This is a genomic window from Alteromonas sp. KC3, assembly GCF_016756315.1.
Lineage (GTDB): Bacteria > Pseudomonadota > Gammaproteobacteria > Enterobacterales > Alteromonadaceae > Alteromonas.
This window is the reverse complement of record NZ_AP024235.1, coordinates 4,498,377-4,556,047: the sequence shown is the minus strand read 5'-3', so window position 1 is coordinate 4,556,047 and position 57,671 is coordinate 4,498,377. Positions and strand designations below refer to the sequence as shown.

The following is a 57,671-nucleotide window of genomic DNA, read 5'->3' as shown; positions in this document are numbered from 1 at the left end:
CTTACACTCAATTGATGGGTTTAAGATTGACCTCCTAGATGGTGTAGCAACTGTACTTGGCACAGATATTTGGTTTGAGAAAAAAGAGCTCAAGATTAGCAATGAACATGTTGGTGAGGTATCTATCATCAAAGAAGACAAGGCTCCTAAGGTAGGCACATATGTGACTGATAGCGGTCATGAGATAGTTACAGAGGAGCGCGGAACTCCGCTGGGAGGTGGCTACTACCTAGCAATCTAATGAACTTCAGGTAGCCTCTCTGGGTTCGTTATGGGTACAGGGGGGGAGGGAGCGAGGTGCTGCCCCTCCTACTCGATTGCATCGTTCCATGACTCTACAAAAAAACGTTTTTATCGTTTGCTCATTTTTTCAGTACATTCCATTAACAAACACTAGGGACTATTTGGGGCAGATAACGGGTGGATGCGGTTTAGTTTTTTTAATGATGATGGGTACACCTGAGAATCCCCAAAGTGTACACAAATCAGCAACCACAGCGTTTTAGATAGGATAACTGTTACTGTTGAGCTTGTTTCTTTGCTGTAGCGTACAGGCGCTTTACAGTGGCTTCTGAGACGCCTAATCGCTTAGCTGTGACTGATATTGATAGACCGCTTGTGCGTAGCTCTGCGACCTTCTCAGGGGTTGCTTTGGGTGGTCTTCCAATTGTCTTACCTTCTGCTCTGGCTCTGGCTTGAGCCTCAAGGGTACGCTCTCTGATACGGTCTTTCTCAAAGGCTGCAAAGGCTGCGAAAATCTTCAACATTAATCTGTTTTCTGGGGTAACTAGCTCTTTAAACGGTAAATCCAATATGCGAACGTTGATACCCTTCTCAAGGAGCAAATCAATAGTCTGCTGTACGTCAATGTTATCTCTTCCTAAGCGATCAAGCTTAAGGACTACAAGCGTATCTCCGTTTATCAGTTTGTTTTCAACCATGTTTCTGAAGCCTTTACGCTCCATTGCGCACACAGCACCTGATACAGTCTCTGCAATGACAAAGTCCTCGTTGACCTCATAACCCTTACTCTTAAAAGCTTGTACTTGGTTAGCTGTGGTCTGATCTGAGGTCGATACGCGACAATAAAAATAGGTACGTTGGCTCACAATGTTTCTCTATGGGTGAAAAGTGGGGGGTATTCTATGAGCCTAGCCAATAAATTTCAACACCCCACTTTTGATACATGGTTAGACTAGCTCAAAGTAACTGGCTCATATATGAAGCTTTTGAGCTACCCATTAAAGCCCTGCCGCAGGTGGAGTTGTTAGAAGCCCTCGTAAACCTGTTCGACATCTTCTAAAACAATGTCATAGTCAACATGGTTAGGATTCTCTCCCCAGAAGTGATTGACCATCTTATTGAGTTTGTCTGGCTCTTTTGACTTCTTCACCATCTTCAGGATTGCTGCAAGGGCTTTCTTGTCCCCCTCCACTAGTTGCCCTTCAGATTCCTCCTGAGGCTCGTTCCCTGTGTCGCTTCTGAGCATGTCTCTGGAAGGTTTGAGCATAGGAAAGCCAGTGACCTCATTCTTTGCTACTTGGCTTGTCTTCTCAAAGAATCCAGCCTCCATGAACGTCTTTCTATCTCTACGCCAGTTATCCACTGTAGATGAAGTAATCCCAAGTGCCTCAACCGTTTCCTTCTTACTGACACTAGGGTTATCCCTCATCAGTCCCAAGAACTTTTGCCATTGGTTTTCTGTTTTTTGGCTATGGGTTAGTGATTTAGCGGTGTGCTCAGTGTTAATAGATAAGGCCTTTTGTTCCGTCACTTCCTTAATCAGTTTTACTCTAATTTGCTTAAAGCGTTTTCCTTTGGTCTTCTTATTAATTTCCTTAAAGGCGGCATACCTGTGGAACCCATCAACGATGATATACATATCAGTATTGGTAGGGTCATAGGTGACTTCTATTTTCTCCACTTTGTTCTTAGGATCATCCTCAAGGTGTTTGACTATGTTCTTGATATGACCCTTGCTGCTTAATTTCTCGCTCTCTTTCTCTCCATAGGTGCCTGTCCTTGGGTCTCTGTTCTGGTATCGCAGGTCTGTAGCGTTAATACTGGATAGTGTGATTCGTTCGTTTGCCAATTTGGAGGAGCCTATTACGTTAAAAAGGGAGGCGACTTTACAGGTTGTAAAGAGTTAACACAAGGTGGGCACCCCTAAAGACACACAGAAGAATCCGCACAGGCCTTCCATATCAATGCTTACAGGGGTTTTTACGAGTCGTAAATGGTGTAGTCAAAAGTCCATTTCTGACTACGTTGTGACTACCCTTTAAGAGACCCTTACGGCTTCCCCTTGTAACCTCGTAATGTGTTAATACTACCAAGACCACTAAAAAAGAGATAAGTCGTAAGGAATAACTTTGAGTGCTTTAGGGTTGGTGATAGTGACTGACAACATAGTTGCACATTGGCACTAAAAGCCTGAGGATAGCTTTTTAGTAAGTAATAAGGAGAATTTAAATGGAAGTACTGATAACAATAAAGTCACAATTAGGGATAATAGGCACAGGCCTTTACTTTACTTACGAAGGTGATTTTTATGTAGTTACATGTAGCCATGTTGCTGATGAACCTGCCACTTTTGAATATGGGGTAATTGCGAACCCGTCAAAAGCATTGTGGGGGTCTCAAGAAGTTGAGTATGTAGCCTTAAAAGAACGATTAATACACCCGAGTGATACTAATATTCTCAGACATGACATAGTGGTTTATCAATTGGCTTCACCTCTTAAAACAATTACCCCAGCGTCTTTACCTCAATTTGAATCTCTATCCCACAGGGTAAAAGGGCATAAGCTTGAGCTGCGTGGATACTCAACAGAATATCTACGAAAGATGGTAAACAGTTTATCTGATGAACGAATTCTACCTGAACGAGTAGAGTGCTTTGCTACAGAGTTGAATGATATAAAACAAAGTTTAGCAACTGGTATAACAGAGGCTCGCTTCAATATAGCTAGAGTGGACACAGAGTCTAAAATTACTGGCGGGCACTCTGGAAGTCCAGTCTATGACTCTACTAGCAACTTTCCTATTGGCATTGCTTTTTATTCAAATCCCGTAGTGACAAACTTAGAAGAATACACTGCTATTTTTTATGTTCCTATTGAGAGTGTAATTGAATTGATAACTCATCGAAATGGGCATATTTCTATTGGTATTTGACGCTATCAATTTGTTATCAATTACATGCAACTTACTTAAATCACAGTAGCTCCTGCGCTTGTCTGCTGCTCACCGCAATAATATCCGCATAGGCTAATAAAAGCCTCCATGCACTAAAGGGTATTTTACGGTAATCACCAGAAGACTCAGGAGAACACCAACGCTGTACAGTTGCACTGCTTCCCTTTGAAGTTAAAGAGACACCAACAAGCTTAGCAACGTCTGCATAATTCCAGTGCATAATACTTATAAGGTCGCGTAAATCCTTACTAGAAGGAGGTTGGTAAAACTCGTCCAGATTGTGACGTACGCAAGGCCTTTTCTTAAACTCTACTATATCTATATTACGTATTTTCTTAACGGTCATGTAACACCAAACAAGCCATTTTCACCCAAATATACTGACTCAACAATGTCTAGTCAAACAGTTCAAAAAACCATACCAAACATAGATAACCATGGTCTGACCAGTAAAAAATAAATCAATTAAAAGTATTGCTCAATCCGTATGAGAAGTATACACTCATCTACAGTAGGTCAAAAAAAAGCCAGTGGACTCTAAGGGCATAGAGTTCGCACCAGCTTCTTTTGGTCTGCAAAACGGCACGCACCGCTTGCATCACTTTCACACCTTTATGTTAGTAGTTGCGTGTTTAAAATACAACCACTTTGTAAAGGAGGCACTATGCCTAATTTTACTAATCGCAACTGTAACTGTCGCGGTAAACAACTCGAGCTGTTCTGTCAATGCTACTTGGACTCACTTAACCAAGGAGAGCGTCATGTCATCTAAAGACTCATACTATGAAGACGGTTACGTCTACTGCAAGCGTGTGAAGCACTGGCGTTCCGGAGAATACATATACCCTAAGAACGGAACTTGTTTCAAATTTAAGGTTCGTTAGCCCACATTGGGAGTTGAAGGACTAACTCCCTTATCTCTATTGGTAGCGACCTCTATCGCTTGTATACTACATACACACTCACCAATAGAAGAAACTCACTATGTCATCATCAAATCTCAACAATAAGAACTTCCGCGACTAATTATGGACTCACTCACCCTTTCAACCGACACCATCACAGCCCAAGCGACAGCGCCGGGTCGAGGTGGTGTGGGCATTGTTCGCATATCAGGCCCAAAAGCTAAAGACATCGCCAGTGCATTGGTACCAAGTGTGTTAACACCGCGTCTTGCAACCTATACGCCGTTTGTAGACGCCAACAATGACGTTATAGACCAAGGTATTGCCCTGTTTTTTAAAGGGCCTAATTCCTTCACTGGTGAAGATGTACTTGAACTTCAAGGCCACGGCGGTCAAGTCGTCATGGATATGCTAATAGATGCTGTGCTGGCGACGGGTCACGCTCGTTTAGCCAATCCTGGTGAATTTAGTGAACAGGCGTTTTTAAACGACAAACTAGACCTTGCACAGGCAGAAGCAATTGCTGACTTGATAGACGCCAGTTCTAAGCAAGCCGCTCGTAGTGCCCTTCGCTCATTACAGGGTGAGTTTTCAACACAAATTCAAACATTATCTGACCAAATTGTTCACCTTCGCATGTACGTTGAAGCAGCGATCGATTTTCCAGAAGAAGAAATTGATTTCTTATCAGACGGCAAAGTAGCAGGTGACTTAAGCACCATTATGCAAAGCCTCACTACCGTGCGCGAACAAGCTAAACAAGGTACCTTGTTACGCGAAGGTATGCAGGTGGTCATTGCAGGTAGACCCAACGCTGGCAAATCAAGCCTGTTAAATGCATTAGCTGGTCGCGACAGTGCAATTGTCACTGATATAGCGGGCACTACAAGGGATGTACTGAAAGAACATATTCATATTGATGGCATGCCCGTTCACATTATTGATACTGCGGGTCTTCGCGAAAGCCCCGACAAAGTAGAACAAATTGGTATTGAGCGCGCATGGCAAGCAATAAACGAGGCAGATCACGTGTTGTTTGTGGTTGATTCAACCGCAACGACAGTCATTGATCCCTTCGCTATTTGGCCAGAATTTATGGCTCGCCTCCCACAAGGTATTCCTGTTACTGTGGTACGCAATAAAGCCGACCTGAGTACGTTAGATATCGGTCAAAGTACCGTCAATACACAACAAGGCGATATATCGGTTATCAATCTGTCGGCAAAACAAGGTGATGGTGTTGATACGCTTAAGGCGCATCTGGCTAAAACGATGGGGTTTGACACCACTACTGAAGGGCAATTTATCGCTCGTCGCCGTCATATCGATGCCTTAGATCAGGCCTATAGCTATGTCAGTACAGGCGAACAGCAGTTGCACGATGCGATGGCCGGAGAGTTACTTGCCGAAGAGTTGCGTCTAGCCCATCAAGCACTTTGTGAGATAACCGGTGAATTCACTTCAGACGACCTGCTTGGTAAGATATTTTCGTCGTTTTGTATTGGCAAATAAGAGATATAACAAGAAGTCAGTAAACCATGAGTAAGCATTTTGAAATTATTGTAGGCACCATGTTAGGTGCTTCAGAGTACGTAGCAGATGCCATAGCTGAAAAGCTTGATGCAAGCGGTCATACACACACAATTCACACCGAGCCAAATCTTGATGATATAAAAACGGATACGACATGGATTGTATGCACGTCGACTCATGGAGCAGGTGAACTCCCAGACAATATTCAAGAATTTGCCGCGCAATTAAAAGGCGCACCTTTACACACAGTAAATGCATTTGTCATTGGCCTAGGTGATACCAGTTACGATACTTTTTGCTTTGGCGCTAAAGAAATAGAAAAGCATATTACTGATAACGGTGGTACTTTACTTGCCGATGCACTTTATATCGATGTGCTTGAACACCCAATTCCTGAAGATGCGGCAGTGGAATGGTTTGAAGGTCAGCTTGATCATTTATGATAACGAATCTTACCCAAGCTGAGCTCGCCGCATTAACCTCGCCACTGTCTAACGAGTGTCGCGTATTATATTTGCTTGGGTTACGAGAAGGCGCCAATAGCGCTACCACGTCTTCATCTCCTATTGATTATAAGCACTTGCTGAATTTACTTAACGGTGATGATAAAGACACCCCCTATCAACGGGGTCGGCAAATAAACTCGTTAATAAAACAACTGGAACAAGTGGGTTTAGTGGCACTTCCTGTTGAGATGGATTTAGAGCACACCATTAATGGCAAAACGCTACTGCTTCCGCTAATTAGCGAGCCGCAGTCTGACTTTGATCAGCTACATACACGTCACAGCGCAATGTCAGCAACTTGGAAACCGAACCAAGCACTGTTTGAAGAGATGGCGTCACTACTGGGTATTATCGATAAAACATTCGATGATAACGAAGTGGGTGAATTTGTCGCTTATTGGTTGGGTCGCCCTAGCTCGGTATTCAGCGAATTTCAATGGACACAAAAATTTGCCAACAATATCAAACGCAAGCGACTTGCATCAGGCTATGCGCCAACAAAAGTAGTAGGTACACAGCAAGTGAAAGTTGCAGCCGGCATAGAAGCGGATGATAATGCTAGAAAGCTTGTGGAAAAATATGCCGCATCAAAGAAGAGTTAAATCATTATGGATCGTATAGCTGACAAAATTGCCAACCTGGCCAAGGCGCTAAACAAGAATGTCGATAACAATGAAGAGTATATCGATTACAGCACGCTGAGAAAGCAATACGAAGCCAAAGCCAATGAAGAGGTTTCGCAGCTACAACAACGCAGCAAAAAAGCGCGTGTAGAAGCTATACATGGCCGTTCTGACCTCAACCCAAAGTGGACCTTTGCCAACTTAGTCGAAGACAGTGATGATGTAATAGAAGCAGTATCAATAGCGCAGTCCTTTATAGCCGCACATGATGATCCCGCGTGGCGACAAAGTGGCTCACATATGATGTTGTTCTATGGCGATTACGGTCGTGGCAAATCTCACATAGCCGGTGCTATTGCGCATCAACTTATTGAGCAATATGAAATTTCAGTGCTCTATCGACAACTCTCTACCCTGCTTGAAATGCGCAACTTTTCATTTGATTTTGCTGCGACAGACAACGCAAGCCAACGCTTTAGAGAGATCAATCAAGAGCTTCTTGATGTGGACTTGCTGATCTTAGATGAAGTGTGTGTCAACGAATCAGCGCTTAAAAAGAATGCGCAAAGTTGGTTTGGCAATCTACTCAGACAGCGTTTGGTCAATAAGAAAAACTGTATTCTTATCACTAACCACAACTTAGCAGAACTCGAGAATGCTCTAGGTCGTTATTGTTTTGAATCTATCAAAGAATACGACACTTACAAAGTACGCTTCCAAGGGCCAAGTCGACGTGAAGGCCTTACGATAGAACAAGAAGATATGCAGTCTTCAAACGCACAACCTCGTTATCAACCCAATCAGGTGCGTTAACTTAGTCTTGACGAAAAGTCACTTTCTGACTATTTTATAGCCACCAATCTTACGGAGTCGTCTCGACATGAACAACTAACACCTGTTTTCCATTTCTTTTTATTTTGGATCTACAGGGTTAGTGGGCGCATTGTCGGACTTCTCACGCTTTATAAAAGTTTTATCTACTCAAGCCTTCTCTACTTGAGAATGTATATAATTGCCTGACACGCGCTTGCCCCTGTGTAACAGGAGGCACATTATGCCGTTACTACACGCACAACAAATTTCTTATCAGTTAGACAATGGCCGACTGTTGTTTGACAGTCTATCGTGCCAACTTTCGCACAAACGTGTGGGCCTAGTAGGCAATAATGGTGTAGGCAAATCACTTTTGGCTGCGATCCTTTGCAAACAAGTATTCCCAACAAGCGGACGTGTGGTTTGTACGCCACATCTGGGGGTTTATCACCAACAAACTTCTCATTTGTTGTCTGATGACAGCGTCACCATAGCGCGATATCTCAACGTACATGAAAAACTAGATGCGTTACAACAAGTGGCATCAGGTGACTGTGCTTCGCACTGGTTTGACGTTATTGGCGATGACTGGAACCTTCGTGAAACGGTTGAGCTTTCATTACGTGAAATAGGTGTGCCCTGTGCACTAGATTTGCCTTGTTCTCACTTAAGTGGCGGACAACTAGCAAAGCTCCAACTTCTAAAACTTCTCAATGAAGACCATGAGTTACTGATTTTAGATGAACCTTCTAATCACCTTGATAGCACATCAAAACATTGGCTTAAAACACGCTTAGGCGCTTTTAAGGGTAGTGTTTTGTTGATTACACACGACCGTGAACTGTTAGAAGATGTAGAGCAAATATGGGAGTTATCAGAAAGCGGCCTTCACTGTTTTGGCGGTAATTTTGATCACTACCAAAAGCAAAAAAACGCTGAATTGGCCGCCGTAGAGCGTCAGCTAAACGCTATAGACAAACAAAAACGACAAATGGCGGCACAAGCGCAAAAGAATCACGAAAAAGCGCAGCAACGGGCAAGCCAGGGTAACAAGTTACGCAAAGACAAAAGCCAACCTAAAGTACTGCTAGATAAAAAGCGAGACAGTGCGCAAGCTAGCGCGTCGACGAGAAATAAGAACCACGGCGCCAGACAAGTGCGTTTACAGGAGAAAGAAACCGCCCTAAAAACTCGCCAAAGCGAGCTAACACCACAGCAGTTTTATATGAAAGACACTCAAGCAAGTGGAAAAACAGTGATCTCTTTAAACCGCGTCGTACTGCCCTTTGGTACACAAAAGCCTTTATCACTGACTTTAAAAGCGAATGAAAAGTGTCATGTGTCAGGCGCTAATGGATGCGGTAAATCAACCCTTTTAAAAACACTAATAGGTAACTATCGCATTGCAGGTGGCACGATGCGCGTGAATACACCCACCTATTATCTTGACCAGCATTTTTCTGTTGTTGAAGCACACATGTCCGTGTTGGATAATCTTTTGACCCATTGTAATGAGCTAACGGTAAGCGATGCGAGGACCCTGCTTGCAGGCATTGGTTTACGCGGCGACAGCGTATTACAAAAGGCACAAACCCTTAGCGGTGGTCAAAAGATGAAAGTTGCTATGCTTATTGTAAGTCATCAAACAACCCATCCGTTCTTATTACTTGATGAACCTGACAATCATTTGGACATAGACGCAAAAACACGACTATCTGAAGCACTGTCAAACTACAAAGGAGGATTTTTATTAGTCAGCCACGATACATATTTTGTACAAGATTGTGGTATCACTGAAACGCTCATGCTTTGATAAAGGTCTACATTTTCAATAAAAAAGCGAAATATTATTGCCGTAACAGGGAAGTTACGAAATAAATAGCGCACAGTGCAAAACGTGATCTTGCGATCTAATCACAGGTAAATGAAAAGATCTCTTCCACAATAAGATCGACCTGTAAGGCATGTGGTTACGCGATCTTCTGATCGCAATACATATTTAGCAAACATTTTATCCCCAGTTGGATCACATCTTGATCACCCCTGTGGATAGGATCCCACAAACCGCTGTGTATAAGCTCTGATCGAAAAAAGAATAACTTTTCAAACAAATCGGCATGTGGATAAAAAGGCTATTTATGCACAAGTTTGAGAGGGGGTTATGGATCGGGGTTTCCCAAACTTATTGATCGCGTAACTAGATGATCTTAATGCGCTTTGATCGGTTACCCACAGATCTTGATGATCCTAATAAAAGTAAAAATAAACAGATCTAAAAGAGATCTTAAGATCTTATATTTCGATCAGCCTTTTTCAAAAAACACTTTTGAAGAAAATTTAATCATTTTATTTATCCAATAACTCAGATAAAATACGCGCCCTTTTTTCAGCAGTGTCTGTTTAAAGAGTTAGGTTGTTTATACGTCTTTTCCTTAGGTTTTTAGTGAGGTTTATCCATGTTTTATGCTGAAGCATTTGATGTCATCGTTGTTGGCGGTGGACATGCAGGTACAGAAGCTGCACTAGCATCTGCGCGCATGGGTGCAAATACATTACTGCTCACACACAATATTGAAACAGTTGGCCAGATGTCATGTAATCCAGCTATTGGTGGGATCGGAAAAGGCCATTTGGTTAAAGAGATTGATGCCTTAGGTGGCGCAATGGCGCTTGCTATCGATCAAGGCGGTATACAGTTTAGAACACTTAATTCTAGTAAAGGGCCAGCTGTGCGCGCAACACGTGCGCAAGCAGACCGTACGCTTTACAAAAATGCTATTCGCAATATTGTTGAAAACCAAGAAAACCTGACGTTATTCCAACAAAGCGTGGATGATCTCATTGTTGAAAACGATCGCGTATGCGGTGTTGTGACTCAAATGGGACTGAAGTTTAAAGCTAAAACCGTTGTACTGACGGTGGGTACTTTCCTTGGCGGCACTATTCACATTGGTCTTGAGAACTATCGAGGTGGTAGAGCTGGCGATCCGCCCTCAATTGCGCTCGCTGATAGACTTCGCGCGCTACCATTCCGTGTTGATCGATTAAAAACAGGTACACCGGCGCGCTTAGATGCCCGTTCGCTCGACTTCTCGGTTATGCAGCCTCAACCAGGCGATGATCCAACACCGGTATTTTCTTTCATGGGTAACCGTGAAATGCACCCAACGCAAATACCATGTTACATCACGCATACTAACGAAAAAACACACGACATTATTCGTGGTGGTCTTGATCGCTCACCCATGTTTACTGGTGTAATTGAAGGTATTGGTCCTCGTTACTGCCCTAGCATCGAAGATAAGATCACGCGTTTTGCTGACAAATCATCGCACCAAATTTTCGTTGAGCCTGAGGGCTTAAACAGCATTGAAGTCTATCCTAATGGCATATCAACCAGCTTGCCATTTGACGTTCAAATGAACCTTGTTCGTTCAATCAAAGGTTTTGAGAATGCCCATATCGTACGTCCTGGCTACGCTATCGAGTACGACTTCTTTGATCCAAGAGACCTTAAACAAACTCTTGAAACAAAATTTATTGAAGGGCTTTTCTTTGCCGGTCAAATCAACGGAACAACTGGCTACGAAGAAGCTGGTGCACAAGGGCTTGTCGCTGGTGCTAATGCGGCGCTTCAAGTACAGCAAAAAGATCCACTCATTTTGCGTCGTGACCAAGCGTACATGGGTGTATTGATTGATGATCTTGCTACGATGGGGACAAAAGAGCCGTATCGTATGTTTACCAGTCGAGCTGAGTATCGTTTGCTACTTCGCGAAGATAATGCAGATAGCCGTTTAACTGCGATGGGCCGTGAGATTGGTTTAGTTGACGATGCGCGCTGGGCTAAATTTAACGACAAGATGGAAGCGGTTGAAAGTGAACTTCAGCGTCTTCGCGGTCAGTGGATCCACCCTGATCATGTGGCAACGCCAGAATTAAACCCAATGCTTAAAAACCCGGTAAGTCGCGAACACTCTCTTGAAGAATTGATCCGTCGACCAGAGATGACTTATAGCCAGTTGATGGAAATTGAAAGTATCGGCCCAGGCCTTGACGATCCGATTGCCGCTGAGCAGGTTGAAATTCAAATTAAGTACGCGGGTTATATTGCGCGTCAAATGGAAGAAATTGCTAAAACACAGCGCCACGAAAATACCTTGTTACCGGTAGATATGGACTTCAGTAAGATTTCTGGATTATCAAATGAAGTGGTGGCGAAATTATCTGAAGCCCGTCCGGAAACTATTGGTAAAGCGTCGCGTATATCAGGCATTACGCCAGCAGCCATTTCACTGTTGTTGGTTTACCTCAAAAAACACGGCATGCTTCGCAAGCAAGATAAAATCAGTGCGTAAAACACGCACTTAACTCGCCTAGCGATCACAAGCACTTAGCTTTTCCGAGATCTTCGCGTATTATTGTGACGATCTCGGCAAAGTGTGTTCGCCGGCACAAAGATCTTCCAACGTTAAATTCACGTTTTCCACTTACACCACTTGTAAGTTAAGACAAGTATGAGTTTTTGGAAAAACGCTTTTTTTCAATTAGATAAAACAGAATTATCCATGAGCTTACCACAAGAATTGCATACCATACTGACATCAGGCCTCGCGGCACTCTCACTTGAACTTAGTGATACGCAGCAACAGCAATTGGTTGACTATGTTGTGATGATTGATAAGTGGAATAAAGCGTATAACTTAACGTCAGTGCGCGACCCAAAGCAAATGATGGTCAAGCACATTCTTGATTCATTAGCCATTGTGCCGCATTTATCTGCAAGTGCTGGTGAAAATATTATTGATGTAGGCACAGGACCTGGTCTGCCCGGTATGCCATTGGCTATCGCTTTTCCAAACAAATCGTTCACCTTGCTTGACTCACTAGGGAAGCGTGTTCGCTTTATGACACAATGTGTCCATACACTTAAGCTTACCAATGTAACCCCTGTGCAAAGTCGCGTAGAAGAGCATAATGGTGAAAAACCGTACGATATTGTACTTAGTCGTGCCTTCGCTTCATTAAAAGATATGTTGCACTGGTGCGAACATCTGGTAGATTCAGATGGTCAGTTTTTGGCGCTAAAAGGTCAGTTTCCGCAAGAAGAAATAGACGAAGTAAGTGATCACTTTCAGGTGAGTCGAACGGAAAACCTCACTGTGCCTAATCTAGTCGGCGAAAGACATTTGGTTTGGCTGAAAAAGAAATAACAGGATCTAACGTGGCTAAGGTAATCGCGATCGCGAATCAAAAAGGTGGTGTAGGCAAAACGACCACCGCAGTTAATGTGGCTGCTTCAATGGCAGCGACCAAGCGAAAAGTGTTGCTTATCGATCTTGATCCTCAAGGCAACGCAACGATGGGCAGTGGCGTAGACAAGTACGACGTCGATGCCACCGCGTTTGAATTGTTGATTGAAGAAAAGCCCATCGATGAAGTGATTGTAAAAGCGACAAGCGGTAAATACGATCTTATCGCGGCAAATGGCGATGTGACTGCGGCTGAAATCAAATTGATGGAAATGTTTGCGCGCGAGGTGAGACTTCGCAACGCACTGGCTCCAGTGATGGACTACTACGATTTTATTTTTATCGATTGCCCACCCTCGCTTAATCAATTGACGGTAAATGCACTTGCAGCCGCTGACTCGGTTATGGTGCCAATGCAGTGCGAGTACTATGCGCTTGAAGGTCTTACTGCGTTAATGGATACCATTCAAAAATTAGCGTCGGTCGTAAATCCAGAATTGAAGATTGAAGGCGTATTGCGTACTATGTACGACCCGCGTAATCGCCTCGCAAATGACGTTTCAGAGCAGCTCAAGCGTCATTTTGGTGAGCAAGTTTATCGTACGGTAATTCCACGCAACGTGCGTCTTGCTGAAGCACCAAGCTTTGGAACGCCCGCGATGTACTACGATAAGTCATCAACGGGTGCCAAAGCTTATTTAGCATTGGCGGGCGAAATATTACGCCGTCGGGATAAATCTTCGCCTGCACAGGCAAAAGCAAGTTAAACGAGAATAAGCTGAATATCATCAGCACATGCCATAGAGGACACTATGTCAGCACGTAAAAGAGGCCTTGGCCGCGGTCTAGATGCGCTACTAGCAACCAGCCAATCATCTGCTCAACGAGAACAAGATGCCGCCGAGGTACTTTCAACCAATGGTGAGTTGAATAAGCTGCCAATTGAATATTTAGTGCCAGGCAAATATCAGCCTCGTAAAGACATGTCGCCAGATGCGCTAGAAGAACTGGCCTCGTCAATTCGCGCACAAGGTATTATTCAACCTATTGTCGTGCGTAAAGTCGATGAGCATCGTTATGAGATTATTGCAGGCGAACGCCGCTGGCGTGCATCGCAGCTAGCACAGCTTGATGAAGTCCCCTGTCTTATCAAAAATGTGCCGGATGAAGCTGCTGTGGCGATAGCGCTTATTGAGAATATTCAGCGTGAAGATTTAAACGCGATGGAAGAAGCACAAGCGCTTGACCGTTTAATGAACGAATTTGCGCTGACTCATCAAGAAGTGGCTGAAGCGGTAGGTAAATCGCGCACTACAGTAACCAACTTACTGCGCCTCAACAATTTGAATGATGATGTAAAATTATTGGTCGAGCACGGTGATATTGAAATGGGCCACGCCCGTGCACTGCTTGCTCTTGAGGGTGAAACGCAGTCAGAAACCGCTCAGGTAGTATCAGGCAAAGGATTAACCGTACGCGACACTGAAAAGTTAGTTAAAAAGCTATTAGAGCCTGCTAAGCCAAAGCCTGAGAAGAAAGTTGATCCAGATGTTCAAAACCTTATGACCCGACTTTCAGAAAATTTAGGGGCGCCTGTGAGCATTGACCATAATGCAAAAGGCAAAGGAAAGCTGACGATTAGCTTCAGTGACTTAGAGCAATTAGATGGAATTATCAATAAAATTCAATAGTTTATTAAAATAATAAAAATAATATACCCTTTGCCTACCCGCAATAGATGCACTGTCTGCTGTCACAAGCGGACACTCTCCTTTCCGGTTATAGCAATAGAAAATTTTCAGAATAACTTTCAAAAAGCGATGTACTGTTGAAAATTGTCGGTAAAACAGTATACTTCTGACGCTTTTTGTAAGACGTGAACAAGCTGCGAGAAAAAGTGACGAACAGGCTAGCAAAACGAGGTTTAGACCTCGCCAAAAAAGGGCTACTTTTTCAGGTTATCACCGCCCTCGTCGTTACTGTAATCGCTTTTGCTGCTGCGGGTAGTCATTCCGCAATGTCAGCGGCGGCAGGTGCCATGATTAGCATCTTGCCTACTATCGTATTTACAGCCTTTGCATTTCGCTATGCAGGCGCGAGTAAAAACGACCTTGTTGCACGAAGTTTTAGCCAAGGCTCAAAAATGAAGCTGGCACTGACAATCATTTTATTTGTAATTGCGTTTAAAGGCTTAAATGCTACGCCGCTTGAAATATTCGCCGCGTTCGTGATTACCACAGCTAGCCATGCGCTAGCCATGTTTCATTACGGTACGAAACAATAAAAACGCGAGAGCGTAGATAACGAAAAATAGAACACCGAATGAACCAAAAGAACCAGTCACCAAATTTTTACACTTTACAACTTGGGTTAAACAATGGCATCTGAATACACTACCTCAGAATACATCAAGCACCACTTGACCAATGCCACTATGTGCTCAACTGACAACGGAATCGCGTTTAACAAAGCGTGTTCTGATGCTGGTTTTTGGGCATGGCATGTCGACACGTTGGCATGGTCTATTGGTCTTGGTTTACTTTTCCTTTTCATCTTTAGAAGCGTAGCGAAAAAAGCGACAACTGGCGTACCTGGAAAAATGCAGGCGTTTGTTGAGCTAATCGTAGAGTTTGTTGATGACAACGTGAAAAGCACTTTCCACGGTAAGAGCGCACTTATCGCGCCATTAGCACTGACTATCTTCGTATGGGTATTGCTAATGAACCTTATGGACCTTGTTCCGGTTGACTTGCTGCCTACCATCGCGGGCCTAATTGGTTCTTCAGCATTTGGTATGGACCCACACGACGTATACATGAAGGCGGTACCAACCACTGACCTTAACCTTACGTTTGCTCTAGCAGCGGGTGTATTCATCCTAATTATCTACTACTCAATCAAGATGAAAGGTATTGGTGGCTTTACTAAAGAGCTTACTATGCAGCCTTTCGGTCACCCTCTTTTCATTCCGGTGAACTTCATTCTTGAAACGGTTACATTGCTTGCGCGTCCGCTTTCACTAGCGCTGCGTTTGTTCGGTAACCTATACGCGAGTGAGCTAATCTTCATCCTTATCGCGACGATTGGCTATTTCCAGCTTCCACTGCACTTTATGTGGGCTGTATTCCATATTCTGGTACTTCCGCTTCAGGCGTTTATTTTCATGATGCTAACCATCGTGTACTTAAGCCTAGCGGCAGAAGACCACTAAGAATTAACGGGTACCGGGAATATGTTTGTCGGTACCGTTTTTAACCGAGTTTTATTTTAAACATTAACCTTAACTAAACTTTAAATCGGAGATTTAAACATGCTTGCAATCGCAGTTGCTATCCTAATTGGTATGGGTGCTCTTGGTACCGCTATCGGCTTCGGTCTTCTAGGTGGTAAATTCCTAGAGTCTGCTGCTCGTCAACCAGAACTTGCACCACAACTACAAGTTAAAATGTTCATCGTAGCGGGTCTAATCGATGCTATCGCGATGATCGGTGTTGGTATCGCACTATTCCTATTGTTCGCTCCACCTCAGTACCTACTTTAATTCATACTCTAGCGAACTTTTATGAGGAGAGGCGATAGTGAATATTAACGCCACTTTTATTGGTCAATTAATCGCCTTCGCTGTGTTCGTGGTGTTCTGCATGAAATATGTATGGCCGCCGCTAATCGCAGCGATTGAAGAACGTCAGAAGAAGATTGCCGATGGCCTTGAAGCTTCTGAACGTGCAGAGAAAGACCTAGAGCTAGCTCAAGCGAAAGCTACCGAGCAGCTTAAAGATGCGAAAGCGCAAGCAGCTGAAATTATCGAGCAGGCTAAAAAGCGTGCCAACCAATTGGTTGACGAAGAAACGCAAAAAGGCCATGCGGAACGCGAGAAAATCATCGCTTCTGGTTATGCCGAGATTGAAGCTGAACGCAATCGTGCCAAAGAAGATTTGCGCAAGCAAGTGTCTGCTCTTGCAGTCGCTGGTGCACAGCAAATCTTACAACGTGAAATCGATGCAAGCGCACAAAACGACATTGTTGAAAAACTTGTCGCTGAGCTTTAATAGGGAGATGAGCCATGTCTGAATTGACAACCGTTGCTCGTCCTTATGCTAAAGCTGCTTTCGATTTTGCTGTCGAGAAAGACGCCGTTGCAAAATGGCAAGAAATGCTCGCCTTCGCAGGCGCAGTAGCAGCAAACGATGACATGCACCAGTTATTATCTGGTGCTGTTGCCGCTGATACGCTAGCCGACATTTTTAATAATGTGTGTGGTGAGCAACTCGACGAACACGGTCAAAACCTTGTGAAGGTATTGGCTGAGAATAAACGTTTAGCCGCGTTGCCTGAAATTTCTACTATGTTCGATGCCTTTAAAGCAGAGTACGATAAAGAGGTAGAAGTGGACGTAACCTCAGCATCAACGCTGACCGATGCACAACAAAGTGAGTTGATTGCATCTTTGGAAAAACGTTTGGCACGTAAAGTGAAGCTTAATTGTAACGTGGACCCTGCCCTTATCGCTGGAATGGTTATTAAAGCCGGCGATACAGTCATTGATGGTTCCGTAAAGTCGAAATTGAACCGTCTAGCAGACGCGTTGCAAGCATAACGGGGATAAGAGCATGCAACTTAATTCCACTGAAATTGCTGAACTGATCAAGAAAAGAATTGAACAGTTCAATGTAACCAGTGAAGCACGCAATGAAGGTACTATCGTCGCAGTTACTGACGGTATTATCCGCATTCATGGCCTTGCAGATGTAATGCAAGGTGAAATGATCGAGCTTCCTGGAAGCCGCTACGCAATTGCACTAAACCTTGAGCGAGACTCAGTTGGTGCGGTTGTAATGGGTCCGTACGCAGACCTACAAGAAGGCACAAAAGTACAATCTACTGGTCGTATCCTAGAAGTACCAGTTGGTAACGCCCTACTTGGTCGTGTTGTAAACACGCTAGGTGAGCCTATCGACGGTAAAGGTGCGATCGACGCAGCGGGCTTTGAGCCAGTTGAAAAAATTGCACCTGGTGTAATCGAACGTCAATCAGTAGACCAACCAATCCAAACTGGTTATAAGTCAGTTGACGCTATGATCCCAGTTGGTCGTGGTCAGCGTGAGCTTATCATCGGTGACCGTCAGTGTGGTAAAACAGCTATGGCTGTTGACGCTATCATCAACCAAAAAGGTACAGGCATTAAGTGTGTGTACGTAGCGGTTGGCCAGAAAGCGTCTACTATCGCTAACGTAGTACGTAAGCTAGAAGAACACGGTGCACTTGAGCACACTATCGTAGTTGCTGCTTCTGCTTCTGAGTCTGCAGCGCTTCAATATCTAGCGCCTTACTCTGGCTGTACTATGGGTGAATACTTCCGCGACCGCGGTGAAGATGCGCTAATCGTATATGATGATTTGTCTAAGCAAGCTGTTGCTTATCGTCAAATCTCACTACTACTTAAGCGTCCACCAGGCCGTGAAGCTTACCCAGGTGACGTATTCTACCTTCACTCACGTCTACTAGAGCGTGCTGCACGTGTAAACGAGCAATACGTAGAACGTTACACTAACGGTGAAGTTAAAGGTCAAACTGGTTCACTTACTGCGCTTCCAATTATCGAAACGCAAGCAGGTGACGTATCAGCATTCGTACCTACTAACGTAATCTCGATTACTGACGGTCAGATCTTCCTAGAAACTGACTTGTTCAACGCAGGTATCCGTCCAGCGGTTAACGCTGGTATCTCGGTATCTCGTGTTGGTGGTGCTGCACAGACTAAAATCATCAAGAAGTTGGGGGGCGGTATCCGTCTAGCCCTAGCTCAGTATCGTGAACTAGCGGCATTCTCGCAGTTCGCTTCTGACCTTGATGATGCAACTCGTGAACAGCTAGAACACGGTGAGCGCGTTACTGAGCTAATGAAGCAGAAACAGTACGCTCCACTTTCTATCGCTGACATGGGTGTTTCACTGTTCGCAGTAGAGAAAGGGTTCCTTAAGGACATCGAGCTTGGCAAAATCCTAGATTTTGAAGCTGCTCTTCACTCTTACATGAACAGCGAACATGCTGAGCTGATGAAGACTATCAACGAATCAGGTAACTACAACGACGAGATTGCCTCTAAGTTGAACGACGCTTTAACTAACTTTAAAGCGACACAAACTTGGTAATCAATGGTGCTGGTGTTTAACCACCAGCACATTTCGTTGAGTAATCGGAGAGATAGTCATGGCCAGCGGTAAAGAGATTAAAGGTAAGATTGGGAGTATCAAGAATACTCAAAAAATTACCAGTGCGATGGAAATGGTTGCTGCGTCTAAAATGAAAAAGGCGCAGGAACGCATGGCCTCTGGCCGCCCATACGCACAAAACATGCTAAAAGTGATTGGTCACATTGCTAACGGTAACCTTGAGTATCGCCATCCTTATTTGGAAGAGCGTGAAGTCAAGCGTGTTGGTTATATTGTGATTTCTACTGACCGAGGCTTATGTGGTGGTTTAAACACCAACGAATTTAAGCTTGTAACTCAGGACGTGAAGAAATGGCGCGACCAGGGTGTAGAAGTAGATTTTGCTGCATTAGGTTCTAAGGCGTGCAGTTTCTTCAACCGTTTTGGTGGCACATTGTTGGCCGCTGAATCTGGTTTGGGTGACAAGCCGTCAGTAAGTGATGTAGTAGGTGTTGTGCGCGTTATGCTTAAAGCGTACGACGAAGGAAAATTAGACCGAGTATTCTTGGTATTCAATGACTTCGTTAACACCATGACACAGAAACCTGTGATCAATCAGTTATTGCCTTTGCCAAAGTCACAAGACGAAGAATATCAACATCGTTGGGACTACATCTACGAGCCAGATCCAAAAGAGATTTTGGAAGCACTAATGGTTCGTTACATTGAGTCTCAGGTGTATCAGGGTGTTGTAGAAAACGCAGCGTCAGAACAAGCTGCGCGAATGGTTGCCATGAAGGCAGCAACCGACAATGCCGGTAACCTTATTGATGAGTTACAACTGGTATATAACAAAGCGCGTCAAGCCGCAATCACTCAAGAAATTAGTGAGATTGTTGGCGGTGCCGCAGCGGTGTAGGCAAAGGTTTAAAAGAGATAACGAGGACAAATTATGAGTCAAGGTAAGGTCGTCCAAATCATTGGCGCCGTTGTGGACATTGAGTTTCCACAAGATGCGGTACCAAGAGTTTATGACGCACTACGAGTTACCGAAGGTGACTTGTCAGGTCTAACCCTGGAAGTGCAACAGCAATTAGGTGGCGGTGTTGTTCGTGGCATCGCACTAGGTACTACTGACGGACTTAAACGTGGTCTTACAGTAGAAAATACCGGTAACCCAATCATGGTTCCAGTTGGTACGAAGACACTAGGTCGTATCATGGACGTATTGGGTAACCCAATCGACGAAGCGGGCCCAATTGGTGAAGAAGAGCGTATGTCTATTCACCGTGAAGCGCCTAGCTACGAAGATCAGTCTAGCTCGGTAGAACTACTAGAAACTGGTATCAAAGTAATCGACTTGGTTTGTCCATTCGCTAAGGGTGGTAAAGTTGGTCTATTCGGTGGTGCGGGTGTAGGTAAAACCGTAAACATGATGGAACTTATCCGTAACATCGCGATCGAGCACAGCGGTTTCTCAGTATTCGCTGGTGTTGGTGAGCGTACTCGTGAGGGTAACGACTTCTATCATGAAATGAACGAATCAAACGTACTTGATAAAGTATCGCTTGTATACGGTCAGATGAACGAGCCACCAGGTAACCGTCTACGTGTTGCACTAACTGGTCTAACAATGGCTGAGAAGTTCCGTGACGAAGGCCGTGACGTACTATTCTTCGTAGATAACATCTATCGTTATACCCTAGCAGGTACTGAAGTATCAGCACTTCTAGGTCGTATGCCATCTGCGGTAGGTTACCAGCCTACTCTTGCAGAAGAGATGGGTGTACTTCAGGAACGTATCACGTCAACGAAGACTGGTTCAATCACTTCAATCCAAGCGGTATACGTACCTGCGGATGACTTGACTGACCCATCTCCAGCGACAACCTTTGCTCACTTGGATGCAACGGTAGTACTTTCTCGTGATATCGCGTCTCTAGGTATCTACCCTGCGGTAGACCCACTAGATTCAACGTCTCGTCAGCTAGACCCGCTAGTAATCGGTCAAGAGCACTATGACGTAGCACGTGGCGTACAGACTGTTCTTCAGCGTTATAAAGAGCTGAAAGACATCATCGCGATCCTAGGTATGGACGAACTATCTGAAGAAGACAAGCAAGTGGTATCACGTGCTCGTAAGATTCAGCGTTTCCTATCTCAGCCGTTCTTCGTAGCAGAAGTATTCACCGGTGCACCTGGTAAATACGTATCGCTTAAAGACACAATCAGTGGTTTTAAAGGCATTCTAGACGGTGAGTATGATCACCTTCCAGAGCAAGCCTTCTACATGGTTGGTTCTATCGACGAAGCGCTAGAGAAAGCCAAGAAAGCATAATGGTGAGGCTAGCGATAGCTAGCCCCATACAGTGCTAACGTACCTAATCAGGAGGTTCACATGGCAATGACAGTACATTTGGACGTAGTAAGCGCAGAGAAACAAATTTTCTCTGGACTTGTTGAAACGATTCAAGTGACAGGTAGCGAAGGTGAGCTGGGTATTCACCCAGGGCACGCGCCACTTATCTCTGCTATTAAACCTGGTATGGTGCGTTTGGTTAAACAGCACGGTGAAGAAGAAGTAATCTATGTTGCTGGTGGTGTACTAGAAGTACAACCTGGCAATGTCACCGTTCTAGCTGACACTGCGGTTCGAGCTGAAGATCTTGACGAGCAGGCGGCACAAGAAGCCAAACGACGTGCAGAAGAGCACATCGCCAACCCAGGCGCTGACTTTAATTACGCTGAAGCCGCTCATGAGCTGGCAGAGGCAATTGCACAACTTCGCCTTATTCAGAAGTTACGCAAATAAGCGAGCAGCTATTATTATAAAAACCCGCCTTTTGGCGGGTTTTTTGTTGGTCGTTTGAAAAGTAGGCATTCATAGTTTGTTACGCTTATTTCTATTGCTATATGACATGCTAATGACTTATGGTTAGTGGGTTTTTAGCACAGATTTGGCTGTAGGGTTCAGATACAAGCAGCAAACTACGTAAAGATTAATAATGAAGTTTAGTTCTTATTCAAATACAGATAGAGGGTCATCCGCTGGACTCTTTCCCTTGCTTACTTCGTTAGTACTCTTGATGATTCATTTTTTAACTGGCGCACTTGACTGGCCCGCCGCTGGTGATATCAGAGCGCAACGCGACTTTAACTCAGCTATCGGGATGTCTGCACTTACCGGTTACTTTTGGTTTGCATTACGACTGATGCAGCAAAATGTTGCAAGTACGCTAGTATCGCTGTTGGTGAGAGCAAATAGGCTGAGTCACTTTACGTCACATCGCGACAAACTCACCTCTCATTTTAAACACCAAATTTTCAACGCAATGATTTTATCCATTATGATCACAGTGGTGTACTGTGTGTTTGAAGGGTTAATCTCCGTAAAGCAAGAGTTGCACGTACTCATGCTAACCGCAACAGCTGTGCCTTTTTGGTTTATCGCGTTGTTGTTTTTATTCCAAATGTCGTCCAACATCAATTATCTGAAAAACAACGTTATGCCTTCTATTGAGGCGAATAGCGATAGGCTTAATTCACTGACAGCCATCCTCAGCTTAGGGACTACAAATAGCATTTTTGCCGTTGGTGCCCTCGCTATTTTCCCCATTTTCTGGCTCAAAAAAGATATTCCCATCATTGATGTGTTAGTTGTATCGTCGTTTACCGCTACAGTCCTAATATTCCTTTTTTTACCCGTTATTAAACTTAGACGTTCTCTAGAAAGTGAACAAAATAAACTGCTTAATGAACTAGAAAATGACATTGCAGAAGGTATAAGGCAGTGTGCACTTGATAACGGAAGTGGTTTTGGAAAAAATATCGAGCAAATGGAAAGTGAGAAAGAGACACTATCGAGTTATCGATTCAGAGCATTTTCTCCTCGAGACAAAGCCAGAATAGCGGCGTGCATCACCTTGATCCCCGTTTCCTGGCTGGTACTGTTGTTGACTGAGTGGTTAATTCATCTCACTTACTATTAAACTCGCACCTTTTATACTGCTTTAAAATCAACCAAATCTTCTCTACTATAAAATTCAAAATTTAATTAATGAGATTTTTTACGTGAGAATTTATGGAGATAAGCGGTCAGGCAACTGCTACAAACTCGAATTATTGCTATCCCTGTTAGGTAAAGGCTGTGAATGGGTTGACGTAGATATTCTCAAAGGTGAAACACGCACTTCCGCGTTCTTAGAAAAGTCACCCAACGGAAAGATCCCTATTCTTGAACTTGATGACGGCCGTGTGTTATCAGAGTCCAATGCAATCATGCATTATTTGGCCTCCAATACGCCGCTGTTGCCTTCTACGCCCTATACCTATGCCCAAGTACTACAATGGCAGTTCTTTGAGCAGTACAGCCATGAACCTTATATCGCGGTAGCACGGTACATCAATTTATATCTTGGTCTGCCCGATGATAAACGCGCCGAATTTGAGTCAAAGCAAGCAGGCGGCTATCGAGCGTTGGAAGTCATGGAAAAGCAACTTAAACAAACGCCTTTCCTCATTGGTGATACGTTAAGTCTTGCTGACATTTCGCTATTTGCTTATACCCATGTAGCGCATGAGGGGGGCTTCGACTTATCAGCATACCCTGCTATTCGAAATTGGATTGGCTTGGTAAAAGAGCAACAAGGCTTTATTGCAATGCAATAGCGTTACTCTATAGGCCTGTATGTGACGCCAATAGCACTATTTCTGGGGTTCCCTTAAATGTGCTTTAGGTGCTTGCCATTTACTCTGCATTGCGTGCTGGAGTGCATGGAGCGCAGACAGGTCTTTTTGTTCCAACACCGACAAGCTATAGGCCGTTGCTTCAAGTGTAGAAAGCGCATGAGCTAACGATGTGTGCCTAATGACATAGTCTGAGTACGGAGCATTGGAAAAGTGAACCGCACGTAATGCTTGTAACCAAGGATTCTGCTTTACTATGCCAAATGCCTGTTTCCAACTACCATCAATCAATACGATGGTACCTATTTCTTTTCTATCAACTTTTGATAGTGCCTCTATAGATTGACTGGTTTCACTGGGATAAACCAACAACGTAGAAGCGGCATCGCATGATGTGGCTAATGCATGCATGGCTTGACTATCGTTAGCATGAATAATGCGAGTGGATGGTATACTCAAGGCTACCAGCTTTGCGGTGTTTTTGGCATGCGTCGCTTCTTTTGGGTGCTGAATAATAATCACCTGTAAAGCGGTTTGAATAATGCGAATATGCTCACAAAGGCAAGTTTTTTTGGGATAGTGACAATGGGGGCAGAATTCGCGCATGTCCTATTCTTAATGTCGTTCACATGAAGGTAATGATACCTATGGTCAATCCAGACGTATACCAACGCGTTGAAAAAACATTACGCGTTGTTCCACGTGGTGTAGTGGTAAGTTACGGACAGCTTGCTGATTTAAGTGGCTTACCCGGCAGGGCAAGGCTTATAGGAAAGTGCTTACAAGAATTAAAAGGCGAGCACAATTGGCATCGCGTAGTACGTGCTGATGGTAAAATAGCATTTCCTTCTGGTTCAGATAAAGCCCACGAGCAGCGAGAGCGATTGTTAATCGAAGGCGTCATTGTTAAAAACAATCGTATAAGTATGCAGAAATTCGGATGGCGACCTGATTTACACACTATACTTACAGAACTAACGTATTAACGCGACGAAAAGCGCCGCTAGGCGTGCCTTTCTTATTGATATAACGATTAAGTAAACCGCAGTATGTTACAGAAAATCACAATAGATCAGCTAAAGCCAGGTATGTATGTTCATCAAATTGTAGAACAGAAAGGCAAGCTATCGATAACGAATCAGGGGCGGGTAACGTCTGACGCGATTATCAGTACATTAAAAAAGCGCGGTGTAAAAACCTTAGTTATCGATACTGATAAAGCATTTAATGCAAATAGCAATGCAGATAGCAGTATTGGTGCTGTTGCGTCACCTAGCGCGGTAAAACAGGGCGCAAGCAAACCGGTGAGTTTTGATAGCGAATTGGCACGTGCTGTTAAATTGCATGAACAGGGCAAGGCCATTCAACATGCGCTTCAAACGAATCTTCAAAAAGAAATGCCCTTTGATGGAAGCATTCCAAAGGCGTTCTCAAGCAAACTGGTTGAATCGGTTGAACGCAATCCTGATGCGCTGTTGTGTTTAACGAAAATACGCGAAAAAGACGATTATTTGCTAGAGCACTCATTAAACGTCGCTATTTTATTGGCTAACTTTGCCAAACACTTAGGGATGACAGATAACGAGGTCAATGAACTATCCTATGCGGGATTTCTTCATGATCTTGGCAAAATAATGATTCCTGACGAGATATTGCATAAACCCGGTCGACTAACCGATGAAGAAATGGACATCATGAAAGGGCACGTTCAGCATGGCGTCGACCATTTACTTGAGACAGATATCCAACCACACCTTATTCAAGCTGTTGCTGAGCATCATGAGCGGCTAGATGGTCTTGGCTACCCTCAAGGAAAGAAAGGCGATGAAATAAGCATGGCTGGAAGAATGCTGGCTATTGCTGATATGTACGACGCGTTGACCGCGGATAGAGTTTACAAATCAGGAATGTCGAGCCAAAAAGCTTTTTCTATTTTGATGAGTGAAGCCCCTACTCGTCTTGATATGTATCTCGTACAGCAATTTATTAAGTGTTTAGGTATCTATCCAGTAGGCAGTTTAGTACTGCTTTCAAACGAGCGACTCGCCATGGTCATGCATCAAAACGACTCGCCACTTACCCCTGAGGTAAAGGTATTTTACTCAGTTAAGCAAGGCCACTACTTAACGCCAAAAGATATTGACCTAAGTACCGATAAATCTTTGACTATTTCTAAGGCAATAACCGCATCAGATTACAATATCGACATCAATGCGTTCTTTGAACGTTCTGTGTCTGTGTGATGAGCTCAATAGTACTTTGATGTCGGTAAAAAGATACACGTTGTCTCGTTGACTTTGTAGCATTTACACTCACAACGCTTTTATTACTGAGTGGCAATGACGGAGTTGTACGTATTTTTGTTAACCCTGTATTCAGGTTTCTCATAGTAGAGTAAACACAAACAACAGCGATGTTGCCTAGTCCACACTTAAAGGCGAACGTGTATCTTCTTTTACAAGGAGATATCTCGACTATTCAATCAGGCAAATGTAGTCGTTGTAATCTCTGGAATGTATTTTGCTGTACTATCCAATAACCGTAATGAAAATTACAAAAAGTTTTGAATTGTGTTTGAAATTAAATACCACATATCTTTAACTTCAACGCATGTGGCTCGTTTTACGAGATAAGAGGACGTTATGAAAAAGACACTAGCTGTAGGATTAATCGCTGCTTCACTAACAGTAGCGGGTTGCGCAAATAACCCGAACAACACACAAAAAGGTGCTGCAATTGGTGCTGTGCTTGGCGCAATACTGGGTAAAGCGACTGGTGACCATGATAAAAGCCGTTATGCATGGGGAGCTGCCGTAGGTGCCATTGCCGGTGGTGCGATCGGTAACTACATGGACAAACAGGAAGAAGAGCTTCGCAATGAGTTGTCTGATACAGGTGTTCAAGTAGTACGTGAAGGCGATAACCTTCGCCTTATCATGCCAGGTGATATTACCTTCGCTACTGACAGTTCTAATATAAGCCCTAATTTTAATCCTGTACTTCAGGATGTGGCTAAAGTGGTCAATAACTATGAGAAGACTGTGCTGTTAATTAAAGGGCATACGGATGACACTGGTGCTGAGCAATATAACCAATCGCTGTCTGAGCGTCGTGCAGGGGCTGTGAAAAACCTACTGATCAACTATTCGGTAAATCCAACGCGGATCACCACGGTCGGCATGGGTGAATACTCACCTAAAGTGCCTAACAATAGTGCTGCAAACCGTTCAATGAACCGTCGTGTTGAAATGGAAATTCAACCGCTTACTCAATCAAATACGTAAAAGCATTGATAGCAAAAAATTAGTGCCACCTGCGGGTGGCATTATTATTTGTTCGCTTGTTTAATTAGGTCAGCGACATCATCTGCGATGCTGTTAGGTACAGGTATTGTGAGGTGATACTGACTTATCTTCCACGTATCGCCAACCTTGATAAGCACGCCAGTGCCACGGGTCTCTCCTAAACTTTCATTGTCGAGAAGTTCGTCAAACCACGCCACATTGTTATCTGGTGAAAAGTAAATGTGTCTATCTCTTGGGTGATAAGTCCACCCCGTACCTTTGTCAAAGTGGGGCTTTGCGTACGTTTTAAACTCATCTACGCTCCATACTTCAGAGGCGTCTGTACCAATAAACACAGCATTGTCACTGTACAAATCGAAATATCCATCAAAATTTGCGGTAGCTGCCATGTGGTGAAGGTTGTCTATTACTGAACCTACTTTGCGAGCATCATCATTGGCAAAGACACTGGCCGTCCAGAGTATGCAGGTAAGATATAAAATAATAGTGCGCATCATTTTCCTATTAAGAGCTTGTTTGTCACTGGCTAACGTCTACATAGTCGTTCAAACGGTCTACAATAATGTTTCACATGAAACAGTTTTTACTCGTACTTAGTAGTGGATTCTCTTAGCACGAGTGACGGTTCAAATAGCCGATTGATTTCATGCTTTTGGCCATACACTTTGTTTAGTATGAATTTGGCAGAGGTCTCAGCCATTTCAGCAACCGGGTTACTCACTGTGGTCAAACGAGGAAATACGTGATGTGCAAATACCACATCGTCAAACCCTACAATGGACAAGTCGTGAGGTAGACTCATGCCAAGATCTCGGGCGCAGCTAATTGCCCCTGACGCCATCCAGTCATTAGCGCACACCAGTGCCGAAAAAGTCATATCACGAGCCAACAGCTCTAACAATCCGATTTTTCCACCGTCCTCCTGGTAATCGCCGTTATAGATAAGCTGAGAATTTACTGCAATACCCGCTTCGTTAAGCGCCCGTTTATGACCTTCAAGACGCTGCATCGCATCCGCTTTATCTGTCGGGCCTGAAATGTAGGCAATATGCTTATGACCAAGTTCCAGTAAATGGCGGGTGGCCAAATAGCCCCCTTTCTCATTGTCTAAAACAGTGCACGCTTCTTCAATACCCTCAACTTGCCTGTTAACCAACGCAATGGGGAGCTTTTTACTGTTAAGCTCAAGAAGGTATTCATCGGATAGCGCTTCAGCGTGCATGATAAGTGCATCACAGTTTCGGCTTATTAGAAATTCCACAGCATCTTGCTCGGTAGCCAGACAATTTTTTCCTACCGTAATAATGACGTGCTTATCCGCTGCACGACAAGTTGATTCCACCGCTTGCATTAAGTCGCCAAAAAAGGGCGCATTTAACTCAGGTACAAGTACGCCAATACTATCTGTTCTATTGTTCGCTAGTGAGCGGGCAACTGAATTAGGACGATAATTGAGCTCTGCAACCGCCTTATCAACCTTTGCCTTTAAAGCAGGGTTTACCGTCGACTTACCGTTTAATACTCGCGAGACCGTGGATAGTGATACTCCTGCCCTTTCTGCAACTTGATAAATGGTAGCCACGCCGATAAAACCTCAATGTTTTAATTATTTTGATAATGCTTAACTGCATTATGCCGCTATTGGCGCTTGTTCGCTACGTCGAGTGCGTAACGCAACGGTAACTTCCTGCTGTTTCTTGTCATCTAACGGGTAAAACCCTATAAGAAGCGCACCTGCAAAGCCAAAACAAGCAGGTATCCAGCTCATCAGTGCTTGCATGCCTGGTAGCGTCTGTTCGATTGTTGAGGCATCTAAGCCATTGTAGCCATAGCTTCCTAAAACCAGCAAAACAAGTGCCCCGGCAAAACCGCCACCAGTCTTTTGTACAAACGACCCTGCCGAATAAACAAGACCTGTCGCCCTTCTACCTGTACGGTATTCGCTGTAATCTGCTGAATCTCCAAGCATTGAAAAGAAAAGTGTGGGTAAAATCGCAGCAAAGAACTCTGCACTACAGCCCAAAGTAAATATGCCAATAACGCTTCCTTGAGGAACAAAATAGATAGCACAGGTAAGCAAACTACTCACAACGAGTGAAAGAATAAATAAGCGTTTTCGACCGAAAAGGCTGGCAAGCTTTGGTGTAGCCAGCGCACCTAAAATAGACACGACTAGTAAGCCGATAAAGAAGTATCCCGTTAAGAGCTCGCTGTTCATGTAGTACTTAAAATAGTAGGCAATAACACCATACTTAATACCGTTAAACATCATAGTCAGAAACCCCATACCTAAAAGGATGAGCCAGGGTTTATTTGATAACAAATCAATAATGTCTTGTTGTGTTCGGCTACGTCTTGTTGACTTGTTATTGAGTAGTTGCCTAACGACTAATACGCTAACCAGCATGGCTAATATGAAAATACCACCAGTAATTAAATTTCTAAAATAGAAGAAAGCGGTAATGGCACCAAGAGGTATGAGTATCAGCGGGAGTTGTTTTGTTAAGTCTTTGAGCTCTTGCGCTAACGTGTTGGTGTGCCTATTTGAGTCGGCAGTGACAGAAGATTGCGAAGATTGCAATGTTACGCGCTCTTTGGTGGTTACGACGGTAACCGTCATTAAAAGCATAAGTAATAGAGCAAATAGCCACATTGTGTATTGATACCCTAGTGCGTTTTGTCCTTGCCCTAGCCACTCTACCAACATGGGTAAGCAACCCATTACAAGTAATCCACCTAGAAAAGCACCAGCAAACCGATAGCCGGACAAACTCGTGCGCTCGTTATCATCGCTTGTCATAACGCCCATTAATGCAGAGTAAGGCACATTGTTTACCGTATATGCCAAGGTAAGCCCGATATACGTCAGATAGGCGTAGATGAGCTTTCCTTCATAGGAAAAGTCCGGCGTTGTAAAACAGAGCACCATGAAAAGCCCTAAAAATGGGGTTGAACCTAAGATCCACGGCCTGAATTTTCCCATTTTCGTATTGGTTCTGTCAGCTATCATGCCCATGATGATATCAGTCACACCATCAGACAGTCTTACCACAAGAAATAACATCGCAGCCGCGGCTGCAGTAATACCGAAAGTATCTGTGTAAAATACAGCTAGGTAGGCGAGCGCACCTCGCCAAACTAAGTTAGCAGCAGCATCGCCTGCGCCATAGCCTAATTTCTCTTTTAGAGTCAGTTTGTATTCCATGTGATGTCTCCACTGCCCATTTATTTGTTTCGGCTTGCTATAAGCTTTTTGTAGGCCAGCGCACTTTGCTTCAAGGTACGCTTTTGCGTGTTAAAGTCGACATGTACTAGCCCGAATCGCTTTTCATAACCTTCTGCCCATTCGAAGTTATCTAAAAGGCTCCATGCAAAGTAACCACTTACTTCAACACCTTCTTTCATGGCTTTGTCGACCATGTTTAGATGATGGTGGTAATAGGAAATTCGGTCGGTGTCATTCACAACACCTTGTTCTATCACATCCTTCATTGCAGCACCATTTTCGGTGATAAAGACAGGCGGCAACACATATCTCTTGTGAAGCGATGTCAATAGATCATGAAGCGCTTGAGGATATATTTCCCAACCAATGTCCGTTAAAGGCCCCCGGTGACTATGCTCAAAAAATAATGTGTCTTTGTCTTTTGGGGCGGAATAATGCAAACGCGTGTAGAAATTAATACCAATAAAGTCGATGGGCTGACAAATAAGCGCCATGTCGCCTTCTTCAATGGGTGGTCTATCTTGTATAGGGAGTGAGTGAAGAACATCAGGATAAGCACCTTCCATAACAGGCTGCATGTACCATTGATTAATGTATTCATCGGCGACACGGGTCGCGTGCTTATCCGCATCGCTATCGGTATTTGGATAACAAGGTGTAAAATTTAGTACAATACCGGCTTGGCAATTAGGTACATTGCGGCGCAGTACTTTCATTCCTAAACCGTGTGCAAGCAAAATGTGGTGTGCTGCTGTGCGTCCATTTGCGCGGCCCACTCTTCCTGGTGCATGTACTCCTATTTCATACCCTAGATAGGCGCTACAAAATGGTTCATTGAAAGTGGCGTATGAATACACCCTTGTGCCCAGTACAGTGGTAATCTTATCGACGTAGTTTTCAAACGCATACGCTGTTTGTCTGAACAACCACCCGCCCTTATCTTCCAAATATTGAGGAAGATCCCAATGATATAGTGTGACAAAGGGTTTAATTCCCTTCGCGTTTAACGCATCAATAAGTGTCGAGTAGAACTTCACACCCTTTTCAATTAATTCGCCTTCCTCGTCAATGACTCTGGGCCACGAGATTGACAACCGGTACGCGTCCACGCCCAAGTCGACTAGTATGTCGAGGTCTTCTTCCCAGCGATTTATATGATCGCAAGCAATAGCACCATTTGAATTATCAGCTATTGCTCCGGGGCGCTCACAAAATGTGTCCCAGATACATTCCAAACGATTTTCAATATCGCCCTCTATTTGGAAACTCGAGGTTGCTGATCCGAATATAAAATCTTTACTTAATAGCGGACTGTTAGCGGGAAGCGTGATGCTGTTCATTTGTTAAACCCTAGTTTCTGTTCTTCTTTTTCCATCTAAGCCAATGAAGGAGAACTGCTCTTCAACGGTAACCTGCCGAATTTATAGCACATGAAACACTTAATGAGAAAGCGCTTTCTCAAATGTTTTTAATTTATTTGTTAATTAATCAATAAAATCTGTGGATTTTTTCTACTTTTGTTTTATGAGTCTCATTAACTTAATTTATTGATATAATTGATTTAGTTTTAGGTTTGCCCGTTTTAATGCTGACTGCTGTGAACTAAATGTAAAAAATGTGTTGATCTGGCGAGGGTGTTGGATTACCTTTGAGAAAGCGCTTTCTTTTATCCGGGCTTCGTTGTTTCTCTTTGAGAAAGCCCTTTCTCGGAGCGCTAGGGATCAGCAACAAACAAAAGCACACTGAAAGAGAGATTGACTGTGAAACTAATAACACCGCATAAAACCAAAGTCGCAGCGAGTTTGTCCCTTATCCTTGGGACAGGACTAACCGCGCCGCTTATGGCACAAGAAACGTCGGACAACGATAATATTGAAGTTATACAAGTATCGGGAATTCGAGGTAGTGTCCAAGAGTCAATGGGAATTAAGCGTGACTCTGCAGGGGTCGTAGATGCCATATCTGCTGAAGATATTGGTAAATTCCCGGACACCAATTTAGCGGAATCACTCCAGCGTATTACAGGTATTTCAATTAACCGTAATAATGGTGAAGGTAGCCAAGTAACAGCACGTGGCTTTGGACCAGACTTCAATATGGTCACATTAAATGGCAGGACAATGCCAGGTTCTGCGTTGCCTGGCGGTGGTGGCACTCCAAATTCTCGAGCGTTTGAGTTTTCAGATCTTGCGTCAGAGAGTATCAGAGCGGTAGAAGTGTATAAAACTGGCCGAGCAAGTATTGCAACCGGTGGTATTGGTGCAACGGTTAATATTAAAACGGCGCGTCCTTTTAGCGCAGCTGAATCAGGTTTAACTGCCAGTGTAGGTGCCAAAGCACTGCATGATACTACTAATCGTGTAGGCGATGATGTAACGCCTGAAATGTCAGGCTTTATTAACTACTTAAATGACGATCGAACCTTTGGTTTCACCTTCACCGGTTCTTTCCAGCAGCGTGATAGTGCTGCACAAGGTGCTTTCGTAAACCAATGGCGCGTTAATGAATTCGATGGCACTGTGCCGCAATCACCAGACCCTGCTAATCCAGCAAGCGGCGACCCTGTAGTTTTAAACAACGCTCCGGCATTAGGGCAGCTTTTTGCTATTCCCTCAGACCTTCGTTATTACATGGCTGACAGAGAGCGTGAAAGAACCAACGCACAACTTACTTTCCAGTACGCTCCATCAGAAAAAGTGACTGCTACCCTAGATTATACGTACTCACGCCAAGACTTGTATGAGGCGCGAGCTGAACAGTCTATTTGGATGGATGATCGTTACTTTGCAGAGTTAACTTTTGATGATGAGACAGTAAAAACACCTGTGTTGATCTCGCAGGAGCGCCGCGATTTACTTCCGCGCGACTTAGGCTTAGCCCTTCAAGAACTAAATCAAGTGAATGAGAATAAGTCTATCGGTTTGAACGTCGAATACTTTGTTAATGATGATTTAACACTTGTCTTTGATGTGCACAATTCAACGGCAGAGGGTCGTCCAGACGCGCCTTACGGTACTTGGACTAACTTGGGGCTAGGTGCCAACGTAGTAAGAGGTCAAGGTGTAGACTTTACGGGTGAATTCCCCATTATGTTCGTTGATTTTGACGATGTAGCACGCGACAACCTAAATGGTAACGGCGTTCTCGATCAAGATGATGTAGGCACCTCTATTCTTGATATGAATTTCTCATCTCAAGATACCGAAATAACACAGGCGCGAATTGACGGTAGCTATGCAATGGATACGGGCAGCATCAATTTTGGTATTGAATCTCGCTCTATGGAAAGTACCTCATTACAATCACTTACGCGTCATACTATGGGTAACTGGGGTATTGAAAACCCAGGCGAGTTGCCTGCAGGCTCTCTAACGCCACTTGACCTTGCCAGTGAATTTAGTGACTTCAATACTGAGGGTATGTTTTCTCAGGGCTTTACAGGTAGCGTTGCTCAGATTGGCGCGTTCGCCGCGCAAGAGTATGGCTTTGACTTTTTAGCCAACAACCCATTTGCAACAAACCGGACCATTGAAGAAGATATTACTGCGGTGTACTTCGAACTCGATTTATCCGGTGAGCTCAATGGCATGGAGTATAACCTACTCACTGGCGTTCGATATGAGAATACCGACGTGACCTCTATTGCCAACATTAGCTTACCAAGCGGCATTGCGTGGGAAGGTAATAATGACTTTAACGTGCGTTTTGGTAGCGATATGGAAGATGTGGCTGTAGAAGCCAGTTACGATCACGTGTTGCCAGCACTCGACTTTGATATTGAAGTGGTGGAAAACGTTATTGCCCGCTTCTCGTATAGCAAAACTATTGCCCGACCGACCTACAATAACTTAAGCGCTGCTGCATCAGTATCGCCACAAAGTGGACCTACGCTACTAAGCGATAGTATTACTGCAACGGCTAGTTCGGGTAACCCGTCACTGATACCACTTGAATCTGATAACGTAGACTTATCACTAGAATACTATTTCGACGAAACGAGCTATGTGTCAGTAGGCTTCTATGATAAGCGGGTTAAAAACTTTATCGGTAACGAGCAAGTAGAAGAGAGCGTATTTGGTCTTCGCGATGTCACTGCTGGTCCTAGAGCACAACAAGCTCGCGCTGAGCTAGAGGCGCGTGGGATCCCAGTGAATGATACGTCGCTATTTAACATGGTTGCGGCTATTGAGAACGGCATCGATTACAACTCGCTTACCGATGAACAATTCGAACAACAGTTTGATGTGTTACCGAATAGTGATGATCCACTGATTACCTTTATCAATTCAAAGCCTGTTAATAACAAAGCGGCGAATATCTACGGTTTCGAACTTGCGGCACAGCACTTCTTTGGTGACAGCGGATTCGGTGTACTTGCAAACTACACCACGGTAACGGGGGATATCGGCTTTGATAATGATGCAAACCCATCAATCACTCAGTTTGCTCTTGTTGGGCTAAGCGATACGGCTAACTTAATCTTCATGTACGAAAAAGACGCGCTGCAAGCACGTGTTGCGTACAACTGGCGAGATAAATTCTTGGATACTACCTCTCAGTATATTAACGAGCCGGGTTACACCGAGTCTTATTCACAAATAGACTTTAGTGTGTCTTATGACGTGAATGAAGACCTTACTGTATCGCTTGAAGGTATTAATGTCACTGAAGAGAACATTCGCAGGCATGGAAGAACAAGCGCAATGCTATGGCAAATCGACGAGCTAGGTGCTCGATATGCCCTTGGAGTACGCTACAAGTTTTAAACTGTGGGGTGTGTTACCCGCTAGCATGTATTGGGTTGCGTGTTAGCGGGGCTTTTTACCCTAGGTAAACTTTGATAGTGTAATTTTAGTTTTATTTACGATGTAATTGTTATGGCGCAAGATGATGTAACCCAAGAGGTGAAAAACGTCGTCATCGTTGGTGGTGGAACGGCTGGATGGTTAGCTGCAGGCGTTTTAGCGTCAAAGCTTCATTCTTCAATTAACGTAACGTTAATTGAATCACCTAATATACCAACAATAGGTGTAGGTGAAGGCTCATGGCCATCATTGCGAGACACCCTTATCGATATTGGTATCAGCGAAAGTGATTTTTTAACGACGTGCTCTGCATCGTTCAAACAAGGTTCGTCCTTTGTAAACTGGCGAAACGCTACTGACAAACCGCATATTTACTACCACCCTTTTACCGTTCCAAATGGTTACAATGAACTTGATATTCACGCGTGCTGGCAAACCTTTGCAAAAGATGATGAATATCAAGATGCTTTTTCTTTGCAAGCTGCGCTATGCCACGCCGGACGAGCGCCCAAGCAGTTAAGTACCCCCGAATATGCCCATGTGCTGAATTATGGCTATCATTTTGATGCTTCAGCATTGGCGTTGTTGCTTAAAAAGCACTGTATTGAAAAGCTGAATGTGCACTATCAGCAAGCGCATATCGCACAGGTAAATACTTGCGATAATGGGTTTATTCAATTTGTTACGACAGGTGATGGGAATAGCATTAAGGGCGATCTGTTTATTGACTGTTCTGGCCAGCAAGGAGTGCTTATTGAGAAGCACTACAAAGTACCGTGGCAAAGTGTAGAGCACACGCTTATCAACAACAGAGCGGTGGCAGTACAAGTACCTTATGCAGAAAACGATAACGCTATTAGCAGCACCACAATCGCAACAGCGCAATCTAATGGGTGGACATGGGATATTGGCCTTCAGCACAGGCGCGGCATAGGGCTGGTGTATGCGGATACGCTAACTAGCGAAAGGCTGCTATAGATACCTTGCTCAATCAGGTAAGTCTGCGCTACCCAGAGAATATTCAAAAAAACGATGTTAGAACGCTGCGTTTTTCACCCGGATATCGACAGCAATTTTGGGTTAAAAACTGTTTAAGTTTGGGCATGTCGTCCGGATTCGTTGAGCCACTTGAGGCATCTGCCATCGCTATGGTCGAGCTAGGTTTGCGCATGTTATGCGATGCGTTTCCACAAAACCGTAGACATATGGAACTTGTCGCAAAGCGTTACAATTCGCGTTTTACGTACCGCTGGCAGCGCGTTATTGATTTTTAAAACTGCACTATGTCCTTAGCGATCGCACAGAGCCCTATTGGTTGGCACAGCGCGAGCCGTCTAGTATTCCCTGGTTCGCTTGAAGAGTTATTAGAGATTTGGCGTTATCAAAGCCCTTCTCGCTTAGATTTAATTGAAAATGAAGAAATTTTCCCCTCTGCAAGCTATCAATATGTTTTGTATGGCATGGGATTTAACACGGCAATGCCGGCTACTGCAATGACAGCAGAAACTGCACGTAAAGCACAAGCATTACGAAATAAGCTAGTGCAAACTCAACAGGCTTACTTAGCAGGTTTACCCACTAACCGAGCGCTCCTAACCCAGCTTAGTGCGCAGTATTCAGAGGAGCACGCACATGCCGCCATTAGATAGTGAGAGCACCACACAAGGGCAAGCGCATTTTGATTCTTTGCCAGACTCCTCAGCTATCCAGTCACCTGTAAAACAAGTAGTAATTGCAGGTGGTGGCACCGCGGGATGGATGGCGGCCACTGCCCTGTCGCGGTTATTAGGGAAATCCATATCAGTAACATTGGTTGAATCAAAATATTGGCATTGTAGGTGTGGGAGAGGCAACTATTCCCCCTATTCGCACCTTTCACAAGCTTCTCGGTATTGATGAAAAGGCGTTTATGCGTGCGACGCAAGCCACCTTTAAACTGGGTATTGAATTTCAAAACTGGCGCGAAAAATCTCATAGCTATATTCACTCATTCGGCATTACCGGCAGAGAGTGCTGGGCGGGTGAATTTCATCATTTTGGTTACGGGCGAAAGACTATGGTTTTGCTGGTGAGTTCGGAGACTATTGCCCTGAATTGTTAGCAGCAAAACAAGGCAAGTTTGCTTCTTCCGATACCGTCCCGCTTAATTTTGCTTATCACTTCGATGCGGTGGCCTATGGACGATTCTTGAAACAACTTGCCATTGATGCGGGCGTGACGCATATCGAAGGTGATATCAATCGAGTACAGCAATGCCCAACGTCAGGTAATATCACGTCACTGAATCTTGCTGACAATAGTGAAATAAAAGGCGACTTCTTTATTGATTGTACAGGCTTTAAGGGGTTACTTATCGAAGAAACCTTGCACACAGGCTATGACGACTGGCGTCACTTCTTACTCTGCGATAGTGCAGTAGCTATGCAAACGACGCTTACCCAACCCCCATTGCCTTACCAAAAGCATCGCTCATGAAGCGGGTTGGCAGTGGCAGATACCGTTACAAGAGAGAATGGGAAATGGTCTTGTGTATTGCAGTCGCTTTATGAGTGATGAAAAAGCGATAGCAACACTAAAAGCGCAGGTGTCGGGTGACCCTATTAACAGCCCTCGTGTTATTCGCTTTACCCCGCAAGCGGCGCAAGGGTTGGAATAAAAACTGTGTGGCTTTGGGGTTAGCAAGTGGCTTTATCGAGCCGTTAGAATCTACAAGTATTCACCTAATTATGACGGGGCTTGTGAGATTGATGCGGTTATTCCCATTTGACGGTGTTACGCAAAGTGCAATTGATGAGTACAACGCTAAATTTACCAGCGAGATGGACGCCATCCTCGATTTTATCGTCATGCATTATAAGGTAACGAACCGACACGATAGTCCGTTTTGGCAACAATGTCAGCGCATGGATATTCCCCTGTCGCTTACGCATAAATTACGTTTGTTTGAACAAACTGGCCGCGTGTTTCTTGACGATGGTGACATATTCCGCGTTGATTCTTGGACTCAAGTATTAATGGGGCAAGGCATGCTACCCAAGCAATATCATCGTGTTGCAGATGAAATGAGTGAGGCGGCATTAAAACAATTTATGACAGGGTTAAAGCAGCAGGTCATGCAGCAGGTAGCGTCTTTACCTTCCCATGCGCGGTTTCTTGAGCACTATTTAAAATAAGGCTACGTCTTCAACGTTATTTGGCTTCTTGTTAACGAAAAAATACTAAAAAATCAGTGTATAAACTGGACGAATTTAAAAACTACGACAACACTCAAAAAGCGAGACAGGGATAGTCATTGTTTGTTCTTACAAGAATCAAAGATCACAAGGACAATACACACTATCTTTTTGAGAGAGCACATAATGCCTAAAAAATCACTTGCTTGGTTGTTGGTTGCAAGCGCCATGAGTTTATCTGCTACGGCTGAAATTGCCGTCATTGTTCATCCTTCCAACTCTTCCGCTATAGATCAAGGCGTGGTAGAGCGCCTGTATTTAGGAAAAAACAGTCAATTCCCCGACGGTAGTGAAGCGTTGCCAATCAATATTGGCGCGGGTAGTTCCGTTGATAATTTTAATAGCAGCGTGCTGGGGCGAAGCACGGCGCAAGTAAAAAGTTATTGGTCGAAACAAATTTTTACTGGTAAAGGAACGCCTCCAAAAGAAGTTGGCAATGATGCTAGCGTTCTAGATTTAGTCGCGAATAACAAAAACGCAATTGGATACGTTGATGCTGCGCAAGTTTCAGACGGCGTAAAAGTAGTGTTTACAAAATAGGAGCGACACCATGAAATCTAATTTATTGCGCTTAACAGTGCTGCTAACTGCTTCATCATTATCACTATCGTCAACTGCCGCAGACAAAGTAAGAATTAATGGGTTTGGAAACGTGGTTGTTGGTGCCACTTCATCGGATGATACTTTTTTGGGTTATGACGATGATCCTGATTTCAGCAACGAAAGTTTGTTTGCTTTGCAGGTATCGTCAGATATTTCTGACAAATTGTCTGCTACTGCTCAGGTACTAGGCCGAGGTAGCGAAGATTATGACGTTGATTTTGAATGGGCTTATCTAAGCTATAAAATTACACCATCGCTAACCTTAGTGGCGGGACGCTCTCGATTACCGCTGTTTACTTATTCTTCGTCGTTGGACGTTGGATATACCTATCACTGGATTACTGCACCCGGTGTTGTGTATGACGTGCCATTTAACAACCTTGACGGCGTGAAGCTGTCGAAGACGGGTTATACAGGTGGCTGGGACTACATGTTCGATGTCGCTTTTGGGCAATTTAAAGGCACAACCCTTGGGGCGGACAATGTTGGTGACAATACCGTTTTGGTGTCAGCACAAGTGAGTAGCGAGACGCTAACACTACGTAGTGTTTTTGGCCGAACAACTAATACAATAGACCTTACCAAGTCTGCGAATGAAACAGCGCAGGCACTGGGTAACGGTTTTGATAGTTTAGAGGCACTAGGGTTTGTTGATTTGGCAGACTCGCTGCGGATTGAAGAGGATACCGGTGAATTTATCGGCTTCAGCCTAATGTACGATAATTTCGATTATTTCATTGGTGCTGAATACACAGAAATATCTGTAGATAATACCTTCGCCAACGATGACGAAGCATATTATGTCACCGTGGGCGCGCGCTTTGGTAAATGGACGCCTGCACTCACTTATGAAAACTTCGAATCCTCTGGAGACGTTAAATATAGTGACAGTATTGCCGCTATCGCAGCTTCTGGCTTACCTGCCGATGTGGCCGGTGCGTTGACGGCACTTGCCATTGGCAGTCAGCAATCTCAATTGTCGGAATACTCCGTTGTTACCGCATCGCTTCGTTATGACATTACTGCGGGAATGGCAATTAAGGCTGAGGTATCAAGACGTTCAGATGACGTAGATAGCAGCTTAGACGCGACACTGGCAAGAGTGGCGGTTAATTTCGTATTTTAAAAAAATCAAAAGGCTCCGCTTCACAAAGCGGAGCCTAATGCTTTACTCAATATTCTGGATCTCAACGAAGAACAATATCCAGAGTGCCTCTGTAGCCCAATAAAATCAAGCCTTTCAGCAATGCCGTCTCGGAAAGATCAACACTGAACTACCACTCGCGCTACCATTTTTAATTTGTTCAAAGCGATATGGTTTTACATCTACCCATATCAAATAAGATATTTTGTGAACTGATTATGGTTTAGGTTAATTAGCTATATCTTACGGTTGATTTTACATACGATGTTTAAACTAACAGATTTTTTTTGAATTGAATCACACTTTTCGATGTTAGAATAAATTTTTCAAAATTATAGAATAGGAATTATTTAATTTAGATATTAATGGGTTAGTGTATTTTTTAGAGTTCTTTTAAATGATAAGGTATAACTATATTTACTGATATCAAATACCTCAAATTTTGGAGTCTACAAGGATGGTTAACAAAGTAAATGCCCACGTTGAACGATTACATCGCTATTTGCCCTTCAATCCTTCTCATGATCAAATATATGAAGAATATCAAACAACTGATGATTCACTAAATTTAGAGACTAAAGCACTAGCTTATTTAAAAAAATCAGTAAAAGATAAAGCTCGGTTGATTATTCTGACTGGAGATGCGGGGCATGGAAAAACACACCTTTGCAGGCGTTTAATAGAATATCATTTTTCTTGTAGTCAGAAAGAGGCGCGTGACATCATAAATACACAATGTGATGGAAAGCAATTTATAGATATTAACAATACTGGACAACCACTCAGAATATATAAAGATTTCTCTGAAATGGGAGTAGATATTGCTTCCGAGCATATTGAAAAAGCTTTGAATGATGACAGAACAACTATTGTATGTGCAAACGAAGGACGATTGAGAGCAATTCTAGAATATGGAAAAGATTTATCAAACAGCCAAGAATTGTTAAAACAATTTAAAGACTCTTTCAAAGATGGTGTCTCTTCCCATAGTGGCTTGGTTCATATTGTTAATTTGAATTATCAATCTGTAGCTTCTACTAATGATCAAAGTTTAGTTTCAATGGCTATGAAAGCATGGGTTGACGGGAAAAGGTGGTCTACCTGCCAGAGCTGTGACAGTAAAGAGCATTGCCCTATCTTATTTAATCGTAATCAACTCTCACATAGAGAATCCAAAAAAGCCTCTATCAGATTAAACCGAATAGAATTACTTTTTGCAACGGCTGAAAGGTTGGGGGCAGTTATCACTATTCGTGAGATATTGATGGCTATTGCATATTTTTTAACGGGTGGCTTAGGTTGTTTAGATGTTCATCAAAACCTTAGAAAGAAAAAAGCTGGATGGCAGAGTAATTATGCTTACTATAATTTACTTTTTAAAACACCACCTGAGATCAGTTCTGATAAATTAAAAAAAATATCGGTATTAAGTAATATAAATTTATTAGACCCTGGTAAGAAGTCTCTAAGAGAGGTTGATGAAAAGCTTATAAATGAACAAGGAATATTTGAACCAAATTCAATAGATTTACAATTTACTTATAGATCCAGAGGTAAAGTTATAAATGTAGACGCATCAAATGGCATTGATGAAGTTATAAGTGACCCAAGAAGTAAAAGAGAACAAAATAATGAAGCGATATTTATTCAAGAGCTAGTTCAGAGTATACGTAGGAAGTTATATTTTGAAGATCAGGGTGTTCAGGAAATGGGTCTATTGGGTTTTGAACACGGTAATGACTTTATTGAGGTATTAGCAGGGAATATGACTGCAACCAAGATGAAAACCGTTAAGAATAAACTTATTGCAGGTCTCCACACTATTCAAGGGTTACAAATAGGTGACGACGAAACTACTTTACATATAGTAGACCCATCCTTTACTTCAAGTGTTGGCCACACTGCAATTATAGCTAAAAAAATTCCCACGACATTAATCAAGATTCTCTCCATGAATAACGCATGGAATACAAGTGATGGACTATATGATATCAGCTCCAGTGTCGATTGGTTAGACAGGCATATTGTATTTCGAATCGAAGATAGAAACCTCAAACCTTTCGACTTTCCGCTCAACCTAATGGTATTTGACTGTATTGCACGGGCTAGTTCTGGGTATGTTGCTGAAGAGTTCTATGCACATGACCTTAGGCGTATTAAAACCTTTTTAGGTAGCATAACTCAGCAACATGTATCTGAAGAAGGGAATATTCCCTTGTTTATAAATGGGAAAATGCGCTCTATATCAATTGATGAAGGAGTTATTCAGATAGGAGGCAGTCTCTAATGTCGAACTTCGAGCAAGAAACACAAATAACAGGGCCTGATATATCTAAAAGCATTTTTGGAGGGGTTCTTGTATATGACGGTGCTGGACATTACCCAGGATTGGAATTATTAAATTTAGTATTTGGTGTTGTTAATGAAGATCTATTACCAAGCACAGAAAAGGTTTCTGTAAGAAAAAGAGCTCATGACTTTGCAAGACGGATAGTTTGGGATGAATCTTTCTCAGATTTAGATACAAAGCAAAAAGTTTTATTTAATCCTGAAACTGAAGAGGCTGTCAGACAGCTTTTAAATTGTCTTCAATTGCCAATTCCTAGTACATCAAAAAAGCCAGGCTGGGATAGAGCTCACTTTTTTCCATTTACTCAATCTCTAATTCACTGGGATGCTCGTAAACGCGGCGGAAAAATTCTAGTGGAAAGGAAGTACCTTAGGGGCGGAGGAGCACTTGTATACCATATCCTTAGGAAAGACAATAATACAGAAAGACTAGCTCGAAGCCGTGCTGGTTTTTTAGCATTGTATGCTGAAAGCGAGCAGAGTGCGTTAGAAAAGTTAGCTAATACTTTACTGAAACAAAGTTACGTTAGTGATAGTTCCAATGAAGATCTTATCGAAGCTGAGAGTGTGCTTTTTAATGATGAGGACGAGGAATTATTGAGAGACGGTGTGGTTAATATATTGGAACATCATGAACTATCTGCGGTTGCAAGAATTAAAGCATTAATCAGTTGGACTGCATTTTGGTTGTTATTAATACAACACCGAAGAGCTAGTAAATTTCTTGGACAAGAACACTCTTTTATCATTTGCGATTGTGGCTCTTCTCACGTTCAACTCCGCAGAGCTTCACAGAGATGTTTTAAAGATATTGAAAATAATATTCTAAATGCGTCGAGTAAAGCCTCAGAAGGCAAAGAGCTAAAGGATAAACAAAAGAATATGTTGAGAAGTTTCTTTTGGGCTTCTGCAGCAACAATTAAACTTCTGAATGCTTGGCGAGGACGACGTCATTTTACACTTGGACTGGAATTAACTGAAACATTAGTACTTGCTGCTGTAAATAAATCATCGGAGATCCCTTATGAAGCTTTCGTCGATGACTGGTTGTTTGAGAAGTGTAAGTTAGTAATAGGTAGGAAAGCTGCTGAAAAAAGTGGTCTTTTAGAGTCATTCGATTCTAGTGTTTTTGAGGATAACGAAAATCATTTTGCAATTCAGATGCAAGCTGCAGGCTTGCTTACAGAGTACTCTGATGCAACTCGAATGGTAGGAACTGGAGGCCTGAAATGACAGTCATAAGTAAAGCTGAAACAGTTATATCTGAGACAGTAGTTGAAATTGTTTTGAAAATATTTGCGTCACAAAAAGACGTATCGCACAAGTGTTTTAGGATTAAAAACCTTCTCAAAAATGAAATTATAGAATTTATTAATGTATGGAACAAAGTGTCTCACTCTCAAGGGGAGCAAAAAGTAAAAGTTCTTATTGCGGGCGATGCTGATAAAGATTACCCCGACGAATATAGAGCAGATAGTGGACGTTCCATTACTTGGTATAGAAATAATAATGATAGCGGTTTAGTTTATTTAGAAACAAAAACAGAAAGCGATGAGCAAGGGTTAAAAAATATTTTTACTTTTCAAGATAGAAATTTTCTTGATAATTTTTTCAAAGATGAAATTGATATTCCAAAAGTAATTATTGCGAAATGTTGGGAGTTAACATTAGAAAATGGTTCAGCAGCTCCAGACTTGTTTACTCAAAAGCTTTTAGATGTTTTGAACTTATTGCATCCTCATAAAACTCAAGTTCCAGTGAGAAGATTTGTCAATTTCGTATTGGGGTGTTGTGAATCTTTTAAATTAGAAGGCTCTAATCACACACTTGAAAAACAGGTTGAATTAATTGGCAGGAATTTAGTTTATCTAGGTTTGTTTCCCGATGAATTTTGGAGTGAGGGAAAGTCAGACTCGAGTATAGCTCGTAGGTTAGAGCTGAATCTTTCATATGCTGAATTAGCAACGTCGAATAATACAGACATAGAGCCGGAAGACGTTTATAAGATTTGTTCATCTTTGTCTTTTAAAGATATCCAAGGTAATGAATACCCTCTAGAGAGACAGCAAGTTTGGAAGGAACTTTGTCTTGAATATAGTAAAACAAGAAGATTGGATATAAGGAAGGAAATTCCCTTTAGAATTTTTGAACAGTTGTTTGCAAAGGATGTAAAAGGATTGCAGTTGGGTGATAGGGTCGAACAAGAGTTATCTACTAACACACCTAAAGAATTGGAGCAGTTCTTAAGCTTAAACATTAAGAGTGGGTTGAATGAACGAATCCAAGACTCTGCATTAGAATTGTTAAAAGCAGATTCAATAGAAAGTGGTATCCCATTAGCAGACTTTTTATCTAAGCAGACAAAAAGAATGGTGGATAAGGTAGCTTTCCCAACTCCTGAGAACTTTATTAATCCTTTAATAAAGTTAACTGAAATCGCTAGAGACTTTTACCCAAACTACGGTAACTCGCAATGTGAAATTGAACTCAGGCTTGGTAAAGCTGGAGATGTAACAAATCCTTCAATTGGATTATTTGCTTTTATTTATGGTTCAACTCTAAAGTCTGTTGCTGAAGCTTCTAGGATAAATACAGAAGGGTTCGAGTTTTCAATTGAAGAATGTTTAGTCCAGCCTAAGCAACCGCCTCGTCTTTCTCAAAATAGTGATGTTTATGAAGAGGAAGTATCTGTTGATTGGAAAGCAATACCTTTAGAGTTCGTGGTTAGGGATTTATCTGATGGAACAGAACTTGATATTTCTAGTAATTATGAATGGTTACCTAGTTATTACCCTTATTTAGCATTGAGTTGGATTTGGTGTTTTGAACAGCCCAACTTGAGTTATTTCAAAACGATTAAGTTACCTCAGGATATTGGCATAGATGACTGGCTACTTAATATTTGCAATCGAACATTGACTATCGAAGATTGTCTAGTGGATGTGTCAACAGAGTTGCAGGAAAATGAGCACATCTTGTCTACTTTAGCTGAAGATAATTTAAATTTTTGTGAATCATCAAAGAAATACGGCTTAAATAGAGAATTTATAAATGAACTGATCGATAAATGGGAAGTTTTAGTGGATGAAGCCAAACATACTTATGTTCCGTTTGGTAAAACTCATGAAGAGCTATCATTTTTATTATCTAGAGATGTTATAGATATAGGTAATGAGAAAAGACTCATGTTACCTAATCACCCTCTGCGACTGCGTTGGATTTCAAAATATTTTGAAGAGTCCGAACAAAATGCCAATCTAGCTCTTTCTGGAAATTTAAAATTAAATCCACTTAACGATAGTTTGTACATTAACTGGCTTTCGGATTTATCACCACATCAGCAACCGCCAATTTTAGCGACTAAGGAACGGAATTTACTATTTGCTACTGGTGAGCAAGGTTGGTGTGAAGAATTTGCTCCTTTAGGCACAAAGCACAGATTTAGTAAAGGTGGGGTTTTAGACTACCCTTCGATAATTGAATTAGCTAAACAAGTCAAAACATATTTAGAAGCGCATCCATACAAGCAGGATGGTTTGCAGCTTTTATTGATACTTCAGCAAAGTGGAAGATTTGCTTCTGAGTTAATAAAAGAAATTCGAAAAGGTGAATTTAAGTCTACGAAAATTAATTTGCATGTTTTATCTCCTAAGAGACTCTGGGAAGAAGTAATTTTAAATTTTGAAGATTTACCAACGGAAAATAGAATCAGTGAAGGGAACGAGCTTTTCCCACCATTACAATTAAGGCTCTACGACTTAGAAGGCCCTAATGTTATTCCAAGCTCTTTAAGAGAACAAAGTTTTGACGTAGCTTTGGTACCTGGTTTGCTCAAAGATCAACTTAATGTGCAGCACAATACAGAACCACCAGAAGATCGAGAAGGGAGATTTGATACGCTACTTGATAGTCCAAATTGTTTATATGGAGGACAAGACGGTGGAGAAATTTCTGTATCAATGTTACCTAGGGATTCCGATGTTCTTTTGAAGAACTGGTCTACCATGGTGGTTAGAGAAGTACGATCTGGTGCAGTTTCAAAGCAACAACCTGAAAATACAGACTATGTAGAGTTAAAGATAAGTTTTCAGGAAACAGCAAAGCTTTATGAGCAGCTTCATGAATTGGCGCATTGGGTAGTTATTTTAGAAAGGTATTTGAGTAGGTCTCAAGTGGAAAACTTAGAACCAAAGCCTGATATTTTAACTGTAAGAAATAAAGTAGGTACAAACAGCTTATACACACTAATAGTTTCATCAAATTCTGGTAAAAAATTTATAATCAACCGTCTAGAAAGAAAGCTCCGGAATATACTTCAAAAAACGGAACATCTTCCTACTGACCAAGAACTCAGTGTTTTGGCCAGCAGAGTATATGAAAATACTCGAAAGGTATCACCCCAATTGGTACTTAAAGCCATGGGAATCTCGAGAGTAACAGAAGAAATCTTAGGGTTAATGATTGCCACTCATTTATCTGATCTCTATTTCCCCTCTCAAATTTCGGATGGCGCTGTAATTTGGATTTCTCTAGACGAGCACCCTGAGTGGTTTCCTGGCCGAAATACAACAAGAGCAGATCTATGCAGATTGACTTTAGAAGTTAAAGAAGAAGAATTGTATGTAGATGCTTTAATTGTAGAAGGCAAGTTTAGGCAGAGCTTCGATTCACATGGGGTTGAGCAAGTTAAAGCCTCTTTAGAGTTGATTGAGACTATAATTGAAACTGAAACAGAAGCAATAGATGCTCGACTATGGAGAGAGCACCTTTTAACAGCAATGGAAAGTGTGAACCCTGAAGCGAGAATGATATTTGGTCTATCTCAAGCTGAAGTTGATGACAAAAAACGTAAGTTACCAGAAAAAACACGCCAAGACTTTAGAAACGGTAATTATCAACTCAGAAATGTGAAAGGGCTGTTTTCAATTTGCTGTTATTTAGAACAGGGACAATTAATATCTCCATTTAAAGAGGGAGATATTTTTGTTGTCAAATCTTACCAAGAACAGATTCTAGACTTAATTTCAGGTCATGCTAAAAGCTTAAAAATAGATAATAAAGATAATGCAAATTTGGGTAATAGTTTAGTGCTTCCCGACGAAACAAAACACTCAGAAAAAGAAGCTTCAATTGAATCTAACTTAAGTGAAAAGCTCATCAATAAAGAATCTCAGCCAAAAGATTCATTCATTAAAAAGTCATTATCCGAAGATGAACTGATCAATAGATATCAGGTAGTTCTTGATAAATTTGGTGAATTTGGTGTTTCGGTTCAGCAACCTGAAGATAAAAGCATGAGGTTTGTTGAAGGGCCTGCCTCAATTTTATATCGACTCAAACCAGGTAATGCAGTTGCTCCGAAGAAATTATATGAAAAAGCTGATGTATTAAAGTTAGCTCTTGCACTTGAACAAGATCAAAATATTAGGTTTGGCAATCATCAAGGTTTTGTAACAATTGATGTCCCTAAGAAGCAAGAAGATAGATATTTTGTTAGTGCAAAAGATATTTGGAAGGAATGGAGGCGGCCTACAGATCAATTAGCTGCACCTATTGGCGAAGACACTTACGGTAAAATCGTAGATATAAACTTTTCATCTTCTAATTGTCCGCATCTCTTAATTGGAGGCACAACTGGAAGCGGGAAGTCCGAAGCATTAAATACGATTCTAGATGGTTTAATTGAATACTACTCTGAACAAGAGTTAAGAATCATGCTCGTTGATCCTAAAGGGACAGAATTGCAGCAATATGAAGATGATCCTCATTTAGAAGGCTCTATAGGGTGGGATGATACAGATGCAATAGCACTACTTGAAATGGCCGTTGCAGAAATGCAAAGTAGATACATCAAGTTGAAATCCTTAAAAACAAGATCATTACCCGAATATAACGCAATTGTGGATGAAGAAAGTAAGATTCCTTGGTGGGTGGTTGTGCTTGATGAATATGCAGATTTAACTTCGGAGAAGGAAAGTAAAAAAACTATTGAAGGGTATTTAAAAAGGCTAGCTCAAAAAGCAAGGGCGGCAGGTATTCACGTAATAATAGCTACACAAAAACCTAGTGCAGAGGTTATTAGCACCAATTTAAGATCAAACTTACCGGCACAATTAGCTTTAAGAGTGAAGAGTGCAACAGAAAGCAGAGTAATAATTGATGAAGCCGGTGCAGAAACTCTCAATGGCAAAGGGGATGCACTGATTAAAATGGAAGGGAAACTAACTCGTATTCAATGTGCCAAAACATGAAGGCATTATTAGATAATGTATATGATTCCATAAGTTTTTTCGAAAAAATGGTCAGGTCAAAAGTTCCAATATGACTTTTCCAATCTGCAAGGCTAAAAAAGGAGGAACTGCATTACCAACTTGAACATATTGTTGTGTCCTATTTCCTTCAAATAAGTAATTGTCAGGGAAGGTTTGAAGACGGGCTGCTTCTCGTACTGTAAGACTGCGGCATTGCTGAGGGTCATAATGTATGAAGTAGTGACCATCTTTCGAGATATGGCTCGTAACGGTGGTTGCAGGTTTATTTGCAGCCTGTGTTCTAAATCTGTCAGCATGTGAGCCAGAGCTCCAATTTTCGTGTTCTGGTGCAAGCTCAGCAGGAAAGTCCCTAGACTTAGGTGATACGCCATTGTTCAGTTTAGTGAATGCAGCACTATACCCATAACGCAGTAAATCAGATGTCATATGGCCTCTGGTTTCATGATTAAGAACGGTTTTAGGTGAGTCCGTTAAGTACCATTCTTTGATATCGTTTGGCATTTTAGGTTTAGTTACCGCTTTTTCAGAACATGAACGAGGGAGTCCTTTTATTGGGGGAAGTTTTAGGTTTGATGCAGCCTCTTCCCCAAACTTTTCTCGTAATAACTTTATAAGTGTCTTAGAGTTATTCTTAATTTGTTTTTCCCAATCAGATTGAATATCTTTTTGCTTGGAAAAGCCGCTCCTAAGAGCTGGAAGATCTGCTATTGCCTCCTCAACGGTTACTTGTCTTTTTATTTCACTAATTGTTTTTGGGATACAATTTAAGTCTTCTCTAACCCCTAATAAAATTACCCGATGTCTAGCTTGGGGGATGCCATAATTTTCGGCTCTGATCAAAAAGTCAGAAGAGTTTTTATATTGAGGATTATTAGGATTTTCTGCTGGAGCAACCAACGAATAGATTTTATATCCTGGTACACCTTTAATCTTGGTAACTCTCCCAGGTTTTCTCAAGTCCTTGAGTATTTGAGGAAACATTACTTTACCATTAATCTTTGCGGAAAGGATGCCCCTAACATTTTCCATCACGAAAACATCTGGTTGAGCAATTGATAGTACTTTTAAATATTCTAAATATAAGAAATTACGATGGTCTTTTTCAGCTTTATAATCTTCTATTCCTGCGTTGCGAGATCTTCCTGCAAGTGAGTAAGCTTGGCATGGTGGCCCACCAATGACTACCTTAGGTCCATTATGGTCACTAATCAGCTTTTCGATACGGCTATGAATTAGTTTATTATCTTCACCAAGAGCTTTAGGGCCTTCTAATGTCTCATTTAGAGCAAGTTCAGATTGCTCCGGAAATTTTGCAAATAGCTCTTCGCGGGATAATTTTCCTTGTAAATATAGATTATAGTTTTCCATGCCCTTTGGCATCGTTCTGATTTTTCGAAAGAATGATCTGGTTGTTAAAGTTTTATGAGCCGAAGGTTCCTTTTCTACAGATATACGAATATCGAAAGGTTTTTTACCATTTTTATCTGTCGTAGCAGAAATACCTTCACCCAAGCCGCCTGGGCCTGCAAATAGGTCTATTACCAGAACTTTATCTTTCTTATTCAATCTTATTTACCACTTTAAAATTCCGAAAGTGATGATACTAGGACGAAACATTTATAAAAAGCTAAACAGTAGAGTTTATATAACAAAAAATATATAGGTTTTGTTACTTTATCTGTGTTTCTTTATGTCGTGACAAGACAGTTGGTTGTTTTGAAAAGCTAAGTTCCTAACTATTACACTTGTTTTTTGACAAGTTGTTGAAATAACTGAGTATGGTGGTCAGCTAATTTAGGAGAGGTTTACACTCTCGCTTCAGCTTATTGAGCTTTTGCTCGCCATGCTCGACGCGTTCACGTAAAACCATTTATTCACTCCGGTTAGATTGTTCGCGAATATTTTAGGAACGGGATAGCTTTTGACACAATTATGGACACGTTAAGCTTGAAGCCTTTTATATATAAGGCCTAGAGAGTTGAAGGTTGTTTTTTGTCCAGTGTTAAGGTGGGAATTTCAAAAGTAATTTGCAAGGCTAAAAGAGAAGACGTTCTCCTTTTCTAAAAAAAGCCTTGAATTCTTGTAGGCCAAGTGTGGTGAGGTCTAGCTAAGGAGAACGATTAAAAAGTATTGGTTGTACTTATATTAAGGGTTGAACAAATATTGGAAGTGCATTGAGAGAATTTATTTAACTTATGTTTGGTGGCTTTGGAAATTACCGTCGATTCAATTAGAAAGAATAACTAACACTAACTTGAACACAGCCTAGTTAAGTACCAGTTTTTAAAAGCTAATCCTAAATTGTTTCAAAGCAATAAGGTTGAAAGAAAATGAATCAATTTAGTAGCTAGGTATTATAAAGTTTGGTATCTATAGCATACTCAGAAAAGTGAGCAAGTTACTGATTCAAAAGAATTGTCTGTTCATTGTTAACATGTTAAACAGAAATGGAGTTTTGTTCATTATGCGAAATAACGCGTTATATTTTCCATATATTTCGATCCCAGAAAATAGCTGGACTATTAAAAGTCTTCTATATTGGGACAAACTGAGCTCTATTGTTCCAATGGATCATATCGACCGCCCAGAGCAACTCAGTGGCTTTATGAGAGCTCTATTAGAAAGAGATCTCGTAGAGCAAGTCTTTCCATCTAACTACTTGTATGAGATTCCTGAATTCGAAAGTAGTTTCATAAGATATTTACAGCCAAAGGTAAGGAGATATCGCGAAAATCCGATTAGAACTTTTTCACTCAGCGGCAGAGTTCACCAAGAAAAGTTAGTTCCTAGAGCAAATTTACATGTGGAAAAACTTGGGCACTTGCCAGATTTCCTTATACAAGAAGGTTTAGCTAGAAGGATAGATGGGGCTTGGTTCGAAATGGATACTCGAGTCGCAAACATGTTCATGGCATATTTAGCTATTTGCTTAGGTGGTGTTAAAGATGTCAACGCAGCACCAATCACAAGTGAATTTAAATACTCTAATTTTCTTGGCCATTTCAGACGAGAGAATCCAAGGTTTAATCATCAAAGAAAAGCTAATGATGTAATCATTAATGGGCTATTGCCAATTCCAAATGAACCTATCGATTTAGATAAATTAGCACAATTTAAAACTGATCATGGTCATTTGTTACCAACCCTACGTAGAAAAGTAGAAAATGAATCAGCACAAATAGCTTTATTAAATGATCCTAACGATAGGATTGAAGCCACTGCGGGTTTTATTGAAGATTGCAAATATGAAAAAGAACAAATAATTGATGCAATGAAGCCTTCATGGTCGAAAATTAGTTTTGGCTCAATAGCCCCACTATTTGGGTCAGGGTTAGCAATGATAGCAACAGACACTGGTAACAAAGCTGCATATACTGGCGCTGGCTTATCTTTTGTAGCAACAGCTTACCAAGCTTTGAATAGTATCAGAGCTGAGCGTAAAAGAGCATCAGCTCTTCCTTTAGCATATTTAGCCCACTTAAATCGCCTCAATGCCTAACAAGCTGTATAGAAGAAAAAGATATTGTTAGTTGTTATTGATGTGGGCAACAGTTAAGTTTGATTACGCTTGTTCTGATAGTCAGCAGGCGCCTCTAGAAAGTGCCTGCAACTTTTTATGTTAAAGCTCCGTTTTCTCTCATGTACATATGTACCAGTGACTTCCTTGTTTTTGGATCTTTCCTCTATTACATACCCTAATTAAAGCACGCTTAACCGTTTCTTCTTCCAGCATGGGAAAGGTTTGAACGATATATTCTGTTGTAGGTGGATAACCATCCCAATGTTTTAAGTCTTGGATTGTTTCAACAAGCCTCTTATCTGTTAAACGTTTCATATCACTGCTCTTCTTTAGGTAAGCATTTGCAAAAAGTTTCAGATAGCATCAGAAGAGCCTCACGTTTTTCTGGCAAGAAAGAGTACTTGTTATAGATGTGCTGCATCTTTGGTAGTTTATGGTTTAAGCAAATCTCAGCGACCTGATCGGATACGCCTAGTTTTGCTAGCAATGTTCCTGTTGTTCTGCGGATATCATGTGGTGCTAATGCAAACGGTAGATTTAGATTCTTGAATGCGTGGTTTAACGTGTCGTGGTAAACATGAGGAATACGACTTTGCTTTCTTGCCGGAAACACGTACTCGCTGCCACAGGCTCTTATTTTTAGTTCATCAAGCCAAACGATGACTTGTGGTGAGAGTGGAACTAAGAACTCTCGACGTGGTTTTGTGCGCTCCGCTGGAATTGTCCACAACAACTCGTCAAAGTCGAATTCTTCCCACTTAGCGCCTAACAGTTCCATCTTTCTAGTTGCCGTACAAAACAGCAAGCAGGTTGCTAGGTAGTTATCTCTACTAAAGGCGGTGCCTGCTGCTTCGGCTATGTCGAAAAACTGTCTGATTTGTTTTTCGTTTAAATAGGTATCTTTTGGCCTTTCTTCACCGCCTGCATCCATAGCTGTGAAGGATAGGGCTAGGTTATGGCGAATTAAATCGAGCTTAACAGCATGTTTAAATTACGCCTTCAGTAAATAAAGCGATTTATTTGCTATCGAAGGTCTCGGTGCTTTTGTTCGTGTGCCTTTTTTGATTTTCTGCAGTACATCCGAAATCTCCAAGCCATTTATCTCCGATATACTTCGCTTGCCCAATGGCTTTTTTAGATTCATTTCATAAAGACGCTTTAAACGCTCAGCATGTGAGTAGCGTGACTCGATGATGGTTTCAAAGTAGTGCTCAAATACGGCATCTAAAGTCTGTCTTGCTTGATGTTCAGCTCTTCGCTTTTCCATAGCTGGTCAATATTGTTAGCTAGCTGGTGGCGAAGAGCCACTGCTTTCTGCCTAGCTTCTTTCAGAGAAAGTGCAGGATATGGCCCGATGGTGATAATGGCTCGCCGACCATTTATCTGATAGCGGAATTTAAAACTGGCATATCCCGATTTGGTCAATGAGAAAAACAGGCCATCCTTATCTCCTATTCCCCGAACTGGGTCGGCCTCTTTAATGATAGATTTTAGTTGCGCTTCGGTTAACATTTATATCCTCCAAAATAATAGGGTTATTTGGACGACATTGGTGACTCGGCTAGTGGGTCACCACTCGGGTCACCACCGAACTACCACTCGCACTACCACTTTTTTGTATTTTTGGCCTAAATTATTCAAAAATATTTGGACGTTAAAAACACAAAAGCCCAGTATTACTGGGCTCTAGCGGAGGTGTTTGGACTCAAATGGATATTATTCTATATTCTGAATTTGCTCGCGCATTTGCTCAATAAGTACCTTAAGCTCAACAGCTGATTGCGTGATCTCAGTACTAATTGACTTCGAACCCAGCGTGTTCGATTCGCGATTAAATTCTTGCATCATAAAGTCTAAACGACGCCCTACTGCTCCGCCTTTTTTAAGAATGTTACGCGTTTCTGCAACGTGTGCATTAAGGCGATCTAACTCTTCGGCTACATCCACTTTTTGAGCAAGCATAATCATTTCTTGCTCGAAACGACCGGCGTCTAGCTCAACTTTCGCTTCTTCAAAACGGGCTTGCACTTTTTCGCGCTGCCATACCATAATTTCTGGCATTTTAGCGGTTACTTTTTCGACTTCGGCCTCAATAGCATCAAGACGCTGTGTAATCATACCTTTTAGCGCTTCACCTTCAGTCGCACGGGCACTGATAAAGTCGGTTAGGGCTTTGTCGAATGCCGCCATAACATCACCGTGAATGGTATCCATATCGGTTTCTTCAGCGGCAATAACACCAGGCCAGCGCAGCACGTCTAGTGGGTTAACGCCGGTAGATTGTCCATGAGATTGCACCCAGTCTGCAGCGTGAAGCACTTGCTTGGCCAATTCTTCGTTTAAACTCAACTTCGTTACAGCCGCATCGTTTGCAGTAAAACGCAAAGCGCACTCTACTTTTCCGCGCGCCAGCTTTTTGCGAAATCGCTCTCTAAGTACCGGCTCTAAAGAACGAAATTGTTCAGGTAAGCGAAAATAGGTTTCTAAAAAGCGTTGGTTCACTGAACGAATTTCCCACACCGCGGAACCCCAGTCTTTCTTGGTCTCTACGCGTGCGAAGGCAGTCATGCTGTAAATCATAAAATTCCTTAAAATTAAATATGAAAACCTGCAAAAACAACGCGAATGGAACGTGTTGTATACAATATCTTCACGGACAGGTTTTCTTGTACTCTTTATATTAGCGCACAAAACCTTATTTCTATACAAAGTTCGTTTTTAACGGTTAGGGGTATTGCGTTATACTTAGCGACATTATTGCGCTGTGCATTATTAAACTTGCTTGTAGCAGATAAATAATGCATTCATCGCCCCCCTTTTTAGCATTTACGTTGTGGAGAACACTATGCGTCCAAGCGGCAGAACCGCCAGTCAAATTCGCCCTGTTACAATTACCCGTCAATACACATGCCACGCTGAAGGCTCTGTGCTGGTGGAGTTTGGTAACACTAAGGTGTTGTGTAATGCGACGGTAGAAGAAGGTGTACCGCGCTTTATGAAAGGCCAAGGTAAAGGTTGGATCACGGCGGAATACAGCATGCTACCTCGCGCAACGCACACGCGCAGTGGACGCGAAGCTGCACGTGGTAAGCAAGGTGGCCGTACGCTTGAAATTCAACGTCTTATCGCACGTTCTCTTCGCGCTGCTGTTGATTTGCAATTGTTGGGCGAAAACACTATCACGCTAGACTGTGATGTTATTCAAGCTGATGGCGGTACGCGTACTGCTTCAATTACCGGTGCATGTGTTGCGTTAGTTGATGCACTTACTTTTATGCGCAGCAAGGGCATTATTAAGACCAACCCGCTTAAGCATATGATTGCAGCGCTTTCAGTGGGTATCTACGAAGGAATGCCTATTGCTGATTTGGAATACACCGAAGACTCAGCAGCTGAAACAGACATGAATATTGTGATGACAGAAACTGGCAAGCTTATCGAAGTACAAGGTACGGCAGAGGGCGAACCATTCTCGTTTGAAGAACTTGACGAAATGTTGAAAATTGGTAAGCACGGTTTGCGTGAGTTGTTCGATATTCAAAAAGCAGCATTGGCGTAAGAGGTTATTATGAAAGCGTTTCAGCGAGATTTTATTGAGTTTGCTATTGCCCGTGGCGTACTGAAGTTTGGTGAGTTTACGCTGAAGTCTGGTCGCGTTAGCCCGTATTTCTTCAATGCTGGTTTGTTTAATCGCGGCGGAGATTTGGCGAAGTTGGGGCGTTTTTACGCTGATGCACTTATGGATGCGGGTGTAGAGTTTGACGTACTTTTTGGGCCAGCTTACAAAGGCATTCCTATTGCAACGACCACGGCTGTTGCTCTTGCTGACTCACACGGCCTCGATGTGCCTTACTGTTTCAACCGCAAAGAAGCCAAAACCCATGGTGAAGGCGGCAATTTAGTCGGTAGCCCACTTGAAGGGCGCGTAATGTTGGTCGATGATGTGATAACCGCGGGCACTGCTATTCGCGAGTCGATGGCGCTTATAGAGCAGCAGCAAGCGAGCCTATCTGGTGTGCTTATTGCTCTTGATAGACAAGAACGCGGAAACGGCGAGTTATCTGCTATTCAGGAAGTTGAGCGAGACTTTAACACGCAAGTCATCTCTATTGTGTCACTTGCAGATGTGGTCGCTTATCTTACTGAACAAGGTGATCACGACGCGCAAATTAGTGCTATCAATAAGTACCGTGAAAGCTATGGCATCTGATTTCGCAAAAGCATTCAGTGATGCGAATACGCATCTTGATGCACTAGGGCTGCGTTGTCCTGAACCTGTGATGATGGTCCGCCTAAATATTCGTAAATTGGCCGATGGCGAGACACTTTCTGTGACCGCTGATGATCCATCTACGGCAAGAGATATTCCAAGCTTTTGTCGGTTTATGGACCATACGCTAGTGGCATCGCAAACTGATGAGATGCCCTATCAATATGTCATTAAAAAGGGGCGCGCGTAGCGCCTCTTCTATTCTAAGTCGCGGTATTTGGCCTCTAGGCCACAATAAAGTCCAAACATTACAAACCCTGCTCCTACGCCAGCAATTAGATACGGTCCAAATGGCTGTTCCATGAGAGTTGATAGCACTTTCTGTAATCCTCCTGCCTCAGATGGGTTGCTCACTAACGCCGCTAAAATAAAAAATCCACCTACTACTAAATAAACAACGCCCCGCGCGACATAACCCATGCGTCCGCTAAATGAAATACTTTTCTGTATCCCACTGCTTAGTGAGCTCATAGTAAATTTTTCTAAAAAGTCTTTCGTGTAGGCATGCTTGAATTGAATGCCAGAGAAAACAATTATGCCTACTCCTATGGCAGCGACCAAAAGCAGGCCCCACTCAAATTGCATCAAATAACTACTGATTTCTTGGCTGCTGTCTTTTGAGTCACCTGACTGGCTTTGACGCCACGAAAACAGTATTTTGGCGCCGACAAATGCGGCAGCCATGTAAAATAATCCGGAGATAAAAAAGAAGCATTTAGTGATAGTGGCTTTAAGTTTACTATCGTCGTTGGACGTTGACTCAGTGAAGGTTTGTAGCCACCGCCATAAGGCGTAACACGCTAAACCTATAACTAGCCCGCCAAGCAAGAACTGCCCGAAAGGTTGTTCTTTTAGGGTTTCAAAAACTTGCGATTGAGTCGCCTTTTCACGATTAAGTGAATTAATTACCGATGACAGAATGAATGTACCTAGCATAACGTACATGATTGTTTTAGCGCTGTAGCCCGCTCTCGCTATGCGATGATACCATTTAGAATCATTTGTCATTGGTCTTCCTTAGGTGGTGAGACTAGCCAAAATAGGGCGTCGTTTCCAAATGACCTTCAAGTTTCGATCCAATCACGTCTGTTTTTTAGGCATTCCGCATTATTTGCTTGTACTAACGGCTTGCAGTAAAAGCCGTTGTAACGCTTGTTTGCTTTGAGAGCAGGTACAATGTATGTCGCTCATATGTAAGTTCTCACCGCTGAGCATCTTCTTAAGCACAGAAGCTCTAACGTTTAACGCAATAAAGCTGTCTTCGTGATCATGCTTT

54 protein-coding genes and 1 pseudogene (2 of these 55 cut by a window edge) are annotated in these 57,671 nt (G+C 42.4%); 39 read left to right on the top strand and 16 right to left on the bottom strand.

What is annotated here, in order from left to right:
• Window positions 1-241: the 3' portion of a recombinase family protein gene (locus tag JN178_RS20080; RefSeq protein ID WP_202263021.1), read on the top strand. 1,376 nt of this gene lie to the left of the window's left edge; the window shows 241 of its 1,617 coding nt (coding positions 1,377-1,617); its start codon lies beyond the left edge, outside the window; the stop codon is at window positions 239-241.
• A 277-nt stretch (window positions 242-518) separates the two neighbouring features.
• On the opposite strand, the gene JN178_RS20075 is transcribed toward JN178_RS20080, so the two are convergent.
• The gene (locus tag JN178_RS20075) at window positions 519-1,109 is read right to left on the bottom strand and encodes a recombinase family protein (protein WP_202263020.1); all 591 of its coding nucleotides are present in this window, start codon (window positions 1,107-1,109) and stop codon (window positions 519-521) included.
• Window positions 1,110-1,267: 158 nt separating this feature from the next.
• A complete protein-coding gene (locus JN178_RS20070; RefSeq protein WP_202263019.1) occupies window positions 1,268-2,092 on the bottom strand; it encodes a hypothetical protein in 825 nt (274 codons plus the stop codon).
• 380 nt (window positions 2,093-2,472) lie between these two features.
• Between JN178_RS20070 and JN178_RS20065 the strand changes: the two genes are divergently transcribed.
• Window positions 2,473-3,177: a trypsin-like peptidase domain-containing protein gene (locus JN178_RS20065; RefSeq protein ID WP_202263018.1), complete on the top strand. Its 705-nt coding sequence runs from the start codon at window positions 2,473-2,475 to the stop codon at window positions 3,175-3,177.
• A gap of 40 nt (window positions 3,178-3,217) precedes the next feature.
• Here JN178_RS20065 and JN178_RS20060 read toward each other — a convergent pair whose 3' ends face one another.
• Window positions 3,218-3,544: a hypothetical protein gene (locus tag JN178_RS20060; protein WP_202263017.1), complete on the bottom strand. Its 327-nt coding sequence runs from the start codon at window positions 3,542-3,544 to the stop codon at window positions 3,218-3,220.
• A gap of 682 nt (window positions 3,545-4,226) precedes the next feature.
• On the opposite strand from JN178_RS20060, the gene mnmE reads away from it, so the two are divergent.
• From mnmE to JN178_RS19960, 20 genes are all read left to right on the top strand, one after another.
• The gene (mnmE, locus tag JN178_RS20055) at window positions 4,227-5,615 is read left to right on the top strand and encodes a tRNA uridine-5-carboxymethylaminomethyl(34) synthesis GTPase MnmE (RefSeq protein WP_202263016.1); all 1,389 of its coding nucleotides are present in this window, start codon (window positions 4,227-4,229) and stop codon (window positions 5,613-5,615) included.
• A 26-nt stretch (window positions 5,616-5,641) separates the two neighbouring features.
• Window positions 5,642-6,079 (top strand): flavodoxin domain-containing protein, encoded by a 438-nt coding sequence (locus tag JN178_RS20050; protein ID WP_202263015.1) that lies wholly within the window; start codon window positions 5,642-5,644, stop codon window positions 6,077-6,079.
• Window positions 6,076-6,744 (top strand): DnaT-like ssDNA-binding domain-containing protein, encoded by a 669-nt coding sequence (locus JN178_RS20045; protein ID WP_202263014.1) that lies wholly within the window; start codon window positions 6,076-6,078, stop codon window positions 6,742-6,744. Before JN178_RS20050 ends, JN178_RS20045 begins: the two co-directional genes overlap by 4 nt.
• A gap of 6 nt (window positions 6,745-6,750) precedes the next feature.
• Window positions 6,751-7,578 (top strand): ATP-binding protein, encoded by an 828-nt coding sequence (locus JN178_RS20040; protein ID WP_202263013.1) that lies wholly within the window; start codon window positions 6,751-6,753, stop codon window positions 7,576-7,578.
• Window positions 7,579-7,819: 241 nt separating this feature from the next.
• Window positions 7,820-9,391 (top strand): ATP-binding cassette domain-containing protein, encoded by a 1,572-nt coding sequence (locus tag JN178_RS20035; protein WP_202263012.1) that lies wholly within the window; start codon window positions 7,820-7,822, stop codon window positions 9,389-9,391.
• 643 nt (window positions 9,392-10,034) lie between these two features.
• Complete coding sequence (gene mnmG / locus JN178_RS20030) at window positions 10,035-11,936, top strand: tRNA uridine-5-carboxymethylaminomethyl(34) synthesis enzyme MnmG (protein WP_202263011.1); 1,902 nt, start codon at window positions 10,035-10,037, stop codon at window positions 11,934-11,936.
• Window positions 11,937-12,146: 210 nt separating this feature from the next.
• The gene (gene rsmG / locus JN178_RS20025) at window positions 12,147-12,791 is read left to right on the top strand and encodes a 16S rRNA (guanine(527)-N(7))-methyltransferase RsmG (protein ID WP_202263010.1); all 645 of its coding nucleotides are present in this window, start codon (window positions 12,147-12,149) and stop codon (window positions 12,789-12,791) included.
• A gap of 11 nt (window positions 12,792-12,802) precedes the next feature.
• On the top strand, window positions 12,803-13,597 hold the full coding sequence (locus tag JN178_RS20020) for a ParA family protein (RefSeq protein WP_202263009.1): 795 nt from the start codon (window positions 12,803-12,805) through the stop codon (window positions 13,595-13,597).
• A gap of 45 nt (window positions 13,598-13,642) precedes the next feature.
• A complete protein-coding gene (locus tag JN178_RS20015) occupies window positions 13,643-14,521 on the top strand; it encodes a ParB/RepB/Spo0J family partition protein (protein WP_159625361.1) in 879 nt (292 codons plus the stop codon).
• Window positions 14,522-14,727: 206 nt separating this feature from the next.
• Window positions 14,728-15,114, top strand: a complete 387-nt coding sequence (locus JN178_RS20010) for an ATP synthase subunit I (RefSeq protein ID WP_159625363.1) — start codon at window positions 14,728-14,730, stop codon at window positions 15,112-15,114.
• Between the two features lie 93 nt (window positions 15,115-15,207).
• Window positions 15,208-16,041, top strand: a complete 834-nt coding sequence (atpB, locus tag JN178_RS20005; RefSeq protein ID WP_159625365.1) for a F0F1 ATP synthase subunit A — start codon at window positions 15,208-15,210, stop codon at window positions 16,039-16,041.
• 99 nt (window positions 16,042-16,140) lie between these two features.
• The gene (gene atpE / locus JN178_RS20000) at window positions 16,141-16,371 is read left to right on the top strand and encodes a F0F1 ATP synthase subunit C (protein WP_075177146.1); all 231 of its coding nucleotides are present in this window, start codon (window positions 16,141-16,143) and stop codon (window positions 16,369-16,371) included.
• 37 nt (window positions 16,372-16,408) lie between these two features.
• On the top strand, window positions 16,409-16,879 hold the full coding sequence (gene atpF, locus JN178_RS19995) for a F0F1 ATP synthase subunit B (protein WP_159625367.1): 471 nt from the start codon (window positions 16,409-16,411) through the stop codon (window positions 16,877-16,879).
• Between the two features lie 14 nt (window positions 16,880-16,893).
• The gene (gene atpH / locus JN178_RS19990) at window positions 16,894-17,427 is read left to right on the top strand and encodes a F0F1 ATP synthase subunit delta (RefSeq protein ID WP_159625369.1); all 534 of its coding nucleotides are present in this window, start codon (window positions 16,894-16,896) and stop codon (window positions 17,425-17,427) included.
• 13 nt (window positions 17,428-17,440) lie between these two features.
• On the top strand, window positions 17,441-18,982 hold the full coding sequence (atpA, locus tag JN178_RS19985; RefSeq protein ID WP_159625371.1) for a F0F1 ATP synthase subunit alpha: 1,542 nt from the start codon (window positions 17,441-17,443) through the stop codon (window positions 18,980-18,982).
• 58 nt (window positions 18,983-19,040) lie between these two features.
• Window positions 19,041-19,901, top strand: coding sequence for a F0F1 ATP synthase subunit gamma (atpG, locus tag JN178_RS19980; RefSeq protein WP_159625373.1), 861 nt, complete (start codon window positions 19,041-19,043; stop codon window positions 19,899-19,901).
• Window positions 19,902-19,934: 33 nt separating this feature from the next.
• Window positions 19,935-21,320 carry a F0F1 ATP synthase subunit beta gene (atpD, locus tag JN178_RS19975; RefSeq protein ID WP_159625374.1) on the top strand — a complete coding sequence of 462 codons (1,386 nt, stop codon included), beginning with the start codon at window positions 19,935-19,937 and terminating at the stop codon, window positions 21,318-21,320.
• 60 nt (window positions 21,321-21,380) lie between these two features.
• Entirely contained in the window at window positions 21,381-21,794 is a 414-nt protein-coding gene (locus JN178_RS19970) for a F0F1 ATP synthase subunit epsilon (protein WP_202263008.1), read from the top strand.
• Between the two features lie 193 nt (window positions 21,795-21,987).
• Window positions 21,988-22,971, top strand: coding sequence for a hypothetical protein (locus JN178_RS19965; RefSeq protein WP_202263007.1), 984 nt, complete (start codon window positions 21,988-21,990; stop codon window positions 22,969-22,971).
• Window positions 22,972-23,053: 82 nt separating this feature from the next.
• Window positions 23,054-23,650, top strand: a complete 597-nt coding sequence (locus JN178_RS19960; protein WP_202263006.1) for a glutathione S-transferase family protein — start codon at window positions 23,054-23,056, stop codon at window positions 23,648-23,650.
• Between the two features lie 36 nt (window positions 23,651-23,686).
• On the opposite strand, the gene JN178_RS19955 is transcribed toward JN178_RS19960, so the two are convergent.
• Complete coding sequence (locus JN178_RS19955; RefSeq protein WP_202263005.1) at window positions 23,687-24,274, bottom strand: tRNA-uridine aminocarboxypropyltransferase; 588 nt, start codon at window positions 24,272-24,274, stop codon at window positions 23,687-23,689.
• Between the two features lie 23 nt (window positions 24,275-24,297).
• Here JN178_RS19955 and JN178_RS19950 point away from each other — a divergent pair, with 23 nt between their 5' ends.
• The 3 genes from JN178_RS19950 (at window position 24,298) to JN178_RS19940 (ending at window position 26,952) form a co-directional block, all read left to right on the top strand.
• Entirely contained in the window at window positions 24,298-24,654 is a 357-nt protein-coding gene (locus JN178_RS19950) for an MGMT family protein (protein ID WP_232369640.1), read from the top strand.
• A gap of 63 nt (window positions 24,655-24,717) precedes the next feature.
• Window positions 24,718-25,911: an HD-GYP domain-containing protein gene (locus tag JN178_RS19945; protein WP_202263004.1), complete on the top strand. Its 1,194-nt coding sequence runs from the start codon at window positions 24,718-24,720 to the stop codon at window positions 25,909-25,911.
• Between the two features lie 399 nt (window positions 25,912-26,310).
• Window positions 26,311-26,952, top strand: coding sequence for an OmpA family protein (locus tag JN178_RS19940; protein ID WP_159625390.1), 642 nt, complete (start codon window positions 26,311-26,313; stop codon window positions 26,950-26,952).
• Window positions 26,953-26,996: 44 nt separating this feature from the next.
• Here the strand turns inward: JN178_RS19940 and JN178_RS19935 are convergent, their stop codons facing one another.
• From JN178_RS19935 to JN178_RS19920, 4 genes are all read right to left on the bottom strand, one after another.
• A complete protein-coding gene (locus JN178_RS19935) occupies window positions 26,997-27,467 on the bottom strand; it encodes a nuclear transport factor 2 family protein (protein ID WP_202263003.1) in 471 nt (156 codons plus the stop codon).
• A gap of 89 nt (window positions 27,468-27,556) precedes the next feature.
• Window positions 27,557-28,555 carry a LacI family DNA-binding transcriptional regulator gene (locus tag JN178_RS19930; protein WP_202263002.1) on the bottom strand — a complete coding sequence of 333 codons (999 nt, stop codon included), beginning with the start codon at window positions 28,553-28,555 and terminating at the stop codon, window positions 27,557-27,559.
• A gap of 48 nt (window positions 28,556-28,603) precedes the next feature.
• Window positions 28,604-30,178 carry an MFS transporter gene (locus JN178_RS19925; protein WP_202263001.1) on the bottom strand — a complete coding sequence of 525 codons (1,575 nt, stop codon included), beginning with the start codon at window positions 30,176-30,178 and terminating at the stop codon, window positions 28,604-28,606.
• A gap of 20 nt (window positions 30,179-30,198) precedes the next feature.
• Window positions 30,199-31,539 (bottom strand): GH1 family beta-glucosidase, encoded by a 1,341-nt coding sequence (locus JN178_RS19920; protein WP_202263000.1) that lies wholly within the window; start codon window positions 31,537-31,539, stop codon window positions 30,199-30,201.
• Window positions 31,540-32,040: 501 nt separating this feature from the next.
• Here JN178_RS19920 and JN178_RS19915 point away from each other — a divergent pair.
• The 10 genes and pseudogenes from JN178_RS19915 (at window position 32,041) to JN178_RS19880 (ending at window position 48,584) form a co-directional block, all read left to right on the top strand.
• The gene (locus JN178_RS19915; protein WP_232369780.1) at window positions 32,041-34,965 is read left to right on the top strand and encodes a TonB-dependent receptor; all 2,925 of its coding nucleotides are present in this window, start codon (window positions 32,041-32,043) and stop codon (window positions 34,963-34,965) included.
• A 111-nt stretch (window positions 34,966-35,076) separates the two neighbouring features.
• Window positions 35,077-35,982, top strand: a complete 906-nt coding sequence (locus JN178_RS20200; RefSeq protein ID WP_232369639.1) for a tryptophan 7-halogenase — start codon at window positions 35,077-35,079, stop codon at window positions 35,980-35,982.
• A 5-nt stretch (window positions 35,983-35,987) separates the two neighbouring features.
• The gene (locus JN178_RS20195; RefSeq protein ID WP_232369638.1) at window positions 35,988-36,278 is read left to right on the top strand and encodes a tryptophan 7-halogenase; all 291 of its coding nucleotides are present in this window, start codon (window positions 35,988-35,990) and stop codon (window positions 36,276-36,278) included.
• A gap of 9 nt (window positions 36,279-36,287) precedes the next feature.
• Window positions 36,288-36,653, top strand: a complete 366-nt coding sequence (locus JN178_RS20190) for a hypothetical protein (protein ID WP_232369637.1) — start codon at window positions 36,288-36,290, stop codon at window positions 36,651-36,653.
• A 109-nt stretch (window positions 36,654-36,762) separates the two neighbouring features.
• A pseudogene (locus JN178_RS19905) lies at window positions 36,763-38,177 on the top strand (tryptophan halogenase family protein).
• A gap of 186 nt (window positions 38,178-38,363) precedes the next feature.
• On the top strand, window positions 38,364-38,777 hold the full coding sequence (locus JN178_RS19900) for a phosphate ABC transporter substrate-binding protein (RefSeq protein ID WP_159625405.1): 414 nt from the start codon (window positions 38,364-38,366) through the stop codon (window positions 38,775-38,777).
• A gap of 10 nt (window positions 38,778-38,787) precedes the next feature.
• Window positions 38,788-39,966, top strand: a complete 1,179-nt coding sequence (locus JN178_RS19895) for a topoisomerase IV (RefSeq protein WP_202262998.1) — start codon at window positions 38,788-38,790, stop codon at window positions 39,964-39,966.
• A gap of 475 nt (window positions 39,967-40,441) precedes the next feature.
• Window positions 40,442-42,271, top strand: coding sequence for a hypothetical protein (locus JN178_RS19890; RefSeq protein WP_202262997.1), 1,830 nt, complete (start codon window positions 40,442-40,444; stop codon window positions 42,269-42,271).
• Window positions 42,271-43,566, top strand: coding sequence for a hypothetical protein (locus tag JN178_RS19885; protein ID WP_202262996.1), 1,296 nt, complete (start codon window positions 42,271-42,273; stop codon window positions 43,564-43,566). Before JN178_RS19890 ends, JN178_RS19885 begins: the two co-directional genes overlap by 1 nt.
• A complete protein-coding gene (locus tag JN178_RS19880) occupies window positions 43,563-48,584 on the top strand; it encodes an FtsK/SpoIIIE domain-containing protein (protein ID WP_202262995.1) in 5,022 nt (1,673 codons plus the stop codon). Before JN178_RS19885 ends, JN178_RS19880 begins: the two co-directional genes overlap by 4 nt.
• A gap of 51 nt (window positions 48,585-48,635) precedes the next feature.
• On the opposite strand, the gene JN178_RS19875 is transcribed toward JN178_RS19880, so the two are convergent.
• Window positions 48,636-50,171, bottom strand: coding sequence for a DNA cytosine methyltransferase (locus tag JN178_RS19875; RefSeq protein ID WP_202262994.1), 1,536 nt, complete (start codon window positions 50,169-50,171; stop codon window positions 48,636-48,638).
• Window positions 50,172-51,069: 898 nt separating this feature from the next.
• Here JN178_RS19875 and JN178_RS19870 point away from each other — a divergent pair.
• Window positions 51,070-52,104 (top strand): hypothetical protein, encoded by a 1,035-nt coding sequence (locus JN178_RS19870; RefSeq protein WP_202262993.1) that lies wholly within the window; start codon window positions 51,070-51,072, stop codon window positions 52,102-52,104.
• Window positions 52,105-52,242: 138 nt separating this feature from the next.
• On the opposite strand, the gene JN178_RS19865 is transcribed toward JN178_RS19870, so the two are convergent.
• The 5 genes from JN178_RS19865 to JN178_RS19850 form a co-directional block, all read right to left on the bottom strand.
• Complete coding sequence (locus JN178_RS19865; protein ID WP_202262992.1) at window positions 52,243-52,440, bottom strand: hypothetical protein; 198 nt, start codon at window positions 52,438-52,440, stop codon at window positions 52,243-52,245.
• 1 nt (window position 52,441) lies between these two features.
• Window positions 52,442-53,056 (bottom strand): site-specific integrase, encoded by a 615-nt coding sequence (locus tag JN178_RS19860; protein WP_202262991.1) that lies wholly within the window; start codon window positions 53,054-53,056, stop codon window positions 52,442-52,444.
• Between the two features lie 60 nt (window positions 53,057-53,116).
• Window positions 53,117-53,392, bottom strand: coding sequence for a hypothetical protein (locus JN178_RS20185; RefSeq protein ID WP_232369636.1), 276 nt, complete (start codon window positions 53,390-53,392; stop codon window positions 53,117-53,119).
• Window positions 53,350-53,637: an Arm DNA-binding domain-containing protein gene (locus JN178_RS19855; RefSeq protein WP_202262990.1), complete on the bottom strand. Its 288-nt coding sequence runs from the start codon at window positions 53,635-53,637 to the stop codon at window positions 53,350-53,352. Before JN178_RS19855 ends, JN178_RS20185 begins: the two co-directional genes overlap by 43 nt.
• Before the next feature lie 204 nt (window positions 53,638-53,841).
• Window positions 53,842-54,705, bottom strand: a complete 864-nt coding sequence (locus JN178_RS19850; RefSeq protein WP_202262989.1) for a YicC/YloC family endoribonuclease — start codon at window positions 54,703-54,705, stop codon at window positions 53,842-53,844.
• A 265-nt stretch (window positions 54,706-54,970) separates the two neighbouring features.
• On the opposite strand from JN178_RS19850, the gene rph reads away from it, so the two are divergent.
• From rph to tusA, 3 genes are read left to right on the top strand one after another with little or no spacing between them, the layout of a single operon-like run.
• On the top strand, window positions 54,971-55,684 hold the full coding sequence (gene rph / locus JN178_RS19845) for a ribonuclease PH (protein ID WP_159625411.1): 714 nt from the start codon (window positions 54,971-54,973) through the stop codon (window positions 55,682-55,684).
• 9 nt (window positions 55,685-55,693) lie between these two features.
• The gene (pyrE, locus tag JN178_RS19840) at window positions 55,694-56,335 is read left to right on the top strand and encodes an orotate phosphoribosyltransferase (protein WP_202262988.1); all 642 of its coding nucleotides are present in this window, start codon (window positions 55,694-55,696) and stop codon (window positions 56,333-56,335) included.
• Window positions 56,325-56,585 (top strand): sulfurtransferase TusA, encoded by a 261-nt coding sequence (gene tusA / locus JN178_RS19835; RefSeq protein WP_202262987.1) that lies wholly within the window; start codon window positions 56,325-56,327, stop codon window positions 56,583-56,585. Before pyrE ends, tusA begins: the two co-directional genes overlap by 11 nt.
• 8 nt (window positions 56,586-56,593) lie before the next feature.
• On the opposite strand, the gene JN178_RS19830 is transcribed toward tusA, so the two are convergent.
• Complete coding sequence (locus tag JN178_RS19830; protein ID WP_202262986.1) at window positions 56,594-57,403, bottom strand: DUF1206 domain-containing protein; 810 nt, start codon at window positions 57,401-57,403, stop codon at window positions 56,594-56,596.
• A gap of 99 nt (window positions 57,404-57,502) precedes the next feature.
• Window positions 57,503-57,671: the 3' portion of a hypothetical protein gene (locus JN178_RS19825; protein WP_202262985.1), read on the bottom strand. Its footprint extends 11 nt past the window's final position; only the last 169 of its 180 coding nucleotides appear in the window; its start codon lies beyond the right edge, outside the window; it ends in the stop codon at window positions 57,503-57,505.

Bases quoted from the DNA above. Each gene is read 5' to 3' on its own strand.
- atpH (WP_159625369.1), top strand. From the start codon at position 16,894: ATGTCTGAATTGACAACCGTTGCTCGTCCTTATGCTAAAGCTGCTTTC.
- JN178_RS19945 (WP_202263004.1), top strand. From the start codon at position 24,718: ATGTTACAGAAAATCACAATAGATCAGCTAAAGCCAGGTATGTATGTT.
- JN178_RS19965 (WP_202263007.1), top strand. From the start codon at position 21,988: ATGAAGTTTAGTTCTTATTCAAATACAGATAGAGGGTCATCCGCTGGA.
- JN178_RS19895 (WP_202262998.1), top strand. From the start codon at position 38,788: ATGAAATCTAATTTATTGCGCTTAACAGTGCTGCTAACTGCTTCATCA.
- JN178_RS20035 (WP_202263012.1), top strand. From the start codon at position 7,820: ATGCCGTTACTACACGCACAACAAATTTCTTATCAGTTAGACAATGGC.
- rph (WP_159625411.1), top strand. From the start codon at position 54,971: ATGCGTCCAAGCGGCAGAACCGCCAGTCAAATTCGCCCTGTTACAATT.
- atpE (WP_075177146.1), top strand. From the start codon at position 16,141: ATGCTTGCAATCGCAGTTGCTATCCTAATTGGTATGGGTGCTCTTGGT.
- JN178_RS19850 (WP_202262989.1), bottom strand. From the start codon at position 54,705: ATGATTTACAGCATGACTGCCTTCGCACGCGTAGAGACCAAGAAAGAC.
- pyrE (WP_202262988.1), top strand. From the start codon at position 55,694: ATGAAAGCGTTTCAGCGAGATTTTATTGAGTTTGCTATTGCCCGTGGC.
- atpA (WP_159625371.1), top strand. From the start codon at position 17,441: ATGCAACTTAATTCCACTGAAATTGCTGAACTGATCAAGAAAAGAATT.
- mnmG (WP_202263011.1), top strand. From the start codon at position 10,035: ATGTTTTATGCTGAAGCATTTGATGTCATCGTTGTTGGCGGTGGACAT.
- mnmE (WP_202263016.1), top strand. From the start codon at position 4,227: ATGGACTCACTCACCCTTTCAACCGACACCATCACAGCCCAAGCGACA.
- JN178_RS20060 (WP_202263017.1), bottom strand. From the start codon at position 3,544: ATGACCGTTAAGAAAATACGTAATATAGATATAGTAGAGTTTAAGAAA.
- JN178_RS19950 (WP_232369640.1), top strand. From the start codon at position 24,298: ATGAAGGTAATGATACCTATGGTCAATCCAGACGTATACCAACGCGTT.
- rsmG (WP_202263010.1), top strand. From the start codon at position 12,147: ATGAGCTTACCACAAGAATTGCATACCATACTGACATCAGGCCTCGCG.
- JN178_RS19920 (WP_202263000.1), bottom strand. From the start codon at position 31,539: ATGAACAGCATCACGCTTCCCGCTAACAGTCCGCTATTAAGTAAAGAT.
- atpG (WP_159625373.1), top strand. From the start codon at position 19,041: ATGGCCAGCGGTAAAGAGATTAAAGGTAAGATTGGGAGTATCAAGAAT.
- tusA (WP_202262987.1), top strand. From the start codon at position 56,325: ATGGCATCTGATTTCGCAAAAGCATTCAGTGATGCGAATACGCATCTT.
- JN178_RS20040 (WP_202263013.1), top strand. From the start codon at position 6,751: ATGGATCGTATAGCTGACAAAATTGCCAACCTGGCCAAGGCGCTAAAC.
- JN178_RS19900 (WP_159625405.1), top strand. From the start codon at position 38,364: ATGCCTAAAAAATCACTTGCTTGGTTGTTGGTTGCAAGCGCCATGAGT.
- JN178_RS20050 (WP_202263015.1), top strand. From the start codon at position 5,642: ATGAGTAAGCATTTTGAAATTATTGTAGGCACCATGTTAGGTGCTTCA.
- JN178_RS19890 (WP_202262997.1), top strand. From the start codon at position 40,442: ATGGTTAACAAAGTAAATGCCCACGTTGAACGATTACATCGCTATTTG.
- atpB (WP_159625365.1), top strand. From the start codon at position 15,208: ATGGCATCTGAATACACTACCTCAGAATACATCAAGCACCACTTGACC.
- JN178_RS19830 (WP_202262986.1), bottom strand. From the start codon at position 57,403: ATGACAAATGATTCTAAATGGTATCATCGCATAGCGAGAGCGGGCTAC.
- JN178_RS20015 (WP_159625361.1), top strand. From the start codon at position 13,643: ATGTCAGCACGTAAAAGAGGCCTTGGCCGCGGTCTAGATGCGCTACTA.
- JN178_RS19915 (WP_232369780.1), top strand. From the start codon at position 32,041: ATGGCACAAGAAACGTCGGACAACGATAATATTGAAGTTATACAAGTA.
- JN178_RS20190 (WP_232369637.1), top strand. From the start codon at position 36,288: ATGTCCTTAGCGATCGCACAGAGCCCTATTGGTTGGCACAGCGCGAGC.
- JN178_RS19880 (WP_202262995.1), top strand. From the start codon at position 43,563: ATGACAGTCATAAGTAAAGCTGAAACAGTTATATCTGAGACAGTAGTT.
- JN178_RS19870 (WP_202262993.1), top strand. From the start codon at position 51,070: ATGCGAAATAACGCGTTATATTTTCCATATATTTCGATCCCAGAAAAT.
- JN178_RS20185 (WP_232369636.1), bottom strand. From the start codon at position 53,392: ATGGAAAAGCGAAGAGCTGAACATCAAGCAAGACAGACTTTAGATGCC.
- JN178_RS19860 (WP_202262991.1), bottom strand. From the start codon at position 53,056: ATGGATGCAGGCGGTGAAGAAAGGCCAAAAGATACCTATTTAAACGAA.
- JN178_RS20065 (WP_202263018.1), top strand. From the start codon at position 2,473: ATGGAAGTACTGATAACAATAAAGTCACAATTAGGGATAATAGGCACA.
- JN178_RS20200 (WP_232369639.1), top strand. From the start codon at position 35,077: ATGGCGCAAGATGATGTAACCCAAGAGGTGAAAAACGTCGTCATCGTT.
- JN178_RS19855 (WP_202262990.1), bottom strand. From the start codon at position 53,637: ATGTTAACCGAAGCGCAACTAAAATCTATCATTAAAGAGGCCGACCCA.
- JN178_RS19955 (WP_202263005.1), bottom strand. From the start codon at position 24,274: ATGCGCGAATTCTGCCCCCATTGTCACTATCCCAAAAAAACTTGCCTT.
- JN178_RS19865 (WP_202262992.1), bottom strand. From the start codon at position 52,440: ATGAAACGTTTAACAGATAAGAGGCTTGTTGAAACAATCCAAGACTTA.
- JN178_RS19925 (WP_202263001.1), bottom strand. From the start codon at position 30,178: ATGGAATACAAACTGACTCTAAAAGAGAAATTAGGCTATGGCGCAGGC.
- JN178_RS19940 (WP_159625390.1), top strand. From the start codon at position 26,311: ATGAAAAAGACACTAGCTGTAGGATTAATCGCTGCTTCACTAACAGTA.
- JN178_RS20045 (WP_202263014.1), top strand. From the start codon at position 6,076: ATGATAACGAATCTTACCCAAGCTGAGCTCGCCGCATTAACCTCGCCA.
- atpD (WP_159625374.1), top strand. From the start codon at position 19,935: ATGAGTCAAGGTAAGGTCGTCCAAATCATTGGCGCCGTTGTGGACATT.
- JN178_RS19935 (WP_202263003.1), bottom strand. From the start codon at position 27,467: ATGCGCACTATTATTTTATATCTTACCTGCATACTCTGGACGGCCAGT.
- JN178_RS19885 (WP_202262996.1), top strand. From the start codon at position 42,271: ATGTCGAACTTCGAGCAAGAAACACAAATAACAGGGCCTGATATATCT.
- JN178_RS19970 (WP_202263008.1), top strand. From the start codon at position 21,381: ATGGCAATGACAGTACATTTGGACGTAGTAAGCGCAGAGAAACAAATT.